Below are 57,358 nucleotides of genomic sequence, written 5' to 3' on the forward strand. Positions count from 1 at the left end.
GCAGCACCGAGACGGGCACGAAGTTCTCGCTCGCGATCATCTCGAGGTAGTCGCGCTGGCGACCGAGCTCGAGCTCGAGCACCTCGGCGATCTCGGGATCGACCTCGGACAGCGGGGCATTGAAGACGGATTCGGCCAAGACTGGCTCCTTCATGACAGGTACGGACCAAACGAGGGTGCTGCCTCGCGCGACTCGCGCCACGAGGCATCCGTACCGGCCCAGGCGTGCGGTCGATGCGTGCCAGTCGCTCCCCGATGGTGACCATCTCAACGCCAGTCGCGACGGAGCAAGCATAGCAATGGATGCCGCCTCGCCGCGGGTGTTGCGAACGGCGTCGTCGTGGCAGGATGGGGCGCGGGAGTAAAGATCCCTCACAAATGGTCGGCCGCACCGACCGCTCGACGACGAGGACCCGCGCATGAGCATCGCCGCCCGCACCGCACGCCTCGCCGCCGCCGCCCTGGCCATCGCGCTCGGCTCGGCCGCCCTGGCCGGCTGCGCGCCGCAGCAGAACGGAGCCGACGTGCCCCGCATCATCCCCGCCCCGGCCGCCTTCGAGCGGCTCGACGCCGAGCCGTTCCGTCTCGATGAGACGAGCCGGGTGCTCGTCGTCGGCGAGGCGGGCAGCGCTCCCGAACTGCTCGCCGCGCAGCTCCGCCTCGCCACCGGCGCCGCGGTCCCCGTCGTGGCGGGCGGCGGGGACGAAGCCCGCCCGGCCGACATCCTGATCGCCGTCGAGGCCGGGGCGGCCGAGGCATCCGTCCCCGCCGGCCCGACCGCCGAGGCGTACCGGCTCGCCACCGGCGCCGACGGCGCCCGGATCGAGGCGGCGAGCCCGACCGGCGCGTTCTGGGCGACCCGGAGCCTGCTGCAGTTGCTGCCGCCCGCGATCCTGTCCTCGGGTGAGAGGCCCGAACCCGAGGGCGGCTGGGCCGCGCCCGCGGTGCGCGTCGACGACGTCCCGCGCTTCGCGTACCGGGGCGCGATGCTCGACGTCGCGCGGCACTTCCTGCCCGTCGCGGACGTCGAGCGCTACGTCGACCAGCTCGCGATGCTGAAGCTCAACGTGCTGCACCTGCACCTCACCGACGACCAGGGCTGGCGCCTGCAGATCGACGCCTGGCCGGAACTCACCGGCATCGGGGCGTCGACCTCGACGGGCGGCGACGGCGGCGGCTTCTACACCAAGGACGATTTCCGCCGCCTCGTCGCCTACGCGGCCGAGCGGCACGTGACGATCGTGCCCGAGATCGACCTGCCCGGGCACACCAACGCCGCGCTCAGCGCCTACCCCGAGCTGAACTGCGACGGCGTGGCCCCGCCGCCGTACGAGGGGCTGGAGGTCGGCTTCTCCTCGCTCTGCGCGGCCCCCGAGCGCGCCGAGGCCACCGACCGCTTCCTCGCCGACGTCACCCGCGAACTCGCCGAGCTGACCCCGGGCCCGTGGATCCATCTCGGCGGCGACGAATCGCTCGCCACGAGCGAGGCCGACTACCTCGAACTGGTGCGCCGGATGACGACGGCAGGCGCCGCCACCGGCAAGACGATCATCGGCTGGCACGAGCTCGGCGCCTCGCGGGAGCTGCCGGCCGGCACCATCGGGCAGTACTGGGACTACGTGACCCCGCGCGAGGAGACCGGCTCGGCGGCCGACGTGCGCTCCTTCCTCGAGCAGGGCGGCCGCATCGTGTTCTCCCCCGCCGACGCCGCCTACCTCGACATGGTCTACCCCGACGCGCCGAGCTTCGAGGGCCGCCAACTCGGCCAGGACTGGGCCGACGGCGACACCTCGCTCGCCGAGGCGTACGGCTGGGACCCGGCGGCGATCGTGCCCGACGTCCGCGACGAGGACGTCCTCGGTGTCGAGGCGCCGATCTGGACCGAGACGATGCGCACCCTCGAGGAGGTCGAGTTCATGGCCTTCCCGCGCATCCTCGCGATCGCCGAGATCGCGTGGTCGCCGGCCGCGCCCGGCGGGCGGGACGAGGCCGGCTTCTTCGCGGCGGTGGCGGGCTACGGCGAGCGCCTGGAGGCGATGGGCGTGCCGTATCACCGCATGCCCGAGGTGCCCTGGCGGGACTGAGCGCGGTGCCGCGGCTGCGGGCCGGCACAGCGCCCCTCTGCGCCGCCGCGGAGGAGATCGTCGCGTGCGGAGGTTCCTTCCCGGCATCCGCTCCTCCCGCGCCGTCGTTCTCCTCCGGTGAGCGGCGGCGGCTCCCGTTTCCACAGCCGGCGGACGGCGCTCCTTCTCCACAACACGGGCACGGGCGGGCGGTTCGACGCATGCCACTCGGCAGACTCGCGGGATGGAACTCGCCGACTGGCTGCGCCGCGCTGGTGGGCTCGCCCACCGCACCCAGCTCGACGACGCCGGCTACCGCCGCACCGCGCTCGAGAGGGCGATCGACTCGGGCCGGGTCGTGAGGATCCGGGCGCGATGGCTCGCCACGCCGGAGGCGAGCGGATCACGCCGAGCCGATGCGATCAGGGCCGGCGGCCGGCTCACCTGCGCCAGCGCGGCACAGGAACTCGGCCTGTGGACGTTCCCCGAGCCGCGCCTGCACCTCTCCGTCCCGGCGCACTCGGGGAGGAGCGACCCCACCGCCGTCCGTCATTGGTCGCGCGGGCCGGTCCCGGTGCATCCGCACGCGCTCGTCGAACCGCCGGAGAACCTGCTCGCCCACGCGGCCGACTGCCTGCCCTTCGAACAGTCCCTGGTCATCTGGGAGTCCGCCGTCCGAACAGGCGTGGTGAGCCTGGCCGTGATCGCCGGGCTCCCCGTCCGATCGCGTCGCGCGATGGCGCTGCTGGACGTCTGCTCGGAGCTCTCCGACTCCGGGCTCGAGAGCGTCTTCGTCGCGCGGCTGCGACGCGGCGGCATCCCGGTCCGCCAGCAGGTGCCGCTGCTCGGACACCGGGTCGACGCGCTCGTCGGCGATCGACTCGTCTGCCAGCTCGACGGCTTCGCCCACCACCGCAGCGCGGCCGACCGGCGCCGCGACCTGGACCACGATCGTCGCTTGGCGCTCGCGGGCTACACCGTGCTCCGGTTCGATTACGCCCGCATCATGTTCGCCTGGCAGATCGTCGAGCAGCAGATTCGACTCGCGCTCGCTCAGTCGGCCGGCCGTCGATGACGCACCGGAGGAGGATGACGCGAAGGGAGGATGAATCTCGCCGATTCATCCTCCCTCCGTGCGGATCTCCTCCGCGCGGGCGTGGCCGGAGCCGGGCCGGGCCGGCGCCGGGCCGGGCCGGGCCGGGCCTACTTCACGCTGCCGGCGGTGAGGCCGCCGACGAGGCGCTTCTCGATGAGCATGAACAGGATGACGACCGGCACGATCGCGACGATCGAGACGCCGAACACGTACTGCCAGCTCGTCTCGTACTGGCCGACGAACTTCGTCAGCGCGACCGAGAGCGGCTGGTTGCCGGCCGTCGAGAGGATCACGAGCGACGCCGCGAACTCGTTCCAGCACGCCACGAAGGTGAACACGATGGCGGTCACGATGCCGGGCCACACGAGCGGCAGGTTGATCCGGAACAGCACCGTGAGCCGGCCCGCACCGTCGATCTGGGCCGCCTCGTCGACCTCCTTCGGGATGCCCGCGAAGAAGGAGTGCATGATCCACACGGCGAACGACAGGTTGAACGCCGCGTTGATGAAGATCATCGCCGCCCAGGTGTCGATCAGCCCGAGCGTCGCGAACTGACGGAACAGACCGGAGGTGAGCACCGCGGGCTGCAGCATCTGCGTGACGATGACGAGGAAGAGGAACACCATCCGCCCCGGGAAGCGGAACCTCGCCGTGTAGTACGCGGCGGGCAGTGCCACGAGCAGCACGAGCAGCGTCGCGAACACGGCGATCACGATGGTCGAGATCAGGTTCTGCGGCAGCGGCGTCTCGGGCGTCGACCACATGTTGACGTAGTTCTCCCAGTGCCACTCCGTGGGGAAGTAGGTGGGATCGACCGAACGGATCTGCGCCTTCGTCTTCACGGAGCCGAAGAACATGATCGTGTACGGGAGGATGAAGATCGCAAGCACGACGAGGCCGGCGAGCATGCGCAGCAGCACACGGCCGAGCGGCACCTGGTCCTCGGTGTAGCGGCGCTTGCGCGCGGGCCCCCGGTCGCGGCCGCCGGGCGAGCGCTCGGCGTCGACGGAGAGCATGGCCCGGGTTTCGGTGACGGTCATCGCTCAGACCTCCCTGGTGGGCTTGACGACCTTCACGTACACCGCGACGATCACGATGACGATGAGGAAGGCGACGACCGACAGCGCCGAGGCGACGTCGACCTTGTGCTGGTTCTGGATGTACTTGAAGATCATCGTCATGATCGTGTCCGCGTCGTAGCCGGGGATCGAGCCGGTCATGACCTTCAGGATCGGCAGCGAGTTGAACACGTTGATGATGTTGATGAGCACGGCGACCGAGAGCGCGCCCCGCAGCTGCGGCAGCACGACCGTGAAGTAGGTGCGGGCGGGGCTCGCGCCGTCCATCTTCGCGGCCTCGATCGTGTCGCCCGGCACCGTGGCGAGGCCGGCGAGGATCGTGTAGGTCGTGAACGGCAGTGACACGAAGATCGCGATGACGATCGACCAGATGAAGGCCGTCGTCGGGTTGCGCGTCCAGCCGTAGCCCTCCGGGGTGTCGATGAGGCCCACGTCCACGAGGAACTTGTTGATCACCCCGAAGTAGGGCTCGAGCCCGTAGTAGACGACCATCGTCGTCATGACGACCGAGGCCGCCCACGGGATGATCACGACGAGGCGCACGATCCGCCGGCCGGGGAACGCCTTGTTCAGGATCTGCGCGATGCCGAGCGAGATCAGCACGGTGAACACGACGACCACGACGACCCACACGATCGTGCGCAGGAAGATCGGCCAGAAGTAGGGGAACGAGAACACCTCGACGTAGTTGTCGAAGCCGACGGATCCCTTGTCCACGCCGGACTGCGAGATATCGCGGGTGGAGTTGTAGAACATCACCCCGGCGGGGAACAGCACGACGCCGAGGATGAGGACGAGCGCGGGGGCGATCCAGGGCAGCGCCTTGGCGAGGTCGCGCCCGCCGGGCTTGCCGCGGGCGGCGCCGGCCGGGGCGCTGCCCGTGCGGCCGGCACCCCCGGGGCGGGGGCGGCCGGAGGCCGCCCCCGCGGGGTTCGATGACGTATCGGTCGTGGAGCTCATGGTGCGGTGGTCACCGAACCCTTCCGTGGTGAGTCGGGGCTCAGCCCGCGTCGGCCTGCGCCTGGATCTCGGTCAGGACGTCCTGCGCCGGCTTCGTCTGGATCTGACCGAAGAGCGACTTGAACGCACCGTCGGTGGCGGACCACTTCGGGTTCGTCGACGGGTAGAACTGCGCGTCCGGCAGCACGTCGAGGAAGGGCTTCAGCGCCTCCTCGCCCGAGAGCGCCTCGGCGCCCGACTTCGTGACGGGCAGGAAGCCCTCCGTCTGCACCCACGGCACGTACACATCGGCCGAGTAGTAGTAGTCGAAGAACTTCGTGATGGCGTCCTTCTTGCTGTCGTCGTTCTTGAACGCCATCAGCTGGTCCATGACGCCGAGCGTGAACGCCGAGCCGTCCTTGGTCGGGATCGGCACGATCGAGTAGTCGAGCTCGGGGTTGTTCTCCGCGATCTGGCCGACGGTCGGCGGGAGGCCGACCTGCATGCCGATCTTGCCCTGGACGAAGATGTCCATGAGCGGCGAACGGTTCGTCGAGCCCGGGTCGGCCTGCGTGGCGCCCGCGTCGATCATCTTCTTGATCTGTTCGGCGCCCGGCAGGTTGGCCGGGTCGTCGACCGTGATCGCAGAAGCGTCGCCGAAGCTGCCGCCGCCGCCCCAGAGCCACACGGCCGCCTCGGCCTGCGCCTCTTCGGAGCCGAGCGGCATGCCGTAGCCGGCGACGCCGCCGCCGAGCTTGGAGACCTTCGTGGCCGCGTCGAGCAGCTCGTCCCAGTTCTTCGGCGGAGCGGCGACCCCGGCCTGCTCGAGCAGCGCGTTGTTCACGAAGAGCGCGCGCGCCGAAGCGATGAGCGGCAGTGCGTAGGCGGTGCCGTCGACCTCGGCGTTCGCGAGGAACGCGTCCTGGAAGTCGGAGTACGTGTCGGACGAGACGACGTCCTTGGCCGGGTAGAGCAGCTCGTCGGCCGCGAAGCCGGCGAAGGGGCCGCCGTTGTAGATGTCGGGCGCCTCTCCACCCTGGATCTTCGTGGCGATGACGGACTCGAGGTTGTCCCAGGACTGGACCTCGAGCTCGACCTTGATGTCGGGGTTCGCCTTCTCGAAGCCCGAGATGACGTCCTCCCAGAGACCCTGGGTGTTGTCGGAGTAGCTCGGCACGAGCAGGTTCAGCGTGGTCTTGCCGGAGGCGTCGCCCCCGCTCGATCCGCCGCCGAAGCCGCACGAGGCGAGCGTCAGCGTCGCCGCGGCGGCCAGCGCGATCGCGCCGAACCGGTGGGACTTCTTCATGTGTGCTTCCTCACTGTGTTGGTGGTGCACAGCCGCAGAACGCTTCACGCGACAGTGCGTGCATTCAGTCCGCCGGATGACGGGTGGTGAATGTCCCTCCGGAGAATCGATCAGGTTCGCCCAGACGGTGCTCGAAATGATGGCCGCGGCCGTCGGCGCCCGTCAAGAGGCGTCCCCGGATCGTTATCCGAATTTGTTCGGAAACTATACATACCGTCTCTATCGGCCACAACACCAGCATTGCTTGCATTGACATGATTGCACAACGCATGAAACGATCATTCGCGAGCATTGATGCGTCGTCAGCCGAGCCGAACGAGCACGCCCGACGACCGAGCACGGAGGAGCGACCCGGTGACCGACCCCACCACCCCCCAGCCCCTCGGCGGAGCGCACATGGCCGCCGAACTCGGCTCGCAGCCGGAGACCTGGGCGCGCGCCGCCGGGCTCCGCACCGAGCAGGCGCTGCTGCCTGCGGCCGGGGCGCGAATCGCGGTCGTCGGCTGCGGCACCTCGTGGTTCATGGCGCAGTCCTACGCCGCCCTCCGCGAGCGCGGCGGCCACGGCGAGACCGACGCGTTCGCCGCATCCGAGGCCTTCGTCGACCGCGGCTACGACGCGGTGGTCGCCCTCACCCGCTCCGGCACCACGACCGAGGTGCTCGAGCTCGTCGAGCGCCTCCGCGGCCGAGTGCGCACGATCGGCGTGATCGGCGACGCCGACTCCCCGCTCGTCTCGCTCGTCGACGACGCCGTGCTGCTGCCCTTCGCCGACGAGCAGTCGGTCGTGCAGACGCGCTTCGCCACCACGGCGCTCGCGCTCTTCCGGGCGAGCCTCGGCGAGGAGCTCGACGGCGCGATCGCGGATGCCTCGGCCGCGGTCTCCGCGGAGCTCGACCCCGCCCTCGTCGACGCGGAGCAGTTCAGCTTCCTCGGCCTCGGCTGGACCGTCGGCCTCGCCCACGAGGCCGCGCTGAAGATGCGCGAGGCCTCGCAGTCGTGGACCGAGTCGTACCCCTCGATGGAGTACCGGCACGGCCCGATCGCGATCGCCGCGCCCGGCCGGGTCACCTGGCAGTTCGGCGCGGCGCCCGAGGGACTCGCCGCCGACGTCGCCGCGACCGGCGCCCGCTTCGAGACGAGCGCGCTCGACCCGATGGCCGAGCTCGTGCGCGCCCAGCGCGTGGCCCTCGCCCGGGCTCGCGCCAAGGGACTCGACCCCGATCGCCCCCGGAATCTCTCGCGATCGGTCATCCTGAATCCGTGAACCGATCCTCCGACCTTCCCGCCGTCGGGCCGGCCCCAGTGGGTGCCGGCCCGGCGGTGCTCGCCTTCGACGTCGGCGGCACCGACATCAAGGCGGCGCTCTTCGACGGCGCCGGCCGCGTGCTCGGCCTCAGCCGGACGCCGACCCCGCTCGAGCCCGGGCGCACCGCCGCCTCCGTGACACGCCGGCTCGGCGAGCTGTCCCGGGAGCTGCGCGCCCGCTTCCCCGAGGTCGAGCCGGTCGCCGCGGGCGTCGTCGTCCCCGGCATCGTCGACGCGGAGCGCGGCGTCGGCGTCTTCGCGAGCAACCTCGGCTGGGCGGACGCCCCGATCCGGGACCTTGCGGCGCGCGAGATCGGTCTCCCCGTCGCCTTCGACCACGACGTGCGCGCCGCGAGCTGGGCCGAGCACCGGCTCGGCGCCGCCCGCGCCTTCGACGACGTCGTCGTGCTCGTCATCGGCACCGGCATCGCCGGATCGCTGATCCTCGACGGGCGGCCGCACACCGCCGGCGGCTACGCGGGCGAGATCGGGCACTCCCCCGTCGCCGACGGCCCGCGCTGCGCGTGCGGCGCGATGGGGTGCCTGGAGGCGATCGCGTCGGCCGGCGCCATCGCGCGGCACTACGTCGAGCGCTCCGGACGCGCCGTCGACGGGGCCCGCGAGGTGCTCGCCCGTGCGGCCGGCGGCGACGCCGAGGCATCCGCGGTCTGGTCGGAGGCGCTCGACGCGCTCGCCTTCTCGATCGCCCAGCTCACCGCGGTGCTCGCGCCGCGCGCCGTCGTGATCGGCGGCGGGCTCTCCCGGGCCGGCGAGGGCCTGTTCGGCCCGCTCCGCGAACGGCTCGACGCCCGGCTGAGCTTCCACCGCCGGCCCGAACTCGTGCCCGCGGAGCTCGGCGAGGACGCTGGGCTCCTCGGCGCCGCGCTCATCGCCCGCGAGCTCGAGGGCGAGCTCGCCACGGGCGGCGCGCAGGGCGCGGATGCCGAGGCCGCCGGATGATCCTCACCGTCACACCGAACCCCGCGCTCGACCTGACCTGGCGCGCGGAACGCGTCGTGCCCGGCGGCTCGCACCGCGTCGGCGCGGCGCTCGCCCGTGCGGGCGGCAAGGGTCTGAACGTCGCCCGGGTGGCCCACGCGCAGGGCGCGGAGGTCCTCGCGGTCACGACCGCTGGCGGCCCGGTCGGCGAGGAGTTCGCGAGCGAGCTGCGCGCGAGCGGCGTGCCGCACCGGCTCGTGCCCGTGGCGGCGGAGACCCGGCGCAGCGCCGCGATCGTCGACGAGACGCTCGGTGACACCATGATCTTCAACGAACGCGGCACGAGCCCGAGCCCCGCCGAGTGGGCCGCCCTCCTCGACGAGGTGCAGGCGGCGCTGCCCGGCGCGGGCGTGCTCGTCGTCTCGGGAAGCCTGCCCCAGGGCGCCGACCCCGAACTCGTGCCGCGACTCCTCGGCCTCGCCGCGGAGCGCGGGGTGCCCGCGCTCGTCGATGTCTCCGGTCCCGCGATGCTCGCCGCCGCCGCGGCCGGTGCGGCTCTGCTGAAGCCCAACCGGGCCGAACTCGCCGAGGCCACCGGGATCGACGACCCCGTCGACGGCGCGCGCGAACTGCTCCGGCGCGGCGCCCGCCGCGTGCTCTGCTCGCTCGGCGCCGACGGGCTGCTGCTCGTCCGCGCCGACGCCCCGCCGCTCCGCGCCCGCCTGCCCGAGCCGCTCGCCGGCAACCCGACCGGCGCGGGCGACGCCGCCGTCGCCGCCGCCGCCGTGCTGCTCCACGACGACCCGGAGGTCGACGACGAACGTCTGCTCGTCGCGGCGGCGTCCTGGTCGGCCGCCGCCGTGCTCGCTCCCGGCGCGGGCGAGATCTCGCCCCGGCATCCCGAGCTCGCCGCCCGCCTCATCGTCGACCACCCCGCCGGAGCCTGACAGCCCCGCCCACCGAAAGGCCACGCATGCCCCTCGTCCCCGCCGCCGAGCTCGTCGGCGCCGCCGCCGCGGCCGGCACCGGCCTCGGCGCCTTCAACGTCATCCACCTGGAGACGGCCGAGGCGCTCGTCGCCGCGTCCGAGCGGGCCGGGCTGCCGGTCATCCTGCAGCTCTCCCAGAACTGCGCCGACTACCACGGCGCGCTCGAGCCGATCGGGCTCGCGACGCTCGCGGTCGCCCGCCGCGCGGCGACGCCCGTCGCGGTGCACCTCGACCACGCGGAGCGCGAGGAGCTCGTCGACGAGGCGATCGCGCTCGGCTTTGGTTCGGTCATGTTCGACGGCGGCGCGCTGCCGTACGAGGAGAACGTCGCGGCCACCGCCCGAGTGGTCGCGAAGGCGCACGCCGCCGGGGTCTTCGTGGAAGGCGAGCTGGGCGAGGTCGGCGGAAAGGACGGCGCGCACGCGCCCGGCGTCCGCACCGACCCCGCCGAGGCGGTCGCCTTCGTCGCTGCGACCGGCGTCGACGCCCTCGCCGTGGCCGTCGGATCCTCGCACGCGATGACCGACCGCACCGCTGCCCTCGACCTCGAGCTCATCGCGCGCCTGCACGAGGCGCTGCCGGTGCCCCTCGTGCTGCACGGCTCCTCCGGCGTCGCCGACGAGGAGATCGTCAGGGCGATCGCCGCGGGCATGACGAAGATCAACGTCTCCACGCACCTGAACGGCCACTTCACCCGCGCCATCCGCGGGGTTCTCGCCGCCCAGCCCGATATCGTCGATTCCCGGAAGTACGTGCGCGAGGGCCGGGAGGCCGTCGCCGTCGAAGCGGCGCGGATGCTGCGGAGCTTCGCGCTGACCGAGGGGTGACCATGAATCGTGCCGAGCGGCTGAACGCGGTGCTCGACCTGCTCGCGGACGGCGGGCGGGTCGAGGTCGACGAGCTCGTCGAGCGCCTCGGCGTCTCGCCCGCCACCGCACGCCGCGACCTCGACACCCTCGCCGAGCAGCAGCTGCTCACCCGCACGCGAGGCGGCGCCGTCGCGCAGACGGTCGCCTACGACCTGCCGCTGCGCTACAAGAACCACCAGCACACCGACGAGAAGGAGCGGATCGCCCAGGCGGCGAGCCGACTCGTGCCCGCCGGCGCCGTGATCGGCCTGTCCGGCGGCACGACGACCACGGCCGTCGGCAACGCGCTCGCGACGCGGCCCGACATCATGGAGCCGTCGCCGACGCCGAACCTCACCGTCGTGACGAACGCGGTCAACATCGCCACCCAGCTCGCGACCCGGCCGCAGATCAAGCTCGTCGTCACGGGCGGCGTGCTGCACCCGCGCAGCTACGAACTCGTCGGCAGCTACGCCGAGCAGGTGCTGAACTCGGTGACCGTCGACATCGCGTTCATCGGGGTCAACGGCATCGACCCCGCCAAGGGCCCGACCACCCACGACGAGCGCGAGGCCGCGGTGAACCGGCTGATGGCGACCCGCGCGGGCCGCGCGATCATCGTCGCGGACTCCTCGAAGCTCGGCCGCACCGCGTTCGCCACGATGGGCGGGCCGCGGCTGTTCCCGCTCGTCATCACCGACTCGGGCATCACGAGCGAGCAGCGCGCCGCGCTCGCCGAGTACGGCTACGAGGTGCTGGTCGCCGAATGAGCGTCGTTTCCCGCGCAACTAGGCTGAACGCGTGAGCACCGCGCCCGTCGTCATCCACTCGGCCCGCCTCGTCACCGACGCGGAGACCACGCCCGACGCGTGGGTGCGCTTCGAGGACGGCGTCGTCGCGGCGCGCGGGCTCGGCGAGAGCTGGCGCGCCGAGCTCGCCGCCGGCACCGAGGTGGTCGACGCGGCGGGCGGATGGCTCGCGCCCGGCTTCATCGACCTGCACTGCCACGGCGCCGGAGGCGCCGCCGTCGACGACGGCCCGGCGGGCGTCGAGCGCACGCTCGAGGTGCACACCGCGCATGGCACGACCCGCTCGGTCCTCTCGCTCGTGACCGCCCCCGTCGACGCCCTCGCCCAGCGGTTGGGCTTGATCGCCGAGCTCGCGGCGCACGACCCGCGGATCCTCGGCGCGCACCTCGAGGGGCCGTTCCTCGACCACGAGTTCCGCGGCGCGCACGACCCCGAGCTGCTGCGGCGGGCGAGCCTCGCCGACGTGGACGCACTGCTGGATGCCGCAGACGGCACACTCCGACAGATCACCATCGCGCCCGAGCACGACGGCGCCGCCCAGGCGATCGCCCGCTTCGTCGAGCAGGGCGTCGCGGTCGCCGTCGGGCACACCGGTGCCGGCTTCGAGGAGGCGCTCGCCGCCTTCGACGCCGGGGCCTCCATCCTGACGCATGCCTTCAACGGCATGCGCGGCATCCATCACCGCGCCCCCGGCCCCGTCGTCGCCGCGATGCACGCCGATCATGTGACCCTCGAGATCATCAACGACGGCGTGCACGTGCATCCCGACGTCGTGAAGCTCGCATTCTCCGGCGCACCGGGCCGGCTCGCGCTCATCACCGACGCCATGGCGGCGACGGGCGCGGCCGACGGCGAGTACATCCTCGGTTCGCTCGAGGTCGTCGTGCTCGACGGCGTCGCCCGGCTGAAGCACGGCGGCTCCATCGCCGGGTCGACCCTCACGCAGGACGTGGCGCTGCGACGCGCCGTGCTCGACTGCGGCATCCCGCTGAACGAGGCGATCGGCGCGCTGACGTCCACGCCCGCCGCCGCGATCGGCCGGGCCCACGAGCTCGGCCGTCTCGACCGCGGTTTCGCGGCCGACGCCGTGCTGCTCGACGACGAGCTCGCCGTGCGGGCAGTGTGGGGCGCGGGCCGCACGCTGGTGCCGTTCGCCGGCTGACCGCCGCGGAACCACGTGGTTCGCTGAGCTCGACGAAGCGCCAGGTGGTTCGCTGAGCCCGTCGAAGCACCCCGCTTGGTTCGCTGAGCCCGTCGAAGCGCGCCGAGGCATCCCGCCTGCCGGCTCGATCTCGACCGGTCGCGGACGTTCCCCGCTCGTGCGGACATGTTCAGGGTGACGGTCCGAGACGACGTGAGGATGGACACGATGGATGACTCGCAGCTCGACACGCTGCTCCGCGACAGCGCACCGTCGACCGCTGCGCGATCCGCCCGGCTGCGCGATGCGCTCGGCGCGGTGAGTGCCGAGGCCCGCGTGACGCGCCGCCGGCGACGCGGCTGGGCGCTGACCGCCGGGCTGAGCGGACTCATCGTCGTCGCAAGCGCCGGCGCGGCGGCGGCTTCACCGCAGGTGCGGCAGTGGTTCGGCTGGACGCCCGACCGCACGATCAGCTACCTGAGCACGGAGGGCGAGGCGTGCACGGCCGCGTTCCGACTCACGTATCAGCAGAAGCACCACGGGCTCGTACACTCCGAGGCTGAGGTGTACGAAACGGCGATGGCCGCCGCCGACCGGCTCGACCTCACCCCGGCCCACATCGCCGAACTGGTCGCCGCCCAGCGTGCCGAGCTCGAGTCGGCCGACCCGGCGTCGCCGTGGCTCGCGCTCGAAGCGGGCGACTTCGAGGACTGGACGGTCTCCGAGACGCTGAACGACGCCCTCGGCCTGGCGTTCTCCGAGCGCGGCATCGTGCGGGTCGACATCGCCAGCTCGGTCACGTGCGAGCGGGCACGCCGGTGAGCCGCCGCGCAGCTCGCGACGGCCACGTCGCGGCGGCGATCGCCGCAAACCTCGACGATCTGCTCGCCTATGCCGAACGCCGCGCCCTCGACCGTGGCGACGCCGCCGATGCGCTCGGCGACGCCCTGGAGATCGTGTGGCGACGCAGCGCCAAGCTGCCCACGGAGCCGCTCGCGGCTCGGATGTACCTGTTCGGCGTGCTGCGCAAGGTGATGCTGAACACGAACCGTTCCCGACGGCGGGGCAGCGCTGCGGTGCAGCGGTTGCACGTCGAGCTGCAGGCTGCGCCGCCCACCGAGGTCGAGGTGCGGCTCGACGTCGCCGCGGCGATCGCGGCACTGCCGGACGAGCAGGCCGAACTCGTGCGGCTGGTGCACTGGGACGGGTTCTCGATCGCGGATGCGGCGGCGCTGCTCGGGGTGAACCCCTCGACCGCACGCGGTCGCTACGCCTCGGCCCGTGCGTCCCTGCAGACGACGCTCGCCGAGCACGGGCGGCTCGTTCGCTGAGCTCGATGGTGCGCTGAGCTCGTCGAAGCGCCGCGTTCCCTTCGACGCGCTCAGGGAACCAGGGTGGTGCGCTGAGCTCGTCGAAGCGCGCCGCTTGGTGCGCTGAGCTCGTCGAAGCGCCCCGTTCCCTTCGACGAGCTCAGGGAACCAGGTGGTGCGCTGAGCCCGTCGAAGCGCACCGTTCCCTTCGACGCGCTCAGGGAACCAGGGAACCAGCACCCCGGTGGACCGGGTTCGGAGGCGTGTTCCCCATCGCCTCCGAAGCCCGGCCGGGTACCGAACCGGGCTTCCCCCGCCCGGTTCAGAGCGTCCGCGCGGAACGGATCTCGCCGGGGTTCGGGTTTCCCGGCTCCGCGATCCGTGCGGATGCCTTCGCTGAACAGATGCGGTCTCGACGCGATCATGACGCGATTTCCAGAGAAATCTGCTGAAATGCTGTGACCCGATCATTTTCCGCGTCATGACGCGGCTGCTCCACCGTCTCTCGATCGGGCCTGCATGCGATGCGCCCGGGAGGAGGATGACGATGCGGAACGCCGTGAGCGAGGTCTCGGACCTCGACCTCGTCGAGCAGACGAGGCAGGGCGACTCGGCCGCGTACGCCGAGCTGTGGCAGCGGCACGCCGCCTCCGCTCGCACCGTGGCGCGCTCCTACAGCAGCCTCGACCCGGACGACCTCGTCTCCGAGTCCTTCACGAAGATCTACGACGCGATCCTCGCCGGCGGCGGGCCGCGCGGCGCATTCCGCCCGTACCTTTTCACGACCATCCGCAACACGGCGGCCGGCTGGGGCCGGGCCCGGCAGGAGACGAACCTCGAGACCCTCGAGTCCTTCGAGGATCCGCAGTCGAACGAGCAGTCGACGCTCGACGCCCTGGACCGCAGCACGACGGCGCAGGCGTTCCGCTCGCTGCCGACGCGGTGGCAGGAGGTGCTCTGGTACTCCGAGGTCGAGCAGATGACGCCCGCGCAGATCGCCCCGCTCGTCGGCATGAGCGCGAACTCGACGGCCGCTCTCGCCTACCGCGCGCGTGAGGGCCTTCGGCAGGCGTGGATCCGCGCGCACCTGAAGTCGGCCAGCGAGCCCGAGTGCCGCTGGACCATCGACCACCTCGGCGGTTACGCCCGCGGCAAGCTCGGCAAGCGCGACACCTCCCGACTCGAACGGCACCTCGACGGCTGCGCGAAGTGCACGATCGTCGCCGCGGAGGCGAAGGAGGTCGGTTCCCGGCTCGCCCTGGTGCTGCTGCCGCTCGCGGCCGGCATCGGCGGCGCCACCGCGTACTCCGCGTGGCTGCAGCAGCACACGCCGGTCGTCGACGTCGCCATGGGCGTCGGCGGCGCTGGGCTCGCCGCCGGAGCCGCGAGCGGAGCCGCAGGCGCTGGCGGTGCCGGTGGAGCCGGCGCTGGCGCCGGTGGAGCAGGCGCCGGGGGCGCCGCAGCCGGCGGGACGGCCGGCGGGATCGGCGGCGCCGGCCTCGCGGTCGGTGCCGGCGTCGGCGCGCTCGTGCTCGTCTCCGCGGTCGTCGCGGCGGCCGTCGTGCTGCCCGGACTCACCGCCGGCACCCCGAAGGAGCAGCTCGTCGCCGAGGCGCCGGCCGTCGAGGCGCCCGCGGCGGGGAGCGAGGACGTGCCCGTCGCCGCACCGCCCGTCGTCACCCCGCCCCTGGCTCCGCCGGTCACCCCGCCGACCGTGCAGGCACCGCCCTCGAACGACGAGGCGCCCCCGGCACCGGCAGAACCGGCCACCCCCGCGCCGAAGCCGAACCCGGCGACCCCGAAGCCCACTCCCACGCCGACGCCCACGCCGACCCCCAAGCCGCCGGACACGGTCGCGCTGCCGCCGTCGGTCGACCGGGACGTCGACACGGCGGGCGGCCTCGTCTTCCCCCGTCTGCGCGGCACCGCCGAACCGGGTGCGACCGTCACGGCGACCCCGCTGCCCCAGGATGTGGCGACGGTGTTCGCCGCGAGCGGCGACGGCGCCGAGGCATCCGCCGGCGACGGCTCCGTCAGCACCGTGGCCGGTCCCGACGGGCGCTGGACGATCGAGCTCTCCACGCTGCCGGCCGGCGACAGCCGGGTGGCGGTCGTGCAGCGCGACGCCGCGGGCAACGTCTCCGAGCCCGCCGAGGTGCCGATCACGCTCCAGGCGCCCGCGCTCTACTACGGCGGGGTGTTCGACACCGCCTGGTACGGCCTGTTCAACGGTGTCCCGGAGGCGACCATCGAGCTCCTCGCCGACGGGCGCGTGGTCGACCGGGTGCAGCTCGGCGCGGGCGGCTGGTCGGAGCGGGGCTACGTCGGCGAGGTCCTCGACCCCTCGAGCATCGGCGTGCGCTACGCCGTCGGCGAGCGAACCGGCCCCTTCGTGCCCGGCCTGCGCTCCTGGGGCGAGGAGGGCGGTCTCCTGGCGGGCGTCGCGCTGCCCGACGCCGTCGCCGACCAGCTCGTCGACGGGGCGGTCGGCCCCGTCGAACCCGGTACTCTGGCGGGATGACCTCCGCCGCCGACCTCGCCCCCGCGCATCTGCACCACTGGGTGCTGACCCTCGTCTGCGTCGACGGACCGGGCATCGTGCACGCGGTGAGCGGAGCGATCGTCGCGGCGCGCGGCAACATCACCGAGAGCCAGCAGTTCGCGAGCCTCGACACGGGCCGCTTCTTCATGCGGCTGCAGGTCGAGTCGCCGGCCGACCGCGCGGAGTTCGAGCGCGCCATCCTGCCCGTCACCGAACGGTACGGCATGGAGTGGCACCTCGACGAGGTGGCCCGCCCGCTCCGCACGCTCGTGCTCGCCTCCACGGCCGGGCACTGCGTGAACGATCTGCTGTTCCGTCAGCGCGCCGGGCAGCTGCCGGTCGACATCCCCCTCGTGCTCTCGAACCACGGCACGCTGCGCGACCTCGTCGACTTCTACGGGGTGCCGTTCGAGTCCCTCGCCGTCACGAACGCCGAGGAGAAGGCGGCGTTCGAGCGGCGCGTGCTCGAAGCCGTCGAGCAGCACGACATCGAGCTCGTGGTGCTCGCCCGCTACATGCAGATCCTCTCGCCCGAACTGTGCGAGGCGCTCGCGGGCCGCTGCATCAACATCCACCACTCCTTCCTGCCCGGCTTCAAGGGCGCCAACCCCTACCGGCAGGCGCACGCACGTGGCGTGAAGCTCATCGGGGCGACGGCGCACTTCGTGACGAGCGACCTCGACGAGGGGCCCATCATCGAGCAGAACGTGGTGCGCGTCGACCATTCGCGCTCGGTCGCCGAGCTCGTCGCGATCGGTCAGGACGAGGAGAGCCGCACGCTCAGCCAGGCGGTCAAGTGGTTCGCCGAGCGCCGCGTGCTCGCCGACGGGGCGCGCACGATCATCTTCCGCTGAGCTCACGGTCACGGTTTCGGCCGGGCGGGGCCGCAGCGGCCGCGGATGCCTCGCGGCGCGACTAGGCTTGATCGTCGTGAACGCCCCCAGCACCGCCCAGCCGAAGATCGGCTTCAACGACCTGCTCCGCTTCGTCCTCGAGCTCTTCGCGATCGTCACGCTCGGCATCTTCGGCTTCACCGCGTTCCCGCTGCCCTGGCCGGGCGTGCTCGTCGGCATCGGTGCACCGCTCTTCGCGATCCTGCTCTGGGCGCTGTTCCGGTCCCCCAAGGCGGTGTTCGCGGTCGACCCGTTCGTGAAGGCGCTCGTCGAGATCGCCGTGTTCTCGTCCGCCGCCATCGCCTGGTGGCTGATGGGTCAGCCGATCGTCGCGTTCGTGTTCGCCGTCGTCGCCGCCGTCAGCGGCGTGATCAACGGGCGCCGGGAGTTCAGCGCCTGAGCCGTCGGGCGGGCCGACGACCGAGGCCCGCGGCTAGATGCCCTGCCAGGCCGGCTTGTTCGCCCAGGCGTGCCGGTAGTACGCCGTCTGCTGCAGCTTCGACGCCGCCGCCTCGTCGACCACGACGGTGGCGTGCGGGTGCAGCTGGATCGCCGAACCGGGCTGGCTCGCCGAGACCGGCCCCTCGACCGCCGCGGCGACCGCATCGGCCTTCGCCTCGCCGAAGGCGAGCAGGACGAGGTGCTTCGCGCGGAGGATCGTGCCGATGCCCTGGGTGATGCAGTGCATGGGCACGTCGTCGGGCGAGTCGAAGAAGCGGGCGTTGTCGGCCCGGGTCGGCTCGGTGAGCGTCTTCACCCGGGTCAGGGAGGCGAGGGACGATCCCGGCTCGTTGAAGCCGATGTGCCCGGTGCGGCCGATGCCGAGGATCTGCAGGTCCACCCCGCCGGAGGCTGTGATCGCCGCCTCGTAGTCCGCGCCGGCGTGCTGCACCTCGGCCGGGTCGCCGTTTGGCACGCGCACGAGCTCGGGGGTGAGCCCGAGCGGCTCGACGACCTCTCGCGTGATCACCGCCCGGTAGCTCTCGGGGTGGCCGGCGGGCAGTCCGACGTACTCGTCGAGCGCGAAGCCGCGCACCCCGCGCACGTCGAGGCCGTCGGCCTCGATGCGCTCAGCGAGGGCCCGGTAGGTGGTGAGCGGGGTCGAGCCGGTCGCGAGCCCGAGCACGGCGTCGGGCGTGCGACGGATGAGCTGCACGATGGCATCGGCGACCAGGGCGCCCGCGGCGTCCTGGTCGGAGACGATCACGACTTCGGCCATAGCTGTTCTCCTACGAGCGCGGCGCCGACAGCGGCCGCGGGGAATCCGAGGGGGATGACCCGCACCCGTCGGGCGAGGTCCAGAGAAGCGAGGAACGCCGATTCGGCGGACCACTCCCCCAGGATACGGTGCACGCCCGTCTCGAGTCGGCCACCGAGCGCGGCGAGCCCGCCGCCGATGACGAGCTGCTCCACGTCCGCGGTCAGCACGAGCGTCCGCACGGTCGCCGCGACGCCCGAGAGGAAGCGCTCGCGCACCTCCAGCGCGCGCTCGTCGCCGGCGTCGGCGGCGTCGAAGAGCTCGAGCGCGGGCAGCGGATGCCGGCTCGGCCACATCCTCGCGATGGCGGATCCCGAGGCGAGGGTCTCGAGGCATCCGCGCTGTCCGCAGGCGCACAGCACGCCGCCCGGATCGACCGGGACGTGCCCGACTTCGCCGGCGACGCCGCTCGCGCCGCGCAGCAGCACGCCGTCCTGCAGGATCCCGGCGGCGAGTCCCGTGCCGAGGTTGACGTAGGCCATGGAGCGCGGCGCCTCGCCGCTCGCCGCGAGCAGGTGCTGCGCGCCGAGGGCGGCGGCCTTCACGTCGTTCTCGACGCGGACCTCGACGCCGAGCCGGTCGCTCAGGCGGGGGCCCAGATCGAGCCCCTCCACGCCGAGGTTGACGGCGTGCGCGACCCGGCCGGTGCTCGTGTCCACCGCGCCGGGGATGCCGATGCCGATCGAGCTGAAGCCGCCGGCGGGGGCACCGGCGAGCTCCCGCATCCGCTCCGCCGTCGCGAAGGCCGTCTCGAGCACGCCCTCCGCGCCGATCGCGGTGGGGATCCGCAGCATCTCGCTGAGCGCGTCCGCCTCGTCCAGGGCGATGGCGGCGGTCTTCGTGCCGCCGATGTCGATGCCGAGCCTCACGCGAAGCTCGCGGGCGTCGCCCGGCCCGCCTCCTCGACGAGCCCGATCACGGCGTCGCCGACGAGGCGCGAGGCCCCGAAGGTGGCGACGTCTGCGTAGCGCCGGTCGTCCGACGGCCAGCCCATGTCGAGTGCGACGACGTCGGGCCGCAGGGCCCGCAGCGCATCGATCGCCCGGCGGGCGAAGCCGTGCCGGTGCAGATCCTTGCCGATGACGAGCACAGGCCCGGGGAGCGCCGCCCAGTCCGGCTCCGCTTCGCCGTCGGCGAGCCGCTCGCGTCGGGCGAGGCTGACCCAGCCCGGCTTCGCCGCCTCGGCCTCCGCGGCGAACACGCCCCACGGCGCCTCGCCGATGGCGATGTTCGCCTCGGTCTCGACGCGCACCACGGTGCCGACGCCGCCGGCGAGCACAGCCGCAGCGGCCGCCGAGACCTCGAACGCCGGCACGAGCTCGGCCGGTTCGGGCATCCGCCCGTCCGCCGCCTCGACGGCGAGCGGCAGCTCGGCGAGCGCCCGGACGCGGGACGCGGCCTCGGCGACCCGATCAGCGCTGAGCCGGCCTTCGGCGACCGCGGCCTCGACCGCGAGGAGGATCGACTCGAGCTCGGCGTCGTCGTTGTCCGAGCCGATGCACAGCAGGTCGCAGCCGGCGACGAGGGCGCGCACGGCCGCCTCTGGGATGCCGTGCACGCCGCTCGCCCCCTGCATGTCGAGGGCGTCGGTGACGATGACGCCCTCGAAGCCCAGCTCCCCGCGGAGCAGGCGATGCAGGATGTGCGGGGAGAGGGTGGCCGGGTTCTCCGCGTCGAGCTGCGGGAGGAGGATGTGGCTCGTCATGATCGTCGCGGTGCCGGCGGCCACGGCCGCCCGGAACGGCACGAGCTCGCGCGAGCGCAGCGTCTCGAGGTCGACATCGACGACGGGCAGCGCGAGGTGCGAGTCCGTCGCGGTGTCGCCGTGCCCCGGGAAGTGCTTCGCACTGGCGGCGACGCCCGTGGACTGGATGCCGCGCACCCACGCCGCGGTGTGCCTGGCGACGAGCTCGGGGTCGCTGCCGAAGCTGCGCACGCCGATCACCGGGTTGTCCGGATCGGAGTTCGCATCGGCGTCCGGGGCGAAGGCGAGCGTGCAGCCGGTCGCGGCGAGCGCCTCGCCGACCGCCCGGGCGACCCCCTCGGTGAGGGCGACGTCGTCGAGCCGGCCGAGCAGCGCGTTGCCCGGGTAGGGCGCCCCGCGGTCGTAGAAGAGGCGGGTGACGTCGCCGCCCTCCTCGTCGATCGCGATGACGGCGGCGGGGTTCGCCGCGCGGAGCGAGGCGTTCAGCGCGGCCAGCTGCTCCGGGCCGTCGACGTTCATGCCGAAGAGGCACACGCCGCCGAGCCCGTCGCGGAGCCGGCGCAGCAGCCACTCGGGCGCCACGGGACCGTCGAAGCCCGGAAGCAGGGTCGTCAGGATGTCCCGGCGCAGCGTCTCGGCCGCGTCGGGTCGGATCTGCTCGCTCATCCCTTGACGGCTCCGCTCACGAGTCCGCTCGTCATCCGCCCCTGCACGATGAGGAAGAAGACGATGACGGGGATCGCCATCAGCGTCGACCCGGCCATGATGCCGGCCCAGTTCGTGGTGCCGTTCGCGACGAGGAAGGTGCGCAGCCACACGGGCAGCGTCATCATCTCGGGGCGGGCGTTCAGCACGAGCGCCATGATGAACTCGTTCCACGCCTGGATGAAGCCGAAGACGCCGGTGGCGACGAGGCCGGGCGCGAGCAGCGGGAAGGTGACCCGCCAGAAGGCGCCGGCTCGCGAACAGCCGTCGATCATCGCGGCCTCCTCGAGCTCGACGGGCACGCCGTTCACGAAGCCGCGCAGCGTCCAGATGGTGAACGGCAGCACGGTCGCGATGTACACGATCGTGAGGCCCGCGATCGTGTTCAGCAGCTGCCAGCCGTCGATGACGCGGAACACGGAGACGATCATCGCCTCGCCGGGGATCATCTGGATGACGAGGATCGTCAGGATGAACGCCCGGCGGCTCTTGAACCGGAACCGGGTGACGGCGACCGAGGCGAGGAAGGCGAAGACGAGGGCGATGATCACCGTCAGCAGCGTGACGATGAGCGAGTTCGCCGCCGCGGGGAGGAACGGCGTGCGGCCCGGATCGAAGATGACCGTCTCGTAGTTGCGGAGCGTGAAGTTGTCCGGGAAGAAGTGCACGTCGGAGCCGCGCACGTCGTTGTTCGGCTGGAAGGAGGTGTTCACCATCCAGTACACGGGGAACACGAACAGCGCGAACAGCACGACGGAGAGCGCCGAGAGCAGCCACGTCGTGACCCGGCGGCGGCCGCCGCCGCGCCGGGCGCGGTCGAGCGAGCCGGGCGCGGTGACCGCGCGGGTGGTCGGGGTGACGGCGGCGCTCACAGCTCCTCCTCCTTGAGTACCTGACGGATGTAGTAGATGGAGATCGCCATCAGCAGGACCGCGGTGATGACGGCGATCGCGCCGCCGTGGCCGAAGTCGCCGCCGGCGATCGAGGTCTGGTAGATGTACACGCCGAGCGTGTTGGTCTGGGCGCGGATGCCGCCGATGTCCTGCAGCGCGAAGATCTGCGTGAACACCTTGAGGTCCCAGATCACCTGCAGCATCGTCACGATCATGAAGATCGGCTTCAGGTAGGGGAAGATGATCAGCCGGAACCGGGCGAAGCCGCCGGCGCCGTCGAGCTGGGCCGCTTCGAGCACTTCGCCGGGCACCTGGGTGAGCCCCGCGTACAGGGTGAACGCCGCGAAGGGCACGGCACCCCAGACGACGATGATGCCCGCGACCATGAAGAAGCTCAGCGGGTCGATGAGCCACTGGTGCTGGTTGAACTCGGCGAGGCCGAACCAGTTCACGAGGGCGTAGTTGATGACGCCGTAGGCCGTGTCGAACATCCAGCCCCACACGATGGTGGCGGTGAGGGCCGGCATCGCCCAGGCGAGGAGCATGCCCACGGTGAGGAGCATGCGGAAGCCCTTGGGCAGGCGCACGAGCATGAGCGCGATGAGGGTGCTCAGCACCATCGTCACCAGCACGCATGCGCCGGCGAACAGGAGGGTGCGGCCGAGGACGCCGTAGAAGACCGGGTCGGTGAAGACGTCGACGTAGTTGTCGAACCACACCCAGTTCGGCGGGGCGCCGAACACCTGGGCCCGGCCGAACTCCTGGAAGGAGGTGATGATCAGCTGGACGAGCGGCCAGCCGACGATCGCCGCCAGCACGATGATGGCCGGCGTGATGAGCGCGTAGGGGGTGAAGCCGGCGGCGCGACGGCCGCGACGCTGCGGCTTGCCCCCGCCCGGTGCGATGAGCCGTTCGCCCTCGACGGCGCTCGGGGCGGCCGGCTCGAGGTCCTGATCGACCGTGGTCATGCTGGTACTCCTGAAAGATCGAGGGAAGTCCGGGGGCGGGTTCGGGTCTCGCCCCCGGGGATCGGGGCCGGCGACGTGTGTGGTCGTCGCCGACCCCGGTCGGGTGCGGTGCCGCGGGGGAATGGAGCCCGCGGCACCGCGCAGTCGGCGGGTACCGACTCGCTTCGTCGGTGGGGAGCCGACTAGCTGTTGAGGATGTCCTCGATCTGCTTGTCCGCCTCCTCGGCGAGGGTCTTCACGTCGCCGCCCTGGGCGATGTTCACGAAGAGGTCCTCGAGGATGCGGGCGGCCTCGACGTCGGCCCAGCGCGGCGAGGCCGGCGTGAGCTTCGCGTTGCCGGCCGCGGCGGCGATCGCCTGCGCGACCTCGTCGGTGCCGAGCTTGTCGGCCAGGGAGAGCTTGGCCGGAACCAGGCCGCCCTCGGCGTAGATCGTCTGGAACTCGTCCGAGAGGATGATCTTCAGCGCGTCGACCGCGAGCTCGGGGTGAGCCGACTTGGCCGAGACGCCGATGTTCGAGCCGCCGGCGAAGACCTGCGCCGCGCCGCCGTCCTTGCCCGGGAGGGCGTAGACGCCGAGGTTGGCCTCCTGGTCGGGGCAGCCGGGCGCCTCGGCGTCGACCGGAGCGAGGATCGAGAACTTGACCCAGCTCGGGGCCGAGAGCTGCAGCGTGGTGCCGTCGCAGAAGCCGACCTCGGGGCTGGTCTCGTTCGCGTCCTTCGGCGCGACCGAGGCGGTGGCCATGGCCTGCTGGACCTCTTCGAGGCCCTTGATCGACTCGGGCGAGCTCAGCTGGGCGTCCCACTTGTCGCCGTCCGGCACGGCGACCTCGCCGCCGTTCTCCCAGATGAAGGGGAGCGCGTTGCGCCAGTCCTGACCGGGCCACCAGATGCCCGACTTGCCGGGGTTCGCCTTCGCGAGGGCCGCGCCGGTGGCGACGTACTCGTCGAGCGTGGTCGGCACGGTCTGGCCGGCCGCCTCCATGGCGTCCTTCTTGTAGAAGACGAGGCGCGAGCCCGAGTACAGCGGGGCGGCGTAGAACTTGCCGTCGTAGGTGCCCGCCTCGACGAAGCCGGGCAGCAGGTCGTCGCCGCCGAGCTCCTCGTACTGGTCGGTGAGGTCGAGGAACGCGCCCGCCGAGGTGAACGCGGAGGCCTGCGTGTTGCCGACCTCGACCACGTCGGGGCTGTCCGAGCCGGAGAGGCTCGTGGTGAGCCGGTCGACGAGGCCGTCCCAGGCCTGCTCCTCGATGACGAGCTTCGAACCGGGGTGCTCCTCTTCGAAGGTCTTCACCAGGTAGTCGCGAGCCGTGTCGGGCGTGTCGGTGCCGACGAGCCACACGCGGATGGTGGCGTTCTCGTCGGAACCGCCGCCGGTGTCGCCCGAGGCACAGCCGGCGAGGGTGAGCGCAGCAGCGGCGCCGAGGGCCACGATGCCGAGTTTCCGCATTGCGTTGTTTCCTTTCTGGGGGTGAAGGAGCAGCAGGACGCTGTTCTCTCAGGGCGAGGGCTCGTCTACGAGACCCCGAGTTCTCCGGACAGGACCATGACGGCCGTGCCGTGCAGGACGATGTCCTGCCCGTGCGCGGTCATCCGGAGCCTCAGATCGCGGGTCTGTTCCGCCATCGTCCGCTTCCGGAGCGTTTCGAGGGCCGCCTCGATGAGCGGACCGTCGAGCAGGTGAGCCGGACCGCTGAGCACGATCTCCGGCAAATCGAGGGCGCCGACGACGGGCGCGAGGACGATGCCGAGCCGGCGGCCGGCCTCGGCGAGGACGTCGGCCCGGGCCGACTCGTCCGCCTCGGCGCCGAGGGCGTCGAGCTGCTCGGTGAGGCGGGGCACGGACAGCCAGGCCTCGAGGCAGCCGTCGCGCCCGCAGACGCAGCGCGGGCCGCCGTCGGTGCCGACGACCACGTGCCCGATCTCACCGGAGGCGAAGCCCGATCCGGTGACGAGGCGTCCGCCGACGATGAGCCCGGCACCGACACCGTGGCCGATCTTCACGAGCATGAGGTCGTCGGCCTCGGCCGCACCGTGCTCGGCGAGCACGGCGGCGTTGGCGTCGTTGGTGGCGTGCACCGGCAGGCCGAGGCGGGCGGAGAGCCGCGCCTGGAGGGGCAGGTCGGCCCAGCCGAGGTTCGGGGCCGAGCGCACCGTGCCGCGGGGGTCGACGACACCGGGGGTGCCGATGCCGACGCCGAGCACGGGTGCGGTCGCGAGCCCGACGAGACGGGCGGCGAGTTCGGCGACGAGTTCGAAGGCCCGCTCCCCCGTCGCGCCGCCGAGCGGCGACTCTGCGCGCTCGAGGATCGTGCCGGAGAGGTCGAGCACGGCGCCGCGGACGACGCGGTGGCCGGAGACGTCGATGCCGACGATGCGGAACGCGCCCCGGGCGACGTCGAGGAGCGTCGCGGGCTTGCCGGGGCGGGCGTCCTCCCGCTGCCCGAGCTCGACCACGAGGCCCTCGCCCATCAGCTCGGCCACGAGATCGGAGACCGTGACCCGGGTGAGCCCGGTGCCGCGGGCGAGATCGGCCCGGCTCTGCGCGCCGGTCGTGTAGAGGGTCTGCAGCACGAGCGCGCGGTTGTGGCTGCGCGCGTGCTCGGGGAGCACCTTGCCCGAGGGGCGAAGGGCGCGGCTCCGGCTCGAGAGACCGGCGAGCGCGCCGGGGCCGGCGGCGGTGGCGGGGCCCGCGAGCTCCGCCTGCGCCGTTCCGCGAGGTGCTTCCGTAGCAGTCACGAAAGTTAGTAAAGCTTACGAACAAACTTCGCGCAAGAGGAATTCCGGATGCGGGGTGCTCGTTACCGAGTTGTGATGCGCCTCAGCGGCGCTCGGGCTCGGGTGTCGCCGCCGCCGTGCGCGGCCCGCTCGGCACCGCCTCTCGCCGATCCAGCTGGCCGCCGATCGCCCGCAGCGCGGCGAGGATCGCGACGAGATCCACGACCTCCTGCAGCACCGCGCCGAGCGTCGCCGGGATGACCCCGAACGCCGCGACGAGCATCAGCCCGACGCTCACCAGGATGCCGAGCCAGATGCTCTGCAGCGCGATCCGCACCGTATCCTGCCCGATCCGCACGGCCCGCGCCACCCGGGAGATCTCGTCGACGAGCACCACCACGTTCGCCGATTCGCTCGCCGCCGTGGTGCCCTTCGCCCCCATCGCCACGCCGACGTCGGCCGCGGCGAGCACCGGGGCGTCGTTCACGCCGTCGCCGACCATCATCACCGGGCGACGCTCGACCGCCTGCACATCGCGCACCTTGTCGCCGGGCAGGCACTCGGCATGCACGCGGGTGATGCCGAGCTCCTCGGCGATGTGCCGGGCGGTCGCCTCCGCGTCGCCCGTCAGCATCATGGTCTCCTCGACGCCGAGGCGGCGCAGCTCGGTGAGGGTCGCCGCGGCATCCTCCCGCACGTGGTCGGCGGCGAGCACCGCGCCGGCGTAGCGGCCGCCGACCGCGACGTAGACGGCGAGCTGACCGGCGGCGATCTCGGTGCGCCGGGCGTCCGGCGCGTGCTCGGCGACGAAGCGGAACTTGCCGACCACGACCTCGCGCCCCTCGATCGTCGCGACGACGCCGTTCGTGGCCGTCTCGCCCGCGCGATCCGCCTCGGCGAGCACGAGACCGCGCGCGGCCGCCGCCCGGAGCATCGCGGCGGCCAGCACATGCGAGGAGTACTGCTCGGCGCTCGCGACGAGCCGCAGCAGCTCGCGCTCGTCGAAGCCGGGCTCCGGGCGGATCTCCGCGAGCTCCGGTTCGCCGCTCGTCAGCGTGCCCGTCTTGTCGAAGACCGCGGTGCGCACCCTCGCCAGCAGCTCGAGCACCCCGCCGGACTTCACGATGAGCCCGTTCTTCGCGGCGCGGCTCATGCCGCCGAGGAACGCGACCGGCGCCGCGATGAGCAGCGGGCAGGGCGTCGCGAGCACGAGCACCTCGGCGAAGCGCACCGGGTCGCCCGAGGCCCACCAGGCGATGCCGCCGAGCGCGAGCGAGAAGACCGTGAACGGCACCGCGTAGCGGTCGGCGAGGCGCACGACCGGCGCCTTCGACTCGGAGGCCTCGGCGACGAGCGCGACGATCTGCTGATACTGGCTGTCGGCCGCGGTCGCGGTCGCCCGCACCTCGACGGCGGCGCTGCCGTTCACCGAGCCGCTCAGCACTGCGTCGCCCGAGCGCTTCTCGGCCGGCACGCTCTCGCCGGTGATCTGCGACTCGTCCATCGTCGTCTCCGGCGAGAGCAGCACCGCGTCGACCGGTACGAGCTCCGAGGGCCGGATGAGCAGCACCTCGCCCGGCCGCACCGCGTCGGCCGGCACGTCGACGATCTCGCCGTCACGGCGCACGTGCGCCTGCTGCGGAGCCCGGGTGAGCAGGGCGTCCAGCTCGCGCTTCGCCCGGCGATTCGCGTAGTCCTCCAGCGCCTCGCCGCCGGTCAGCATCAGCACGACCACCACGGCGGCGATGTACTCGCCGACCAGCACCGTCGCGACGATCGCCGTGATCGCGAGGACGTCGAGGCCCCAGTGGCCGCGGAGCAGATCGCGCACCATGCCCACGCCCTGCCAGGCCGCGATCGCGAGCGCGTAGACGCTGAACAGCCACGGCACTGCGGCTCCACCGCCCGCCGCCCACAGCACGAGCCCCGTGAGCCCCACGATCACCGTCAGAGTGACCGCCCAGTACCGCCTGGCGATGCGCAGGATCCGTGCCACGAGCCCGCTCCTCCCGCCGGCTCCCCCGCGCCGGTCACGGGCCCAGCCTACGACGCGGGCGGCGTTCGCGCCCGGCATCCGCCCGGCGCGGGGCATCCCCCGCGGCGTCGCACGGCCGGCACGACGAAGGGCGGATGCCGAAGCATCCGCCCTTCGCCGTCGGCCGCATCGCGGCCCGCGTCATCAGGCCGCGAGGCGCGCCTTCAGGTTCGCGTCGATCGCGTCGAGGAAGCCCTCGGTCGTCAGGTACTCCTGCTCCGGGCCGACGAGGAGCGCGAGGTCCTTCGTCATGGCGCCCGACTCGACCGTCTTCACGACGACGTCCTCGAGGGTGTTCGAGAAGTCGATGAGCTCCTGGTTGCCGTCGAGCTTGCCGCGGTGCGCGAGGCCGCGCGTCCAGGCGTAGATCGAGGCGATCGGGTTCGTCGAGGTCGGCTTGCCCTGCTGGTGCTGACGGTAGTGGCGCGTGACCGTGCCGTGCGCCGCCTCGGCCTCGACGATCTTGCCGTCGGGCGTGGTGAGCACGCTCGTCATGAGGCCGAGCGAGCCGAAGCCCTGCGCGACCGTGTCGGACTGCACGTCGCCGTCGTAGTTCTTGCACGCCCAGACGTACCCGCCCTCCCACTTCAGCGAGGAGGCGACCATGTCGTCGATGAGGCGGTGCTCGTAGGTGAGGCCGGCCGCGTCGAACGCGTCCTTGAACTCGGTGTCGAAGACCTCCTGGAACAGGTCCTTGAAGCGGCCGTCGTAGGCCTTCAGGATCGTGTTCTTCGTCGAGAGGTAGACCGGGTAGTTGCGCGAGAGGCCGTAGTTCAGCGAGGCGCGCGCGAAGTCCCGGATCGAGTCGTCGAGGTTGTACATGCCCATCGCGACGCCGGCGCCCGGGGCCTGGAAGACCTCGAACGACTGCGGCTCGGAGCCGTCCTTCGGGGTGAAGGTCATCGTGAGGGTACCCTCGCCCTCGAACTTGAAGTCCGTCGCGCGGTACTGGTCGCCGAAGGCGTGGCGGCCGACGATGATCGGCTTGTTCCAGCCCGGCACGAGGCGCGGGATGTTCGAGATGATGATCGGCTCGCGGAAGATCACGCCGCCGAGGATGTTGCGGATCGTGCCGTTCGGCGAGCGCCACATCTTCTTCAGGCCGAACTCCTCGACGCGGGCCTCGTCGGGGGTGATGGTGGCGCACTTCACGCCGACGCCGTGCTTCTTGATGGCGTTCGCGGCGTCGATCGTGATCTGGTCGTCGGTCTCGTCGCGCTTCTGGATCGAGAGGTCGTAGTACTCGAGGTTCACGTCGAGGTAGGGGTGGATGAGCTGGTCTTTGATGGCCTGCCAGATGATGCGCGTCATCTCGTCGCCGTCGAGTTCGACGACGGTGCCTTCAACCTTGATCTTCGACAAAGGGATGTCTCCTTGAATGCGGGCGGGGAAGCGGGCCCGTCGTGCGGGCTCGAGAACCGGCGGGGCGCGAGTTCGCGCCGCCGGACAGTTTACCGTGTCGCGCGAATATCTCGACATCGAGACATCCACCCCCGTCGTTCCGCGGTACCACCGGGGGTGCGGCGGATGCGACCGGAGGCGGATACCGGCGCGGGCCGCGAGCGGTTAGCCTGTTCGCATGGGTGCGCTGAGACTTGAAGAACTGTCCGCCTCGAACATCGTCGCGGCGAACACGCTGTCGCTGAAGCCCGGGCAGGAGCAGTTCATCGCCCCCGTCACCTACTCCGCCGAGGCCTCCGTCGTGAACCCCGAGACCGCCTGGCAGCGGGTCGCGCTGCTCGACGACCGGGTCGTCGGGTTCATCCACGGCAACTTCGACCCCGAGAACCCGCACGAGGAGTTCCGGGCCTGCATCTGGCGCATCAACGTCGACGCCGAGGTGCAGGGCCAGGGCGTCGGCCGCTTCCTCGCGACCGCCCTCGCCGAAGAGGCCAAGCAGCGCGGCTTCGACCGCATCACCGTGCTCTGGGAGCCCGGCGACGAAGGCCCCGAGGCGTTCTTCCACCGGGTCGGCTTCACCGACATCGGCGAGACCGCCTACGGCGACGTCATCGGGGCGCTCGAGCTCTGACGGTGGGCGCTGACTCGGCGAGTCCCGGTTCCGGCGAGCCGTTCGGCAGCTTCGCGGACGCCGTGCTCGCCGTCGTCGCCGATATCCCCGCCGGCCGCGTGGCCACCTACGGCGACGTGGCCGCGATCCTCGGCACCCGCGGGGCTCGCGCCGTCGGGCGGGTCATGGCGCTCTCGGGCGGCACCGTGCCGTGGTGGCGGGTCATCCGCGCCGGCGGGCATCCGCCGAGCGGGCACGCCGCGGAGGCCCGCGCGCACTACGAGCGTGAGGGCACGCCGCTCATCGCCGTCGACTCGGAGGACGGCTACCGCGTCGACCTCGCCGCCTGCCGCTGGCGGGTCTGAGCAGTCGTCCTCCACACCCCGGCCCCCAGCCTCCTCCCTCCACCGTCCGCATCGCCCCGGCCCGCGACCGCTCCACCTCGACGCAGCATGGACCCATGTCCGCCGCGTCCCCGCCCTTCGCCGAACTCGGCGACGCCGTGCGCGCGGCGGCCCGGGCCTGGCACCCGGCCGATCGCTCCGACCGCGAGCTCCTCGAGGCCCTTCGCGCGCTGAGCGAGCTCCGTCACGAGGTCGAGCGGCTCCAAGCCCTCGCCGCTGCCGAGGCGGCACGCCGCTCGCGAACCGTGTTCGGCGCGCAGGGGCTCGCCCGCCGCGACGGCCACGCGACGACGACGGCCCTCGTGCAGCACGTCACCGGGGCGACCCGGCGCGAGGCGGAGTCGCTGATCGAAGTCGGGCGCATCGCCGCCGAGGCGGCCCCGAACGGCAGCGGTGCGGGCGCTCCGGGCACCCCGCCCCTCGAGGCGCCCTGGCATGCGGCATCGGCCAGGCCATCGCACGCGGCGAGCTCACCGTCACCGTCGCCGACGCCCTGCGCTCGGGCATCGGCCCGATCGACGAGCTCGACGACCGCTCCCCCGCCGACGGCGAGCCGGGCGCCGAACCGCTCTCCGTCCGCATCGCCCGCGCGCTCCCCGAACTCATCGCCGTCTGCCGCAGTCGCACTCCGGAGCAGGCGAGACGGGCGGCGCGCTCCCTGCGCGAGCGACTCGACCCCGCCGGCGTCGAACGTCGCGCAGAGGCACAGCGGCGGGCGCAGTTCTGGCGCATGTGGCAGACCGAGTCGGGCATGTTCCGCGGGGAGTTCGAGCTCGAGCCGGTCGCCGGGGCTGAGGTCAAGGCGCTCTTCGACCGGCTCAGCCATCCCCGCCGTCTCGATCGGAGCGTCCGGCGGTCCTTCGGTCATCCCGTCCACGGCGAGCGCGCGTACGCCGAAGCGCGGATGCACCGTGAGCGCAACGCCGCCGAGGGGCTCGCGCAATTGCTGCGCGCCGGCGCATCGGTGAATCCGCGTCGCGTCCTCGGCGAGCGCCGACCCGCAGTGCATCTGATCGTGAACGCGGCATCGCTCGAGCGCGGCCGAGGCAGCGGCGCCCTCGAGGGGCACAGCGATCGCGTGCCGCTCGCGACGATCGCCGCCGGGCTCTGCGAGGGCTACCTCCCGGTTCGCTTCGACGGCGGGGCGGTGCTCGATCTCGGGCGCGACGAGCGCCTGTTCAGCGACGCGCAGAAGGCGGCGATGGCGGTGCGGGACGGCGGCTGCCGCGACCCCGAGTGCGATCGTCCGCCGTCATGGACCGAGGCCCACCACATCGCGCACTGGGGTCGTGACGACGGCCGCACCGATCTGGCCGACGGCATCCTGTTGTGCCGCCGAGACCACTTGCGGTACCACAACGAGGGGTGGGAAGTGCGCCGCGAGGGAAGCGACTACTGGCTGATCCCTCCACCCCGGGTCGATCCCCGGCAGCGCCCCCGCGCGATGCCGTCGAAGACCCCGGCCGATGTGCTCGATCCGTTCGCCCCTGACTAACGCGCTCGTGTCAGAACGCGCTCGTGTCAGCTCGGCTGCGGCTACAGCTACGGCTGTGGCCCGGCCGCGCCGCCGACGAGCGGCAGCCGCACGACGACCGTCGTCCCATGCCCCGGCTCGCTGACGAGGTCGAGGACCCCGCCGACCGCCTCGACGCGGTCGACGACCCCGACGATGCCGGTTCCGGCGTCGAGCCGGGCGCCTCCCGCACCGTTGTCTCGGACGCTGAGGCGGAGTTCGCTGCCGTCCGACACCGCGTCGATCCACGCGCGCGTGGCCCCGGCGTGCTTGTCGATGTTCGCGAGCGCCTCCGCCACGACGAAGTAGGCGGTCGCCTCGACGAGCTCCGGCAGGCGGCCGGGGACCTCGACCCGCACTTCGCTCGGCACCGAGCACCGACCGGCGAGCTCGGGCAGCGCCAGCGGCAGTCCGCCCTGGGCGAGGAGACTCGGATGGATGCCCTGGGCCAGTTCGCGAAGCTCTTTCAGCGCGGCGTTCAGGAGCAGGATCTCCGCGTCCACTTCGTCGGCGATCGCCGGGACGCCCCGATCCCGGGCCTGATCCGACGTCCGCCGCAGCCGCATGGCGAGCGACACGAGCTGCTGCTGAGCCCCATCGTGCAGGTCGCGTTCGATGCGCCGCCTGGCTTCGTCGCCGGCCTCGACGATGCGCTGCCGGGACTCGCGGACCTGCGCGAGCGTGCGCTCGATCTCGGAGCGGAGGCGACCGTTGTCCACCGAGAGCCGGAGCGCGCTCGACACGCCGTCGAGGAGCCGCATGTTGTCCGTCAGCACCCGGTCGTGGCGGATGAGCGCGATCGGCACGCCGAGCGGCGAGGCGACGGGGAGCACGCTCTGGCTCCCCCGGGGATCGGCGTCGCCGTCGGGGATCGGCGTGCCGGAGGCGTCGGCGTACACCCCGCGCTCTTCGTCCCACCAGTACACCCGCACCGAGGCGTCCCGGAGCGTCCGCGCGAGCGACTCGGCCCAGAGCCCCCGGTCGGCGCCTTCCCGGGTGATCCGCATGAGGTCGGCGACCCGTGCTCGCATGTTCCTGGCGTGCGCCACGCCCGCGACGAAGCTCACGGGAATCGAGGCGATCGCGATCAGCGAGATTGTCGCGAGCATCTGGTCGCCGCGCGCCTCCGCCGCGTAGCTGACCGCCTGCGCGGTGAGCGTCGTCGCCCAGGCGAGGAGCGCGAGCGGCATCAGGAAGGCGACGGTGCGGGCCGGCACGCTGCCTCGCATCCAGCGGAAGAGCAGCCGCACCGCGATGGCGAGCGCGAGGCCCACGCCGATGATCCGGTATCCGACGTCGATCGCGGCGAAGAGCTCCGGAACCGCGGCCACGCGGTACGGGTTCGACGCGCCGCAGGCGCACACCCCGTCGCCCGGTTCGGCCAGCAGCAGCACGGCGACGAAGTTCACCAGGGACGCGACCGCGGCGATGCCCACCACCCAGCGGTCGAAGCGCTCGCGCAGGATGCCGCGGGGGTAGATGAGCACGATGATCCCGGTCACGACCGCCCAGCTCAGGTCGAGTCCGCGGACGATCGGCCAGATCCACCCGAGGTCGCCGATGACGGCGTAGATCGACTGCGGGATCCAGAGCACGACGAACGCGACCATCAAGCGGGCGGGCCAGCGGCTCTCGCTGATCGCCCACGCCACGCCGGCGCAGGCGGCGAATACGAGCGGAACGAGCGCGTGCAGCGTCGCGTACGAGGTCTCCGGACGCGCCTCGGCCGGCGTCGCCCAATACCCGGAGATCGCCATCGCCAAGCTCAGGCCGACGGCGAGCGCGAGCGTGATCGCCCGACGGACGATCCGGCCGTTCCGGCCCGGTGCCATCATCACGTGATCACTCCTGCCGCCACGGCAGCGTCACTCCTGCCGCCATCCCGCCGCCGGCTCAGCATCGACGCGCCGCCGGCTCGGCGTCGGCCCGCCGTCACCGCTCGCCGAGGAGTGCGAGCACCGCGAGCACGCGGCGGTGGTGGTCGGGCGACTCCTCGAGCCCGAGCTTCTGCAGGATGCTCCGCACGTGCGTCTCGACCGTCTTCAACCCGAGGAAGAGCGACTGCGCGATCCCGCCGTTCGAGTACCCCTGCGCCATCAGCTCGAGCACCGAGCGTTCGCGCTCAGTCAACCTCGTGATCGGGTCGTCGACCCGGCTGCGGCCGACCAGCTGTTCGACGACCTCGGGGTCCACGACGGAACCGCCCGAGGCGACGGTCTCCACGGCGCGGACCAGCGTCTGCGGCTGGGCGACCCGCTCCTTCAACAGGTAGCCGGTGCCGCTGCCGGCGCCCATGACGCGGAGGGCGTACTCCGGCGTCGCGTACATCGACAGCAGCAGCACGCCGATCGTCGAACCGCTCGCCCGGATCCGTTCGAGTGCCACGACTCCCTCGTCGCTGTGGCCCGGCGGCATCCGGATGTCCAGGACCGCGGCATCCACCGGCAGCTCTTCGAGCACGGCGAGCAGTTCATCGGCCGTCCCGACGGATGCGACGACCTCGATGCCGGCGTCCTCCAGCACCTTCTGGATTCCCTCGCGGAGCAGCATCGCATCGTCCGCGATGACGACTCGCAGGGGCGTGGTCGAATCGCCCATGGCTCCTCCGTTCGACGGCGCTCGGGCGCGCGGCCGTGGGCGCACACACCGCCCCGCTCACTGTATCGCGCTGGAAACTGCAGGGCAGGTCCCAATCCGGGGGTGCCGTTCGCGGAGGCTCCGGACGGAAACGATGGGCAGCGCTGCCCATCGACACCCGTGGAGGGCCGTACGTACGATCGCCTCGCACGACCCATCCGCACCGATTGGAGATCACCGTGGAACTTCGAACCAAGCGACACAAGCTCACCCTCGCCGTCGCGGCGCTCGCGATGGCCGCGGCCGGCACGGTCGGCGCGGTGGGCACGAGCGCCGCTCCCGCCGAGGCGGCCGGCCGGTGCGTCGACTACAACTACTCCCAGGGCGGCTACTCGAGCTGCATCGGCTACATCCAACAGCTCGTCAACTACCACACGGGCGCCGGGCTCGCCGTCGACAACAACTTCGGGCCGAAGACGCGTTCCGCCGTCATCCGGGTGCAGTCGATCTTCCGCCTCACGGCCGACGGCATCGTCGGACCGCGTACGTGGAACATCATCTGCTACCCGCAGAAGGGCCCGGGCCCCATCCCCGGCTTCCCCTACGCGGCAGCACGTGCGGCGGGCTGCAGCATCTAGCCCTCCGCGCACGGCGCGCGGGCGCGCACGCACAACACGCAATACGCAATACGCAACACGCAACACGCAACACGCCTACGCGCCCACACACCACGAAGGCGGGTGACCCATCGGGTCACCCGCCTTCCGCTGCTCACGACCGGCTCACACGAGCGAGTCGCGCCACGCCGCGTGCAGCGCGGCGAAGCGGCCGTCGCCGCCGATCAGCTCGGCCGGCGAGCCGTCCTCGACGATCCGCCCGTGCTCCATGACGAGCACCCGGTCGGCGATCGCCACGGTCGACAGCCGGTGCGCGATGATGATCGCCGTCCGGTCGGCGAGGAGCTTCGTGAGTCCCTCCTGCACGAGCCGCTCGCTCGGGATGTCGAGCGAGCTCGTCGCCTCGTCGAGGATCAGCACCGCCGGGTTCGCGAGGAACGCCCGCGCGAAGGAGATGAGCTGCCGCTGCCCGGCGCTCACCCGGCCGCCGCGCTTGTTCACGTCGGTGTCGTAGCCGTTCGGCAGTCCCTCGATGAACTCGTGCGCCCCCACGGCCTTCGCCGCCGCGACCACCTCGTCGAACGAGGCGTCCGGCTTGCCGAGCGCGATGTTGTCCGCGACGGAGCCCGAGAACAGGTACGCCTCCTGCGTGACCATGACGATCGCGCGCCGCAGGTCCTTGGGGTGCAGCGTGCGCAGGTCGAGGTCGTCGAGCGTGACCGCGCCGTCGCTCGGGTCGTAGAACCGGGCGATCAGCTTCGCGAGCGTCGACTTGCCGGCGCCTGTGGAGCCCACGAGCGCGATCGTCTGCCCGGCCGGGATGTCGAGATCGAATCGCGGCAGCACGACCCGGTCCTTCGTGTACGCGAACTCGACGCCGTCGAAGCGCACACGGCCGCTCGCGTTCCACAGGTCGACCGGACGCTCGGGATCGGGGACGCTCGGCTCCTCCTCGAGCACGCCCGAGATCTTCTCGAGCGCGCTCGCGGCGGACTGGTACCCGTTGTAGAACATCGCGAGGTCTTCCATCGGGTCGAAGAACCGCTTCGTGTACAGCACGGCCGCGAGCAGCACGCCGACCTGCAGCGAGCCGTCGACGACGCGGAAGCCGCCGAGCACGATCGTCGCGGCCACCGCGGTGTTGCCGATGAGCGCGAGCCCCGGGTTGAACACCGCGAACAGGCCGAGCACCTTCGCGTTGACATCGCGGTAGTCCTCGACGAGCGCACCGAATTCCCGCTCGTTGCGCCGCTCCTTGCGGAAGGCCTGCACCGCACGGATGCCGGTCATCGTCTCCACGAACTGCACGATGAGTCGGGCGGAGGCGACGCGCGAACGGCGGAACAGCTGCTGCGAACGCACCTGGAACCACCGGGTCAGGATGCCGAGCGGCACGAGCGCGATCAGCAGCACCACGCCCGAAGGCCAGTCGAGGATGATGAGCATCACCGCGGTGAACACCATGTACATGAGCCCGCGCACGAGTAGGGTGAGCCCCTCGTCCATGAGCTCGCGGATGGCGTCGAGGTCGCTCGTCTGGCGCGAGATGATCCGGCCCGAGGTGTACGACTCGTGGAACTCGAGCGAGAGCTTCTGCGTGTGCAGGAACACCCGGGTGCGCAGGTCGATGAGCACGGCCTGGCTGATCCGCGCCGAGAGCCGGATGTACACCGCGATGAGGAACGCCCCGACGAGGCCGGTGACGACGTACGCGACGCCCGACAGCGCCGCCGGCCACCAGTTCTGCCCGATGAGGGCGGGGATGCCGGTGTCGATGCCGTAGGCGATGATCGCCGGGCCCGCCACCTGCGCGGCGGACGAGAGCATCACCGCGATGACGGTGAGCCACAGTGTGGGGCGGAGCGGATGCAGCAGCGAGCCGAGCAGCCGCATCGACCGCCGGCGGATCTGCCGCGATTCGGCGCGCGTGTAGTGCTCGCGCTCTTCTCCCTGAACGCCGGTGACGCTCATCGGGCGACCTCCTCTCGATCGGTCTCGGGTTCTTCGCGGATGGAGTCGGCCGGGTCGCTGCCGGCCCGTTCCTCCTCTTCGAGGCTGGAGATGACGAAGCGGTAGTGCTCCGACTCCCGCAGCAGCTCGGAGTGCGTGCCGACGGCCGTGATGCGCCCGCCCTCGAGCAGCGCCACCCGATCGGCCATCATGACCGTCGAGGGGCGGTGCGCGACGATGATCGCGGTGGTGTCGGCGAGCACGCTCCGCAGCTCCTCCTCGACCTTCGCCTCGGTGGTGACGTCGAGCGCGGAGAGCGGGTCGTCGAGCACGAGCACGGCCGGCTTCGCGGCGACCGCACGCGCGAGCGCGAGCCGCTGGCGCTGGCCGCCGGACAGGCTCATGCCCTCTTCGCCGACCTTCGTCTCGAGCCCCTCGGGCAACTCGTACGCGAAGCCGGCCTGCGCGATGCGCAGGGCCTCGTCGAGCACGCGCTGCGCCTCCGCCTGCACGGCCGGGTCGTCGCCGGCGAGCTCGGGGCGCCCGAGCAGCACGTTCTCGCGAACCGAGGCGCTGAACAGCGTGGCGTCCTCGAACGCCATGGCGATGTGCCGGCGCAGCTCCTCGCGGCTGAACGCGCGCACGTCGACCCCGTCGAGCGTGACGGCGCCGCCGGTCACGTCGTACAGGCGGGTCGTGAGTGCGGTCATCGTGGTCTTGCCGCTGCCGGTGAGACCGACGAGCGCCATGGTCTCGCCCGGCCGGACGACGAGCTCCACCCCGTCGAGCAGGTCGGGGAACCGCGACGGCGCATCCTGGTAGCGGAAATGCACCCCCTCGAACGCGAGCTCGCCGCGCGGGCGCTCGAGCGTGCGCGGCGCCTCCGGGTCGAGGATCGTGTTCTCGCTGTCCATGATGTCGAAGAAGCGGTCGGTCGCGGTGCGCGCGTCGAGCGCGAAGGCGAGCATGAAGCCGATCGACTCGATGGGCCACGCGAGTACCGTCGCGGTCGCGAAGAACGCGACGAGCTCGCCGACCGACAGCTGCCCGTTCGCTGCCAGCCAGATGCCGACGACGAGGCAGACGCCGAGCGCGATGGCCGGCACGACCATGATCCACACCCAGATGTTCGCGTCGAGGCGCGCCTTCTCGATCTCGGTGCGGCGCAGCGACTCGGCTTGCGCCCGGAACGTCGACAACGCGTGCTTGCCACGGCCGAACGCCTTGAGCACGCGGATGCCGTGCACCGATTCCTCGACCGCGGTCGCGAGGTCGCCCTGCTGGTCCTGGCTGAGGCGCGACTTCTCGGAGTATTCCCCCTCGAAGCGGTAGCCCGCCCACCAGAGCGGCAGCGAGCAGACGAGGAAGATGAGTCCGAGCAGCCAGTTCATCGACATCAGGATGCCGACGCCGACGACGATGATGACGAGGTTCGCCCCGGTCAGCACGAGGCCGAAGCTCAGCCAGCGGCGGATGAGGCTCAGGTCGCTGACGGCGCGCGAGAGCAGCTGCCCGCTCGGCCAGCGGTCGTGGAAGCTCACCGGCAGATCCTGCAGCTTCGCGTACAGAGCGTCGCGCATGCGCGCTTCGACCTTGGTGCCCGGTCCGACGACGAGCCAACGGCGGAGCGCGTAGAGCACCGACTCGATCGCTCCGAGCACGAAGACGAGGATCGCGAGCGGCCAGACGGCGCTCGCGTCGCGCTGCGCGAGCGGACCGTCGACGATCTGCTGCATCACCTGCGGGATCGCGAGCGCGAAGAGCTGGGCGATGAGTGCCGCGCCCATGCTCATCGCGAAGGCGGGCAGCGCCGGCCCCGCGTACTCGCGGAGGCGCCAGAGCGCGCGCACCGCACCGAGGCGGGGCGCCTCGGCGACGTGATCGGGCGGATGGGTGGGTGGGGTGGTCAAGGATGGCCCTTTCGGAACGGCGTGCGGCGGCGAGGGCCGCGCACGCGGAGTCGTGCGATGAGGTGCGGATGGCGGACCGGAGCGTCGTCGACGACGGCGGACGGTGCCGAAGCAGAGTGCGAGCCTGAACCCGAGGGAGCCGGATCCGGTGCTTGGGTGTGGAGCCCGGAGCGCCGGCGAGCGAGGCTCCTCCGGGAGCTCGCGACCCGGGGGCGCCCGGGAATGGTGGCCGCGGGAGCGGCGCTTCGGCCGGACCGAGTCCGGCTCGACGGGTCGGAGCTAGTGCTCCGGCGTGGCAGCGGGACGGCGCGGGGCGCGGATGCCAGCGCCAGCGACCGCGACCGAACGGGCGGAAGTGTGGGCTGTTGACATCGGGTCCTCCTGCGTCATCGTCTCGTGATCCATAGCCTGCCGAACTCGTGGTGCGACAGCCTTACAGACTATTCAGAGTTCCGAGTGGTATGCAAGTCCCCGGTGCGGGGTAAGCTGTCCGAATTCGACGCCGGCGCACCGCTGCACCGATCGCCGCGGCGACCCGAACCCTGCATCGAGGAGGCTCCGCGCGTGGCATCCGCCCGGCTGGCACTGGCTCGTGCCCGTGCGCGCTCGGGCGTGCTCGCAGGCGTGGCCGCCGTCGTCCTCATCCTCGCCGGTGTCGGCACCGCGATCCTCGATCAGACGGCCGGGGCCGCCGTCACCGGCCTGCGCGAGCGCGTGGCCGCCGCCTCCGGAGCCGACGGAGCCGTGCGCTGGGAGATCCGCCGCTCGAGCGACCCCGAGGCCCAGGCCGAGGCCGGTGCGACCGTGCTCGACCGTACCCTCCCTGCCAAGACGATCGGCTGGGACCGCTCGGCCGAGAGCTCCCCCGTGCCGCTGGCCGACGGCACCGCGCCCGACGGCACCGACGCCGACGACGGCACCGCGCCCGACGACACCGAGACCGACGACACCGACGCAGCGCCCGAGACCGGCCTCGTGCTCCTCGCCGACCCGGCGATCGCGGAACGGGCGCAGCTCGTCGACGGGGTCTGGCCGGATGCTGGGGGCGCCGACGAGGCATCCACCGTCCCGACCGCCGTGCACCAGGGCGCGGCGGACGCGCTCGGGCTCGCGCTCGGCGACACGGTCGAGCTCGCCGACCGTCGCCTGCAGATCGTCGGCACTTGGCTGCCCGACGACGCCAGGGCGCCCGCCTGGTTCGGCGAGCCGCTCATCGCCACCGGCTCGGCCGACGGAGCCGCCGGCCCCTTCCTCGTCGACGAGGCCGCCCTCGACGGGCTGCCGGTCGCCGTCCGGGTGCGCTGGACGGCGACGCCGGTCATCGACGCGCTCACCCCGGACTCCGCGCGCGAGCTCACCGGCGACCTCGCGCGCACGACCCCGGCGCTCGCCGCGCAGCCGGGCATCGGCGAGGACAGCCTGACCCGGCTCGGCGGCCTGCCCGCCACGATCGCCGCGGCGACGACCGGCCTCGACGCGGTGCGCGCGATCACCCCGTTGCCGCTGCTGCTGCTCGCGGCGGCCGGCATCGCGGCCCTCGGCCGGCTCGGCACGCTGCTCGCCGGCGCCCGCCGCGGTGAGACCGTGCTGCTGCGCGCCCGCGGGGCCGCGACCCGGCAGCTCGTCGGCTGGCAGGCCGGTGAGGCGGCGGCCGTCGGCGCCCCCGCGGCGATCCTCGGCGCCGCGGCCGGCGAGCTCGCGCTGCTCCTGCTCCGCCCGGGCGAGCCACGATCGCTGTGGATCTCCGCAGCGGTCGCCGCCGTCTCGGTGCTCGTCGCCGTCCTCCTGCTCGCGGCGAGCGCGTGGGGCGAGGCACGGCGGCCGGTCACCCGCTCGGCCGGCGACGACAGCGGCCGGGGCACCCGCGCCGCCGCCCTGGGCGGCACGATCCTCATCGCGGTCGCGGCGGCCGTGTCGCTCTGGCAGTTCCGGCTCTACGGCTCCCCGCTCGTGCGCACCGCCGACGGCGGCACGGCGGTCGATCCGCTCGCGGTGCTGGCCCCCGTGCTCGTGCTGCTCGCGCTGGCGCTCGGCGCCCTCGCGTGCACGCCGTTCGTCTCCCGGCTGCTCGAGCGCCTCGCCTCGGCGCGGCCCGGGCTCGTGCCCTCCCTCCCGCTCCGCCAGCTGGCCCGGCGGGCGCCCATGTTCGCCGCGGCCTCCTTCACCGCGATGCTCGGCGTCGCCGGCATCGTGCTCACCGCGAGCGTCGCGGGCAGTTGGCAGCGCTTCGACGCCGACGCCGCCGCACTCGCCACGGGCGGCGAGGTCCGGGTCCTCGGCGCCGCGGACCCGGCCGCGGCGGCCGAGGCCGCCGCAGCGCTGCCCGAGGTGGTCGTCGAGCCGGTGGTGCGGCGCGAGATCCGCGTCGGCCCGGAGACGGCGACGCTCATCGCCACGGGGCTCGACGTCCTGCCTCAGGTGGCGCCTGGGCTCCCCGACGACGTGCAGGGCGCGATCCGGGCGATCGACGCGGCGGATGCCTCGCTCCTCCCGGTCGCGATCGACGAACGCCTCGCCGCCAGCACGAGCGCGGGCCCCGGCGACCGCATCTCCCTCCGCCTCGGCAGCGCCGACGGCACGATCGACGCGCGCGTGGCCGCCGTCGTGCAGGCCGTCCCCGGGGCGGGCGAACTCGGCGTGCTCGCCGACCGCGCCGAGCTCGACGCCGCCGTGACGGAGGCCGGCGCTCGCACGCCGAGCGCCGACGAGCTGTGGATCGGCGCCGATGATCCGAATGCGGTCGTCGCCTCCTTCGACCGGGACCGCCCCGGCGGCGCAGTGGCGCTCGCCCGCGACGCGGCGTCGACGGCGAGCCTCGTCTCCCCCGCGATCACCGCGCTCTGGCTCGGCGCGATCGGCGCCCTCGCCGCCGCGCTCGCCGCCCTCATCGCCCTCGCCGCCGCACTCGGCGCCTCCCGGCGGGGCGAGGTGCTCGTGCTCCGGGCCCTCGGCGCGCCGGCGGCGATGCAGGGCCGGGCGCGCTTCGCCGAGCTCGCGGCGGCGGTCGGCACCGCGATGGTGATGGGGGCGGCGATCGGCGCGCTCGCCGCCTGGGCGAGCGCGGCCGAGCTCGCACGCGCCGCCGTGCCCGGCGCGCCGGCCGCGCTCACCCCGGCCATCGTGCTCGACTGGTGGCCGCTCGGCGCGGCGCTCGGCGCGTTCGCGCTGGCGACCGCCGTCGTCGCCCTGCTCGCCGCCCGCGCGGTCACGGTCGCCGCGGGCCGCCCCGGACGAGAGGAGGTGCGATGAGCCGACACTCCCGGCTGTCCGCCGCGGGCCTCGTCGGCCGGCAGTTCCAGGCCTCCCCCACCGCCTCGGTGCTGCTGGCGGTGCTCGTCGCCGTCGCCGCCTTCGCGGCGGTCGCGCTGCCCCGGGCGATCACCGCGCTGCACACCGAGTCGCTGCAGCAGTCGATGGCGGCCGTCGCGCCGAGGGAGCTCGACCTGACCGCGTCGACGAGGGACCGTCCGCCCGTCGGACCCGGCGAATCCACCCTGCCCGAGGACGTCGCCGCCGTCTGGGGCTCGCAGGCCGAGCAGGCCGAGCAGATCCGGGCGCGGCTGCCCGAGGAGCTCCGCGACGTGCTCGGGCCGCCGAGCGCCGTCGTCGTCGGCGACCCGGTGGTCGCGAGCACCGCGGAGCAGGGCATCGGCAGCACCATCTTCCGCGTCCAGCCCGGCTTCGACCCGCGACTGCGCGAGCACGCCGAGCTGAGCGAGGGCGACTGGCCCGCGCCCTTCGACGGCGCGGTGCCCGGCGAGGAGCCGATGGAGGTCGTGCTCTCGGTCCCCGTCGCCGAACGCCTGGAGTGGGCGGTCGGCGAGACCCGCACCCTCGATTTCCCGACCGGCCGAGTGCCCGCGGTCGTCACCGGCACGTACACCGCCGTCGATCCCGCCGATCCGTTCTGGAGCCATGTGCCGACGGCGCTCCGCGCGAATCGCGAGCAGGTGGGCCTCAGCCCGCCCATCATCACGGGCGTCGCCATGTTCGACCCGAGCTCCTGGGAGACGGTGCAGTCCGTCTCGCTCCCGATCGAGCTCCAGGTCTGGTTCCCGCTCGAGTACGGGGAGGTCCGCGCGAACCAGGTGACGACCCTGATCGACGAGCTCGGCGAGGTCGAGTCCCGCATGGAGCCGCTCGATCAGAGCGCCGTGACCCTGTCCTTCCGCACGGCCGACAGCATCACCTTCCGCAGCGGACTGCGCGAGGTGCTGATCCAAGCGCGCAGCGAGGCGGTCGCGGTCGACGCCGTGCTCGCCACCGTCGCGTCCGGCCCGATCGGTGTCACGATCGCCGTGCTCGTGCTCGGCGCGCTCGTGGTGTTCGAGCGCCGCCGCACGGGCCTCGAGCTCGCCGCCGCGCGCGGCGGGTCCACCGGCCAGCTGCGCGCCGTGCTCGGCACCGAGGGCGCGCTCATCGGCCTGCCCGCACTGCTCGTGGGCGGCATCGCCGGCACCCTCGCCGTGCGCGCCGAGGCCGGCGCGGGCGGCTGGTGGCTCGCCGCGGCCTTCGCGCTCGCCCCCGGCATCCTGCTCGCCGCCTCGGCCGGGCAGCTGAGCCCCCTGCGCCGCGCGAGGGTCGATCTCGGCGGCGCCCCGGCCCGCGGCCGCTGGATCGCCGAGCTCGCGGTGACCCTCCTCGCCGCCACCGCGGTCGTGCTGCTGTTCCGCCGCGGGCTCGCGGGCACCAACGCGACGGGCCCGGCGAGCGTCGACCCGCTCCTCGCGGCCGTGCCGCTGCTGCTCGCCCTCGTCGTCTGCATCGTCGTGCTGCGCGTCTACCCGCTGCCGCTTCGCCGCCTGGTGACGGTGCTCGAACGCCGGCGCTCGCTCGTCGCCTTCCTCGGGGCGGCCCGCGCGCTGCGCGACCCGTCCGCCGGGCTGGTCCCCGTGCTCGCGGTCGTCGTCGGCGTCGCGGTCGCCGTGTTCTCCGCGGTGCTGCTCGGCACCGTGCGAGGCGGCATCGAGGCATCCGCCGACGTGCAGGTCGGTGCCGACGTGCAGCTGCACGCGGGGCCGCTCACGACCGCGCAGCTCGACGAGCTCCGCGCGATCGACGGGGTCGAGGCCATCGCCCCCGTGTACTCGACGGGCTCCGCCCCGCTCGAGCTCGACGGTCAGCGCCGACCGACCACGGTCGTCGTGGTGGACGTCGCCGAGATGGCCGCCGTGCAGGAGGGGCGGAGCGGCGTGCTGCCGCTGCCGGCGGCGCTCGGCGCGGGAGGCGCCGACGACCGCCCGGTGCCGGTGCTCGCCTCGGGCGCGCTCGCCGAGCGGCTCGCGAGCAGCGACCGGGTCCGGCTCGACGGGCAGGAGATCGACGTCGTCGAGGGCGTCACCGCCGAGACGGCGTTCACGCCGCGCCGCGACTGGCTGCTCGTCGACCGCTCGAAGGCGCGGCCGTTCACCGACACGCTCGTGCCGCGCACCGTGCTCATCCGGGTCGCGCCCGACGCCTCCGTCGAGACGGTCGCGGACGCCGCCGTCGCCGTCGCCGGTGACGGCGCGACCGCGGAGACCCCGGATTCGCTGGCCGAGTCCCTGTCGGCCAGTCCGGCGGCGCGGGGCCTCATGGTCGCGCTCGCGATCGCCATCGTGCTCACGAGCCTCGCCACGGCGCTCGCCATCGTGCTCACGCTCGTGGTCGGCCGCCCCGCTCGGGAGCGGCTGCTGCCGCTGCTGTCGACGCTCGGCCTGCGCCGTCGCGAGGAGCGGACCCTCGTCGCCTGGGAGATCGGCCCGGTCGTCGTCGCGGCGGTCGTCGCCGGCGCGGCGCTCGGGCTGCTGCTCCCGGTGGTCGTGCTGCCGGCCATCAACATCGCCGCGTTCACGGGCGCGATCGTCCAACCGCCCATCTCGGTCGACCCGCTGCTCGTCGGCGGGGTGCTCGCCGGCGCGATCGCGGTCTCCGCGATCGGCGCCTGGGTCGCCGCGAGCATCGGGGGCCGGGTGGATGCCGCCAGAGCGCTCCGCAAGGAGGAGGAATCATGACCGACGTCGCCGAACCGCACATCCTCTGCGTCGACCTCGTGCGCATCTTCAGCGCCGACGGGGTCGAGGTGCAGGCGCTGCAGGGACTGAATCTCCGGGTCGAGGCGGGCGAGATGGTCGCCGTGGTCGGCGCGTCGGGCTCCGGCAAGTCGACCCTGCTGACGATCCTCTCCGGGCTCGACACCGCCACCGCGGGCGTCGCGCGCGTCGCCGGGCACGATCTGCTGACCATGGGTGCCCGCGAGCGTGTCGGGTATCAGCGGCGCACCGTGGGCTTCATCTGGCAGCAGACCTCGCGGAACCTCCTGCCGTACCTGACCGCCGCCGAGAACCTGGCGCTCGCGATCAACGTCGCGGGCACCGCGAAGGGCAGCGCACGGGCGCACCGGATCGCCGAGCTCCTCGAGCTCCTCGAGGTGGCCGAGTTCGCCGACCGCCGCCCGGGCGAGCTGTCCGGCGGCCAGCAGCAGCGAGTGGCGATCGCCGTCGCCCTCGCGAACGCTCCGCGGGTGCTGCTCGCCGACGAGCCGACGGGCGAACTCGACGAGGCGACGAGCGCCTCGGTGCTCGAGGCGATGCGCCGGGTCAACGAGGAGCTCGGCGTGACGACGCTCATCGTCACGCACGACCCGACCGTCTCGGAGCACGTCCGGCGCACCGTGCAGATCCGCGACGGCCGCACGTCCACCGAGGTGCTGCGCTCCACACGGCTCGACGAGCACGGCGCCGAGCAGGCGGTGGCCGAGGAGTTCGCCGTGCTCGACCGAGTCGGCCGGTTGCAGCTCCCGCACGACTTCGTGGCCTCGCTCGAACTGCGGGAGCGGGTGCGGCTCGCGCTCGAACCCGACCACGTGGGCGTCTGGCCCGGCCACGAGGGCGCCCCGCCGCCCCGGCCGCGCGAGCCGGCGCCGCACGAGCCGGTGCCGCACGAGCATGAGCCGCACGCCGACGACGCTCCGCGCCGCCGCGGTCGGCACGCGGCGCCCGAGCCCGGCGCCGGCGTCGGCAGCGGCGCCGACTCCGACCAGCCCGAACCGAACGGAGGAGCCGCATGACCGCCGCGCTGCGCGCCGAATCGATCACCCGCACCTTCTCTGGGCGGGCGGGCGAGGTGCACGCCGTGCGCGACGTCTCGCTCGAGGTGCGCCCCGGCGAGCTCCTCGTCGTGACCGGCCCCTCGGGCGCCGGCAAGACGACGCTGCTGAACCTGCTCGGCGGCCTGGACCGACCCGATGCCGGCCGCGTGCACCTCGGCGAGCTGGAGCTCTCGGCGCTCGACGAGACGGCCCTCGCGGAGGTGCGCCGCGACCGCCTCGGCTACATCTTCCAGTCGTTCGGGCTCATCCCGGTGCTGTCGGCGGCCGAGAACGTCTCGGTGCCGCTCCGGCTGCAGCGGGTCGAGCCCGCCGAGCGCGAGCAGCGCGTCGCCGAGGCCCTCCGCCTCGTCGGGCTCGCCGAGCACGCGGCCCAGCGGCCGTACGAGCTCTCCGGCGGTCAGCAACAGCGCGTAGGCATCGCCCGCGCCCTCGTCGCCCGCCCGCAGCTGCTGCTCGCCGACGAGCCGACCGGGCAGCTCGACAGCGGCACGGCCGCGCAGGTGATGAACCTCATCGGCGAGCTCGTCCACGAGCACGGCGTCGCGGCGGTCGTGACGACGCACGACCCCTCGCTCGTGAAGCGGGCGGATCAGCTGCTGGAGCTGCACGACGGGGTCGGGACGCCCCGCCCGGCGCCGGGGCTCAGCGCACCCGGACCGACAGACAGGTGACGCAGCCCTCGAGCTTCTCGAACTCGCTGATGTCGACCGTGAGCACGCGGTAGCCGAGCCCCGACAGCAGCTCCGCCGTCCGCGGAGCCGCCGCCGACATCAGCAGCGTGTCGTCGGAGAGCAGCACGACCGCGACGCCCTCGCGCTCCGGCACCGGCAGGAATCGCGGGAACAGGCTCGGCGCGTCGACGAGCTCGGGGTGCCCGATCACCGTGCCGTCCGGCAGCGCCGTGACCGCGCTCTTCAGGTGCAGCGCCCGCGTCACGGGCACGGCGACGACGGTGTAGTCCCGCCCGTCGAGCAGGGCGCGCAGCTGCCGGATGCCCTCGGCGTTCGTGCGGCTGGAGGCGCCCACGTACACGGTGCGGCCGACCTTCAGCACGTCCCCGCCCTCGAGCGTGCCGGGCGCCTCGATGCGGGCCAGCTCGAGCCCGGGCAGGTCGCGGACGCTGCGCTCGACGCCCTCGGTCTCGCCGCGCCTGGAGGCCGCGCCCGGACTCGTGATGACGGCCAGATCCTCGAAGAGTACGACGGTGTCCTCGACGAATACCGAGTCGGCGAGCTCGGGCGCCGCGTCGACCTCGACGGTCTCCCAGCCCTCGGCGACGAGGGTGGCGCAGTAGTTGTCCCACTGCTCGTCGGCCTTGGCCTGGTCGACGGGCAGACGCTCGAGGTGGGTGAGCTCGCCCTCGGCGAGGTTCGAGGCGGGGATGCGGACGAGGGCGATGCGCCGGGGCGTCCGCTCCGGCTGGTACGACTGGATGGCCCGGGCGACGAACGGGGCGAGCCACAATTCGCCGAACGTCACGAGCAGCACGAACACGAGGTTGAGGCTGACGAGCGAGCCGACGACGAAGAGGAACAGCTCGCCCGAGATGCCGCGCCCCGTGGCGAGCACGGTCACCGTGGTCGCGAGGATGGCCGCGAGCACGGCCGCCGCGAAGCCCGAGATGAGCGCGAGGAACCAGGTGCGCAGGGCGCCGGCGGCGTTCGAGATCGCGAGCAGCGCGGCCGCGAAGAAGCCGGCGAGGGCGAAGTGCCCGGTGAGCTGCACGAACACCTCGGGCGTGTGCCCGTTGCCGATGAAGAAGGCGAGCAGGGCGCCGAGGAACCCCAGGGCGCCGACCGCCGCGGCCGAGCCGAGCACGGCGAGCACCGCTCGACCTCCCCCGGTGCGGCGGGCGGGCGCGGGTCGCGTGGCTGGCTCGGTGGGATCGCCGCCGGTTTCGTCGGCGGGATCGACTGGCGCGGGGGACGTCATGGTCACCGAGCCTAGCGGCCGGGCCGCGGGCGGCGCGTCTCCGCTGCCGCCCGCGCTCCCGGCCGTCTGCTCGTGCCGGCCGTCACCCGATCAGCCCGCGGCGTGGAGCCGGGCCAGGGCGAGCCGCTCGGCGGACTCGAGGGTGGTCGAGCCCGAGGCATCCGCTTCGCGCAGGATCGCGCCGATCGTGTCGCCGATGCCCGCGATGCGCTCGTCGAGCTCGGCGGCCGTGACGCCCGGCGTGGAGGCCAGGTCGAGGTAGACGACCCCGCCGGCGTTCACGACGAAGTCGGGCGCCCACACGATGCCGCGCTCGCGCAGCCGGTCGGCGACGCCGCGCGCGGCGAGCTGGTTGTTCGCCGCACCGACGACGGCGCGCACCCGCAGTTCGGAGACGACCTGGCCGGTGAGCACGCCGCCGAGCCCGCAGGGCACGAAGACGTCGGCCTCGACGAGGTGGGCCTCGGCGGGCGAGACCCAGGCGGCCCCGAGCTCCTCGGCGAGCGCCCGCTTGCCCTCGAACACGTCGGTGACGGTGAGCCGGGCGTCGCGGGCCGCGAGCATGCGGGCGAGTCGCCCGCCGACCTGGCCGAGCCCGGCCACGACGAAGTGGCGGCCGGCGGGGTCGGCGGAGCCGAAGACGTGCTCGAGCGTCGCGAGCATGCCGGCGAAGACGCCCGCGGCGGTGGCATCGGCGGGCTCGCCGACCCCGCCGGCCTCGGCGGGCAGCCCGCAGACGTGCTCGGTGCGCTCGTGCACGACGGCCATGAGCTCGGCGCTCGTGCCGACGTCCTCGGCGGTCATGTACGCGCCGCCGAGCGACTCGACCGCGTCGCCGAGGTCGAGCATGGCGTCGCGTCGGCCGGCCTCGTCGAGCTCGACCCCGGACGGGATCGCCACGACCGACTTGCCGCCGCCGCGCGCGAGTCCCGCGGCGGCGTTCTTCATCGTCATCGCCTGGGAGAGCCGCAGCGCGTCGCCGAGCGCATCGGTCCAGTGCTCGTAGCGCCAGAGGCGGGCCCCGCCGAGCGCCTGGCCGAGCACCGTGGAGTGCACGGCGACGATGATGGTGAGCCCGGATCGCGGCCCGCGGGTGATGAGCACCCGTTCGTGATCGGGGGCCGCCTGGGGCAGCTGGACGTGGACCTCGGTCGCGGCTGCGGCCGGTGCAGGGGTGATCGACATCGATCGGTTCTCCTCGGACTCTGACGCCTCGTGGGCATGCTTGTGCGAGCGCCTCGTGAGCGCCCGTCGCTCCCAGCGTACCGCCCGGCGGAGCGCGCCGGATCCGGGGCCGGACCCCGGCGAGGGATCAGTGGAAGAAGTGCCGTTCCCCGGTGAAGTACATCGTGACGCCGGCGGCCTTCGCGGCTGCGACGACCTCCTCGTCGCGCACCGATCCGCCGGGCTGCACGACGGCCTTCACGCCGGCGTCGAGCAGGATCTGCAGGCCGTCGGCGAAGGGGAAGAAGGCGTCGGATGCCGCGACCGAGCCGGCTGCGCGCTCCCCCGCCCGCTCGACGGCGAGCCGGCAGGAGTCGACCCGGTTGACCTGCCCCATGCCGACGCCGACCGAGGCGCCGCCCGAGGCGAGCAGGATGGCGTTCGACTTCACGGCGCGGCTCGCGGTCCAGGCGAAGGCGAGGTCGGCGAGGGTCGCCTCGTCGGCCGGCTCGCCGGAGACGAGCGTCCACTCGGTGACCGGCGCGAAGCTGCGGTCGGCCTCCTGCAGCAGCAGGCCGCCGGAGACCTGCTTCAGCTCGACCGCGGTGGGTGCGAAGCCCTCCGGGAGGGTGAGCAGGCGGAGGTTCTTCTTCTGGCTGAGCAGCTCGACCGCCTCCGCCTCGAAGGCCGGTGCGACGAGCACCTCGGTGAAGATGCCCGAGACGGTCTCGGCCATCTCGCGGGTGACGGTGCGGTTCGCGGCGATCACGCCGCCGAACGCCGACACGGGGTCGCACTCGTGGGCGCGGCGGTGCGCGTCGGCGATCGGGTCGGCGGCGTCGGCGGCGGCCACGGCGATGCCGCAGGGGTTCGCGTGCTTGATGATCGCGACGGCCGGCTCGTCGAAGTCGAAGGCGGCGCGAACGGCCGCGTCGGCGTCGACGTAGTTGTTGTAGCTCATCTCCTTGCCGTGCAGCTGCACGGCCTGGGCGATGCCGGGGCGGCCGCCGTCGGTCGCGAAGATCGCGGCGCGCTGGTGGCTGTTCTCGCCGTAGCGGAGGTCGGCCTGCTTCTGCCAGGTGCCGCCCACCCAGGCGGGGAACGGCGACACCGAGGCGTCCTGGTCCGGTGCGACCGCACTGCCGATCCAGCTCGCCACCGCGACGTCGTAGCTGGCGGTGTGCCGAAACGCCTCGCGGGCGAGCTGCTGGCGCTGCGCGAGCGTGGTGCCGCCGGCCGCGACCGCGGCGATGACGTCCTCGTAGCGGTCGGGCGAGACGACGACGGCGACGTTCGCGTGGTTCTTCGCGGAGGCGCGCACCATCGCGGGGCCGCCGATGTCGATCTGCTCGACGACGGCGGCGGGCTCCGCCCCGGACGCGACGGTCTCGACGAAGGGGTAGAGGTTCACGACGACGAGCTCGTACGGCGCGATGCCGAGGCCCTCGAGCTCCCGCTCGTGATGCTCGAGCCGCAGGTCGGCGAGCAGGCCCGAGTGCACGGCGGGGTGCAGGGTGCGCACGCGCCCGTCGAGGTGCTCGGGGTAGCCGGTCACCTCGGCGATCTGCGTCACCGGCAGCCCGGCGTCCGCGATCGCCTTCGCGGTGCCGCCGGTCGAGACGATCTCGACGCCCGCCTCGACGAGCGCCGAGGCGAGCTCGGCGAGCCGCCGCTTGTCGCTCACGGCGATGAGGGCGCGGCGCACGGGCACGACGTCCCGCTCGCGGTACAGGCTGGGGTCGATGGCGGGGCCGCTCATGATCGCGCGAGGTCCTTCAGATCGAGGTGGGCGTTGGCGATGTCGAGCACGGCCTCGATGAGCAGGCGGCGTTCGACGGGTTTGATGCGCTCGTGCAGGCTGGCCTCGGTGTCGCCGGGCAGCACGGGCACGCGCTCCTGGGCGACGATCGGGCCGCCGTCGACGGAGTCGTCGACGACGATGAGGCTCGCGCCGGTCTGGGTCACGCCGGCGGCGATCGCGTCGCGCACGGCATGCGCGCCGGGGAACTCCGGCAGGTACGCGGGGTGCGTGTTGATGAGCTGCGGCGAGAACGCGCGGACGACGGCGGGCGGCACGAGCCGCATGAGCCCGGAGAGCACGACGAGATCGGCGTCCCAGCGGCGCACCTCCTCGATGAGCGCGTCGCCCCAGGCGTCGCGGCTCTCGTAGGCCGTGTACGGCACGGTGAAGGTCGGGATGCCGAACTCCTCGCCGAGGGCGAGCCCGTCGGCCTCGCGGTCGGCGCCGATGGCGACGACCCGGGCGGGGAACTCGGCATCGCGGGAGGCTTCGAGCAGCGCGCGGAGGTTCGAGCCGCCGCCGGAGATGAGCACGACGAGCTTCAGCACGCTCAGAGTGTATCGGGTTCGGCCGGGGCCGATTCGGCCGGTGACGTGCGGCGGCCGACGCGGGCCCGGGCGGTGAAGCCGCCGACGATGGCACCGACGGCCACGGTCAGCGCGGCGACGCCGGCGACGGCCCAGCCGTTCGGGCCGGTTTCCGCGAGCCGGCCCGGGCCGATCGCGCCGCCCGACCACCAGGCGCCGAGGCCGAGGATGAGCGCGGCGAGCAGGCCGGCGCCCAGCGCGACGGCGAGCGGATGCCACCACGGCACCTGGCCCGGCTCGGCGGCGACGGGGCTCCACTCGTCGACGCCGTCGTGCTCGGCGTCGTGCTCGGCGACGCGGCCCGCTGCGGCATCCGCGCCGTGGACGGCGACGCGAGAGACGAGGTACGCGCCGACGAAGGCCGCGAGCACGGGCACGAGGAGCCAGAGGGCGGCCATCGGGGCACCGTCGCTCGGCAGCGCCCCGGCGATCGGCAGCCCCGGGACGGGCCCGAGCAGGGTGCCGGCGGGGGTGACCTGGGTGCCGGCGCCGATCGCGAAGCCGGGGCCGAGCAGCCACGACGCACCCCAGAGCACGAGGTTCGGCAGCAGCGACAGCTCCGCGACGAAGATGGCGACGCCGCCGTCGAAGCCCGCGCCGAGCACCTGATGCAGCCCCGTGATCGTGGCGTAGCTCGACACGATCGCCCACGCGACGACGAGCCCGGAGACGGTGAGCACCGCGAACGCCGAGCCGACGCCGACGCGCCACGCGCGCCCCGCGAGTTCGAGCCACTCGTCGGGCACGGCGGCGGGCAGCCGGTCGAGGAGCCGGTCGCGCAACTGCTCCGAGCTCAGCAGGCCGATGAGCACGCCGGCGGCGGTGATCGCCGCCGGCAGCAGCGCCCCCTGCCAGACCGAGGCGTGCGCGGCCGGGTGGCGGGCGGCGAGCGTCGCGACGAGCCCGACGCCGCCGGAGACGACGACGGCCGCCACGAGGCCCACGACGGGCGCTCCGGCGGCGACCGCCCGACGACCGATGCGGCGCGCGACGAGCAGGGTGAGCAGGGCGAATCCGAGCAGGGCGATCGTGATCGGGAAGGCCGCCTCCGCGCCGGGGACGCCGGTCCGGGCGGCCGTGACCTCGTCGAGCTGCACGGTGAGGTCGACCCCGTGTCCGAGGAGCCAGACGTCGGCGGCGGCGCGGAACACCACGTCGAGTCCGAGGCCCAGCTGGAAGTGCATGCCCCAGAGCAGCATGAGCGGCACGAGGGCGATGCCGTAGCCGACGAGCGCCGAGACGAGCGCCTCGAGTGCGGCGAGCAGGGCGACCGTGGTGCGTCTCATGACCCGGTCGAGCCTAGCGGACCGCGCCCGCCTCGCCGCTCGCCACGACGGGGGTGCGTCACTCCCGTCCGCGGGCCGTCGCGACCGCCTCGTCGGCGGCCGCAGCGTGCGCCTCGGCATCCCCGTCCGCCGGCGGCGCGGCCGGGCGCTCCTCGGCCGGGCGGCGCAGGAGCTCGACCAGCAGGATCGCGAGCAGCGCCACGAGCACCGTCGTCACCACGAGCCCCGTCGTGAGCGGCCGGCCGAACAGCACCACGAGCACCGCGATGAGCGCGATGCCGAGGTAGACCGCCGAGCGGAACCGGTCGAGGGCGACGCCGAACGCGCCCGTCGTGACGCCGTGCTTCGCCGCCTGCCTCCGGATCCCGGCGAACATCGCGTTGGAGAAGCCGCGGAGCGCCCGCGCCGGCCGGAATGGGCCGGCCCACCAGGCGATGATCGCCGTCAGTAGGCCCAGCACGAGCCCGGCGACGATCGTGGAGCGGATGAGCTCGATGATCTGCTCGTACAGTGCGCCCGCCGCCCCCGCGGGCATGATCGAGGGGCTCACCGTGCCGACGAAGAAGAGCCGGCCGATGCCGACCCCGGCGGCGAGGGTCGCCATGACGAGCGCGAAGCCGGCAGCGGTCCAGACGAACGCCCGCGGCCGGTTGCGGGCGAGCAGCACGCCGCCCACGAGCATCGCGAGCACCACCCAGGGCAGCCAGGTGCCGACCGCCACGGCGAGCGCGTAGACGGTCTGCACGAGCACGAGCGAGTCCGCCTGGGCGATCGCGATGCTCTGGTTCACGACCGGGATCGCGCTGGCGAAGCCGACGCCCCGGTCGATGAGCTGCTGCTTGACCGTCTCGATGATCGGGCCGAGCTGCACCGAGAGCTGCCCGCCGGGGCCGATCTCGAGGGCCGCGTTCGGGTCGCCCTGGATCGCGGCGATCGCCTGTCGGTGGCTCACCCGCAGGGCCGTCGCCCAGGTGTCGGCGAAGGCGTCGGAGGCGATGACCTGGCTCACCGTCTGCGCGACGAGGGCTTGGAGTCCCTGGGCCGCGGGCCCCTCGAGGAGGCCGAGCGCGTCGGCCGCGCGCGGCGGCAGATCGAGCGAGCGGATGCCGTCGAACACCTGGGAGGTGAGCTCCGGGATGTCGACCTGCTCCTCGATGATCCCGGTGACCGTGTCGGCGACGAAGGCCTGCACCTCCGGGTCGTCGGCGAGCGGGGCGAAGGTCGCCACGAAGCGGTCCGTGTCGACGAGTTCGAGCCGCGCCCAGGAGCTGAGCAGTGCGACCGGCGTGAGCAGCAGGGCGAGCACCACGAGGATGCCGGACAGCACCGAGCGCCAGCGCCCGGACTTCCGTCGCCGCCCGGCGCCCGCCGAGGCATCCGCCCCGTCGCCGCCCGTGCCGTGCTCGGTGTCGCGCGAGCGCAGCTCGCGATTCTCCGCCTCGAGCTGCGCGATGCGCGCTTCGAGGTCCGCCTGCGTCTTCGCCATGATCCCCCCCTGGGCACGACCCTAGCGGCTGGGATGGCGCGGGCGACAGAGCGGGATGCTGGCACGACGAAGGCCCCGCCGGACGGGCCGGCGGGGCCTTCGTGCGGAGCGGACGGGCTCCGGGCGATCAGAGCGCCGCGTACACCTCGCGGAGGAGGCGGGCGGTCTCGCTCGGGGTCTTGCCGACCTTGACGCCCGCGGCCTCGAGGGCCTCCTTCTTCGCCTGGGCGGTGCCGGCCGAGCCGGAGACGATGGCGCCGGCGTGGCCCATGGTCTTGCCCTCGGGCGCGGTGAAGCCCGCGACGTAGCCGACGACCGGCTTCGTCACGTTCGCCTTGATGAAGTCGGCCGCGCGCTCCTCGGCGTCGCCGCCGATCTCGCCGATCATGACGATCGCCTTCGTCTCGGGGTCGGCCTCGAACGCGGCGAGCGCGTCGATGTGCGTGGTGCCGATGACGGGGTCGCCGCCGATGCCGATCGCGGTCGAGAAGCCGAGGTCGCGCAGCTCGTACATCATCTGGTACGTGAGGGTGCCCGACTTCGAGACGAGGCCGATCGGGCCCTTGCCGGTGATGTTGGCCGGGGTGATGCCGACGAGCGACTCACCGGGGCTGATGATGCCGGGGCAGTTCGGCCCGATGATGCGGGTCGAGCCGCCCTTCTCCTTGGCGTAGGCCCAGAACTCGGCCGAGTCCTGCACGGGCACGCCCTCGGTGATGATGACGAGGAGCGGGATCTCGGCGTCGATGGCCTCGATCACGGCGTCCTTCGTGAAGGCCGGCGGGACGAAGGCGATCGAGACGTCGGCGCCGGTCGCGGCGATGGCCTCGGCGACCGTGCCGAACACCGGCAGCTCGACGTCGGCGCCCGAGGCGTCCTGGTGCAGCACGGTGGTGCCGGCCTTGCGGGCGTTCACGCCGCCGACCACCTGGGTGCCGGCCGCGAGCATGCGCGCGGTGTGCTTCGAGCCCTCGCCGCCGGTGATGCCCTGGACGATGACCTTGGAGTCCTTGTTGAGGAAGATCGTCATGGTTCTGCTGTCCTTACGCGTTCGCCAGCTCGGCGGCCTTGTCGGCGCCCTGGTCCATGTTCTCGGCGAGGGTCACGAGCGGGTGCGCCGCCTCCTCGAGGATGCGGCGGCCCTCGACGACGTTGTTGCCGTCGAGCCGCACGACGAGCGGCTTGTTCGCCGCAGAGCCGAGCTCGGCGAGCGCGCCGACGATGCCCTTCGCGACCTGGTCGCAGGCGGTGATGCCGCCGAAGACGTTCACGAAGACGCTCTTCACCTGCGGGTCGCCGAGGATGATCGAGAGGCCGTTGGCCATGACCTCGGCCGAGGCGCCGCCGCCGATGTCGAGGAAGTTCGCGGGCTTGACCGAGCCGTGGTTCTCGCCGGCGTAGGCGACGACGTCGAGCGTCGACATGACGAGGCCCGCGCCGTTGCCGATGATGCCGACCTCGCCGTCGAGCTTGACGTAGTTGAGGTCGAGCGCCTTGGCCTTCGCCTCGAGCGGGTCGGCGGCGTCCTTGTCCTCGAGCAGCGCGTGCCCGGCGTGACGGAACTCGGCGTTCTCGTCGAGGCTGACCTTGCCGTCGAGGGCGATGATCTTGCCGTCCTCGTCGAGGATGAGCGGGTTGACCTCGACGAGCGTCGCGTCTTCCTTGTCGTACACCTCGTAGAGCTTCACGAAGACCTCGGCGACGCGGTCGACGAGCTCGGCCGGGAAGTTCGCGGCGACGGCGATCTCCTTCGCCTTCTCGAGCGAGATGCCGGCGATGGGGTCGACCTCGATGCGCGCGAGCGCCTCGGGCTTCTCGACGGCGAGCTGCTCGATCTCCATGCCGCCCTCGACGCTCGTGAGCGACAGGTAGGAGCGGTTGGCCCGGTCGAGCAGCACCGAGAAGTAGAACTCCTGCGCGATGCGGGCGCCGCCGGCGACCATGACGCGCTTCACGACGTGGCCCTTGATGTCGAGCCCGAGGATGGCCTTGGCCGCCTCGTACGCCTCGTCGGGGGTCTTCGCGACCTTGACGCCGCCGGCCTTGCCGCGGCCGCCCGTCTTCACCTGGGCCTTGACCACGACGACGCCGCCGAGCTGCTCGGCTGCCGCACGCACCTCCTCGGGGGTGTCGGCCACGATGCCGGGGAGCACCGGCACCCCGTACTGCTCGAAGAGGTCTCTGGCCTGGTACTCGTAAAGATCCACGCTCTGCTTCCAATCGGTCCGCGCGGGTTCGCGCAGGGATGGTGGGTGAGGGACCCGGCCCCGAAACTCTCTCGATGTCGAGCTATCGGCACGGGCCGCCTGCCATGCTACTCCCCTTGTTCGACGCCGCCGAACCGGGGTCGCCCGGCGCCCCTCGGGCCGGCGCCGGACGCGTTGCCCGAGCGCGGGCGGGCTCAGCCGCGAGGCATCCCCTCCGGCGCGATCCGGGGGAACTCGTCGAGCGAGAAGACGAACTCGACCGGCACCTCGAAGAAGCGCGCGATGCGCAGCGCGAGGTGCAGGCTCGGGTTGAACTCGCCCCGTTCCAGGTAGCCGACCGTCTGATAGTGCACCCCGATGGCCTCGGCGAACTCCCGTCTGGTGACGCGTCGCTCGGCGCGCAGCATCGCGACCCGGTTGTGCACCAGATCGCTGCGCCCGCCGTCGGCTGCCGCGCCGCTCATGCCCGCTGCAGTGCGGCCTGGCGCCGCAGCTCGATGCCCGAGGCGGTCTCCCGGCGCGCGACACGGCGCAGCAGCCGCGGCGCGAGCAGCAGGCCGACGACGGCCCAGGCGCCGACGACGAGGAAGGCGAGGCCGAACTGCCAGTCGCCGAACACCTCGAACGCGCCGAGCTCGCCGGGCAGGAACGCCCCGCGCAGCGCGTGACCGATCCAGTAGAGCGGCAGCGCGAGCCCGATCGGCTGCACCCAGACCGGCAGCGAGGCGAGCGGCTGCACGAGGCCCGAGACGAAGGCGAGCACGCCGACGACGAGGAACCCCCAGCCGCTCACCGAGCGCGGGTTGCGGAAGACCGTGCCGATGACGAAGCCGAAGGGCGTGAGCGCGAGCGTGCCGAGCACGAGCATGGCCAGCACGATCGCGAGATCCCCGGCATCGAGCCCGAAGCGCCCGCCGAGCATGATCGCGGCGATCACGAGGGTGGGCACGAAGGTGCAGACGAGCTCGGCGAGCGTCTTGGTGACGACGCCGCTCGCGTAGACCGGCAGCCCCCGCGGCAGGGTGCGGGCCCGGAGCAGGGTGCCGTCCTCGCGCTCCGTGACGACGACCGTGCCGAGCCCGTACCCGGCGATGAACACGAGCTGGATCGTGAGGATGCTGGGCAGGATGAACCACGTGAGCGGCACCCCGGGAGCCGCCTTCGCGTCGCGGTACAGCCAGAGCGCCACGCCGACGGCGACGAGTCCGATGAGGATGAAGACCACGTCGGACGGGGTGCGCAGCGAGATGCCGAATTCGGTCAGGCCCCGGCGGAGGCCGGC

Annotated in this window: 48 protein-coding genes (2 of these 48 only partly in view); 21 read left to right on the forward strand and 27 right to left on the reverse strand. The window is 73.0% G+C overall.

The features are described from left to right. A protein-coding gene (gene glyA / locus ACFWE1_RS04170) for a serine hydroxymethyltransferase (protein WP_376932262.1) crosses the window boundary here: on the reverse strand, positions 1-139 show its 5' end (the start). It extends 1,136 nt beyond the left edge of the window; only the first 139 of its 1,275 coding nucleotides appear in the window; it begins with the start codon at positions 137-139; the stop codon falls past the left edge of the window. A 280-nt stretch (positions 140-419) separates the two neighbouring features. On the opposite strand from glyA, the gene ACFWE1_RS04175 reads away from it, so the two are divergent. Further along, positions 420-2,084 carry a family 20 glycosylhydrolase gene (locus ACFWE1_RS04175; RefSeq protein ID WP_376932263.1) on the forward strand — a complete coding sequence of 555 codons (1,665 nt, stop codon included), beginning with the start codon at positions 420-422 and terminating at the stop codon, positions 2,082-2,084. A gap of 223 nt (positions 2,085-2,307) precedes the next feature. Further along, positions 2,308-3,138 carry a DUF559 domain-containing protein gene (locus ACFWE1_RS04180; RefSeq protein ID WP_376932264.1) on the forward strand — a complete coding sequence of 277 codons (831 nt, stop codon included), beginning with the start codon at positions 2,308-2,310 and terminating at the stop codon, positions 3,136-3,138. Positions 3,139-3,266: 128 nt separating this feature from the next. Here the strand turns inward: ACFWE1_RS04180 and ACFWE1_RS04185 are convergent, their stop codons facing one another. The 3 genes from ACFWE1_RS04185 to ACFWE1_RS04195 are packed head-to-tail and all read right to left on the reverse strand — an operon-like array spanning position 3,267 to position 6,483. Beyond that, positions 3,267-4,199 (reverse strand): carbohydrate ABC transporter permease, encoded by a 933-nt coding sequence (locus ACFWE1_RS04185; protein WP_376932265.1) that lies wholly within the window; start codon positions 4,197-4,199, stop codon positions 3,267-3,269. Positions 4,200-4,202: 3 nt separating this feature from the next. Then, entirely contained in the window at positions 4,203-5,198 is a 996-nt protein-coding gene (locus tag ACFWE1_RS04190; protein ID WP_376932266.1) for a carbohydrate ABC transporter permease, read from the reverse strand. Between the two features lie 40 nt (positions 5,199-5,238). Further along, complete coding sequence (locus ACFWE1_RS04195; protein WP_376932267.1) at positions 5,239-6,483, reverse strand: extracellular solute-binding protein; 1,245 nt, start codon at positions 6,481-6,483, stop codon at positions 5,239-5,241. Positions 6,484-6,879: 396 nt separating this feature from the next. On the opposite strand from ACFWE1_RS04195, the gene ACFWE1_RS04200 reads away from it, so the two are divergent. The 11 genes from ACFWE1_RS04200 to ACFWE1_RS04250 all read left to right on the forward strand — a co-directional run bounded on the left by ACFWE1_RS04200 (position 6,880) and on the right by ACFWE1_RS04250 (position 17,661). Next, positions 6,880-7,749: an SIS domain-containing protein gene (locus ACFWE1_RS04200; RefSeq protein ID WP_376933059.1), complete on the forward strand. Its 870-nt coding sequence runs from the start codon at positions 6,880-6,882 to the stop codon at positions 7,747-7,749. Next, entirely contained in the window at positions 7,746-8,750 is a 1,005-nt protein-coding gene (locus ACFWE1_RS04205) for an ROK family protein (protein WP_376932268.1), read from the forward strand. The genes ACFWE1_RS04200 and ACFWE1_RS04205 overlap by 4 nt, the downstream gene beginning before the upstream one ends. Next, positions 8,747-9,676 (forward strand): 1-phosphofructokinase family hexose kinase, encoded by a 930-nt coding sequence (locus ACFWE1_RS04210; RefSeq protein ID WP_376932269.1) that lies wholly within the window; start codon positions 8,747-8,749, stop codon positions 9,674-9,676. Before ACFWE1_RS04205 ends, ACFWE1_RS04210 begins: the two co-directional genes overlap by 4 nt. 26 nt (positions 9,677-9,702) lie before the next feature. Then, positions 9,703-10,545, forward strand: a complete 843-nt coding sequence (locus ACFWE1_RS04215; protein ID WP_376932270.1) for a ketose-bisphosphate aldolase — start codon at positions 9,703-9,705, stop codon at positions 10,543-10,545. 2 nt (positions 10,546-10,547) lie between these two features. Beyond that, positions 10,548-11,336: a DeoR/GlpR family DNA-binding transcription regulator gene (locus ACFWE1_RS04220; RefSeq protein WP_376932271.1), complete on the forward strand. Its 789-nt coding sequence runs from the start codon at positions 10,548-10,550 to the stop codon at positions 11,334-11,336. A gap of 31 nt (positions 11,337-11,367) precedes the next feature. Further along, entirely contained in the window at positions 11,368-12,537 is a 1,170-nt protein-coding gene (gene nagA, locus ACFWE1_RS04225) for an N-acetylglucosamine-6-phosphate deacetylase (protein WP_376932272.1), read from the forward strand. 207 nt (positions 12,538-12,744) lie between these two features. Further along, the gene (locus ACFWE1_RS04230; RefSeq protein WP_376932273.1) at positions 12,745-13,338 is read left to right on the forward strand and encodes a hypothetical protein; all 594 of its coding nucleotides are present in this window, start codon (positions 12,745-12,747) and stop codon (positions 13,336-13,338) included. Further along, positions 13,335-13,847 (forward strand): RNA polymerase sigma factor, encoded by a 513-nt coding sequence (locus ACFWE1_RS04235; protein WP_376932274.1) that lies wholly within the window; start codon positions 13,335-13,337, stop codon positions 13,845-13,847. Before ACFWE1_RS04230 ends, ACFWE1_RS04235 begins: the two co-directional genes overlap by 4 nt. Positions 13,848-14,373: 526 nt before the next feature. After that, positions 14,374-16,347, forward strand: coding sequence for a sigma-70 family RNA polymerase sigma factor (locus ACFWE1_RS04240; protein ID WP_376932275.1), 1,974 nt, complete (start codon positions 14,374-14,376; stop codon positions 16,345-16,347). Next, positions 16,344-17,222 carry a formyltetrahydrofolate deformylase gene (purU, locus tag ACFWE1_RS04245; protein ID WP_376932276.1) on the forward strand — a complete coding sequence of 293 codons (879 nt, stop codon included), beginning with the start codon at positions 16,344-16,346 and terminating at the stop codon, positions 17,220-17,222. The genes ACFWE1_RS04240 and purU overlap by 4 nt, the downstream gene beginning before the upstream one ends. A 76-nt stretch (positions 17,223-17,298) precedes the next feature. Then, positions 17,299-17,661 (forward strand): YrdB family protein, encoded by a 363-nt coding sequence (locus ACFWE1_RS04250; RefSeq protein ID WP_376932277.1) that lies wholly within the window; start codon positions 17,299-17,301, stop codon positions 17,659-17,661. 33 nt (positions 17,662-17,694) lie between these two features. Here the strand turns inward: ACFWE1_RS04250 and nagB are convergent, their stop codons facing one another. The 9 genes from nagB to ACFWE1_RS04295 form a co-directional block, all read right to left on the reverse strand. Further along, positions 17,695-18,480, reverse strand: coding sequence for a glucosamine-6-phosphate deaminase (gene nagB, locus ACFWE1_RS04255; protein ID WP_376932278.1), 786 nt, complete (start codon positions 18,478-18,480; stop codon positions 17,695-17,697). Continuing rightward, positions 18,465-19,388, reverse strand: coding sequence for an ROK family protein (locus ACFWE1_RS04260; protein ID WP_376932279.1), 924 nt, complete (start codon positions 19,386-19,388; stop codon positions 18,465-18,467). The genes nagB and ACFWE1_RS04260 overlap by 16 nt, the downstream gene beginning before the upstream one ends. Next, positions 19,385-20,890: a glycoside hydrolase family 3 protein gene (locus ACFWE1_RS04265; protein WP_376932280.1), complete on the reverse strand. Its 1,506-nt coding sequence runs from the start codon at positions 20,888-20,890 to the stop codon at positions 19,385-19,387. The genes ACFWE1_RS04260 and ACFWE1_RS04265 overlap by 4 nt, the downstream gene beginning before the upstream one ends. Beyond that, positions 20,887-21,801 (reverse strand): carbohydrate ABC transporter permease, encoded by a 915-nt coding sequence (locus ACFWE1_RS04270; protein WP_376932281.1) that lies wholly within the window; start codon positions 21,799-21,801, stop codon positions 20,887-20,889. Before ACFWE1_RS04270 ends, ACFWE1_RS04265 begins: the two co-directional genes overlap by 4 nt. Then, positions 21,798-22,790, reverse strand: a complete 993-nt coding sequence (locus ACFWE1_RS04275) for a carbohydrate ABC transporter permease (protein ID WP_376932282.1) — start codon at positions 22,788-22,790, stop codon at positions 21,798-21,800. The genes ACFWE1_RS04270 and ACFWE1_RS04275 overlap by 4 nt, the downstream gene beginning before the upstream one ends. A gap of 182 nt (positions 22,791-22,972) precedes the next feature. Next, entirely contained in the window at positions 22,973-24,238 is a 1,266-nt protein-coding gene (locus ACFWE1_RS04280) for an extracellular solute-binding protein (protein ID WP_376932283.1), read from the reverse strand. Between the two features lie 65 nt (positions 24,239-24,303). Continuing rightward, a complete protein-coding gene (locus ACFWE1_RS04285) occupies positions 24,304-25,527 on the reverse strand; it encodes an ROK family transcriptional regulator (protein ID WP_376932284.1) in 1,224 nt (407 codons plus the stop codon). Positions 25,528-25,609: 82 nt separating this feature from the next. After that, entirely contained in the window at positions 25,610-27,502 is a 1,893-nt protein-coding gene (locus ACFWE1_RS04290) for a heavy metal translocating P-type ATPase (protein ID WP_376932285.1), read from the reverse strand. Between the two features lie 183 nt (positions 27,503-27,685). Continuing rightward, on the reverse strand, positions 27,686-28,903 hold the full coding sequence (locus tag ACFWE1_RS04295; protein WP_189083791.1) for an NADP-dependent isocitrate dehydrogenase: 1,218 nt from the start codon (positions 28,901-28,903) through the stop codon (positions 27,686-27,688). A gap of 217 nt (positions 28,904-29,120) precedes the next feature. Between ACFWE1_RS04295 and ACFWE1_RS04300 the strand changes: the two genes are divergently transcribed. Genes ACFWE1_RS04300 through ACFWE1_RS04310 form a run of 3 tightly spaced genes read left to right on the forward strand, consistent with a single transcriptional unit; the run spans position 29,121 to position 31,451 of the window. Continuing rightward, positions 29,121-29,573 carry a GNAT family N-acetyltransferase gene (locus tag ACFWE1_RS04300; RefSeq protein ID WP_376932286.1) on the forward strand — a complete coding sequence of 151 codons (453 nt, stop codon included), beginning with the start codon at positions 29,121-29,123 and terminating at the stop codon, positions 29,571-29,573. 2 nt (positions 29,574-29,575) lie between these two features. Beyond that, complete coding sequence (locus tag ACFWE1_RS04305; protein WP_376932287.1) at positions 29,576-29,917, forward strand: MGMT family protein; 342 nt, start codon at positions 29,576-29,578, stop codon at positions 29,915-29,917. Further along, positions 29,838-31,451 carry a DUF222 domain-containing protein gene (locus ACFWE1_RS04310; protein ID WP_376932288.1) on the forward strand — a complete coding sequence of 538 codons (1,614 nt, stop codon included), beginning with the start codon at positions 29,838-29,840 and terminating at the stop codon, positions 31,449-31,451. Before ACFWE1_RS04305 ends, ACFWE1_RS04310 begins: the two co-directional genes overlap by 80 nt. A 47-nt stretch (positions 31,452-31,498) precedes the next feature. Here the strand turns inward: ACFWE1_RS04310 and ACFWE1_RS04315 are convergent, their stop codons facing one another. Both ACFWE1_RS04315 and ACFWE1_RS04320 read right to left on the reverse strand, forming a co-directional pair. Next, the gene (locus tag ACFWE1_RS04315) at positions 31,499-33,304 is read right to left on the reverse strand and encodes a sensor histidine kinase (RefSeq protein ID WP_376933060.1); all 1,806 of its coding nucleotides are present in this window, start codon (positions 33,302-33,304) and stop codon (positions 31,499-31,501) included. A 97-nt stretch (positions 33,305-33,401) separates the two neighbouring features. Beyond that, the gene (locus tag ACFWE1_RS04320; protein WP_376932289.1) at positions 33,402-34,067 is read right to left on the reverse strand and encodes a response regulator; all 666 of its coding nucleotides are present in this window, start codon (positions 34,065-34,067) and stop codon (positions 33,402-33,404) included. Between the two features lie 218 nt (positions 34,068-34,285). On the opposite strand from ACFWE1_RS04320, the gene ACFWE1_RS04325 reads away from it, so the two are divergent. Further along, positions 34,286-34,684, forward strand: a complete 399-nt coding sequence (locus tag ACFWE1_RS04325; protein ID WP_376932290.1) for a peptidoglycan-binding protein — start codon at positions 34,286-34,288, stop codon at positions 34,682-34,684. A gap of 144 nt (positions 34,685-34,828) precedes the next feature. On the opposite strand, the gene ACFWE1_RS04330 is transcribed toward ACFWE1_RS04325, so the two are convergent. Together ACFWE1_RS04330 and ACFWE1_RS04335 are read right to left on the reverse strand one after the other, a co-directional pair. Beyond that, positions 34,829-36,634, reverse strand: a complete 1,806-nt coding sequence (locus tag ACFWE1_RS04330; protein ID WP_376932291.1) for an ABC transporter ATP-binding protein — start codon at positions 36,632-36,634, stop codon at positions 34,829-34,831. Continuing rightward, positions 36,631-38,406, reverse strand: a complete 1,776-nt coding sequence (locus tag ACFWE1_RS04335; protein ID WP_376933061.1) for an ABC transporter ATP-binding protein — start codon at positions 38,404-38,406, stop codon at positions 36,631-36,633. The genes ACFWE1_RS04330 and ACFWE1_RS04335 overlap by 4 nt, the downstream gene beginning before the upstream one ends. 681 nt (positions 38,407-39,087) lie before the next feature. On the opposite strand from ACFWE1_RS04335, the gene ACFWE1_RS04340 reads away from it, so the two are divergent. The 4 genes from ACFWE1_RS04340 to ACFWE1_RS04355 are packed head-to-tail and all read left to right on the forward strand — an operon-like array spanning position 39,088 to position 46,284. Beyond that, positions 39,088-41,772, forward strand: coding sequence for a hypothetical protein (locus tag ACFWE1_RS04340; RefSeq protein ID WP_376932292.1), 2,685 nt, complete (start codon positions 39,088-39,090; stop codon positions 41,770-41,772). Next, the gene (locus ACFWE1_RS04345; protein WP_376932293.1) at positions 41,769-44,516 is read left to right on the forward strand and encodes an FtsX-like permease family protein; all 2,748 of its coding nucleotides are present in this window, start codon (positions 41,769-41,771) and stop codon (positions 44,514-44,516) included. The genes ACFWE1_RS04340 and ACFWE1_RS04345 overlap by 4 nt, the downstream gene beginning before the upstream one ends. After that, positions 44,513-45,571, forward strand: coding sequence for an ABC transporter ATP-binding protein (locus ACFWE1_RS04350; protein WP_376932294.1), 1,059 nt, complete (start codon positions 44,513-44,515; stop codon positions 45,569-45,571). The genes ACFWE1_RS04345 and ACFWE1_RS04350 overlap by 4 nt, the downstream gene beginning before the upstream one ends. Continuing rightward, entirely contained in the window at positions 45,568-46,284 is a 717-nt protein-coding gene (locus ACFWE1_RS04355) for an ABC transporter ATP-binding protein (protein ID WP_376932295.1), read from the forward strand. Before ACFWE1_RS04350 ends, ACFWE1_RS04355 begins: the two co-directional genes overlap by 4 nt. Here ACFWE1_RS04355 and ddaH read toward each other — a convergent pair. The 10 genes from ddaH to ACFWE1_RS04405 all read right to left on the reverse strand — a co-directional run. Continuing rightward, positions 46,256-47,545, reverse strand: coding sequence for a dimethylargininase (gene ddaH / locus ACFWE1_RS04360; RefSeq protein WP_376932296.1), 1,290 nt, complete (start codon positions 47,543-47,545; stop codon positions 46,256-46,258). The two genes, ACFWE1_RS04355 and ddaH, sit on opposite strands and share 29 nt — an antisense overlap. A gap of 90 nt (positions 47,546-47,635) precedes the next feature. After that, positions 47,636-48,730, reverse strand: coding sequence for a Glu/Leu/Phe/Val dehydrogenase dimerization domain-containing protein (locus ACFWE1_RS04365; RefSeq protein WP_376932297.1), 1,095 nt, complete (start codon positions 48,728-48,730; stop codon positions 47,636-47,638). Positions 48,731-48,857: 127 nt separating this feature from the next. Further along, on the reverse strand, positions 48,858-50,468 hold the full coding sequence (gene purH / locus ACFWE1_RS04370; RefSeq protein WP_376932298.1) for a bifunctional phosphoribosylaminoimidazolecarboxamide formyltransferase/IMP cyclohydrolase: 1,611 nt from the start codon (positions 50,466-50,468) through the stop codon (positions 48,858-48,860). Next, positions 50,465-51,058 (reverse strand): phosphoribosylglycinamide formyltransferase, encoded by a 594-nt coding sequence (gene purN, locus ACFWE1_RS04375; RefSeq protein WP_376932299.1) that lies wholly within the window; start codon positions 51,056-51,058, stop codon positions 50,465-50,467. Before purN ends, purH begins: the two co-directional genes overlap by 4 nt. 2 nt (positions 51,059-51,060) lie before the next feature. Beyond that, the gene (locus ACFWE1_RS04380; protein WP_376932300.1) at positions 51,061-52,383 is read right to left on the reverse strand and encodes a DUF6350 family protein; all 1,323 of its coding nucleotides are present in this window, start codon (positions 52,381-52,383) and stop codon (positions 51,061-51,063) included. 58 nt (positions 52,384-52,441) lie between these two features. Next, positions 52,442-53,869, reverse strand: coding sequence for a hypothetical protein (locus ACFWE1_RS04385; protein WP_376932301.1), 1,428 nt, complete (start codon positions 53,867-53,869; stop codon positions 52,442-52,444). Positions 53,870-53,996: 127 nt separating this feature from the next. Continuing rightward, a complete protein-coding gene (gene sucD, locus ACFWE1_RS04390) occupies positions 53,997-54,899 on the reverse strand; it encodes a succinate--CoA ligase subunit alpha (RefSeq protein ID WP_189083774.1) in 903 nt (300 codons plus the stop codon). Between the two features lie 13 nt (positions 54,900-54,912). Then, positions 54,913-56,076: an ADP-forming succinate--CoA ligase subunit beta gene (sucC, locus tag ACFWE1_RS04395; protein WP_243567519.1), complete on the reverse strand. Its 1,164-nt coding sequence runs from the start codon at positions 56,074-56,076 to the stop codon at positions 54,913-54,915. A 194-nt stretch (positions 56,077-56,270) separates the two neighbouring features. Beyond that, complete coding sequence (locus tag ACFWE1_RS04400; RefSeq protein WP_376932302.1) at positions 56,271-56,540, reverse strand: helix-turn-helix transcriptional regulator; 270 nt, start codon at positions 56,538-56,540, stop codon at positions 56,271-56,273. Next, positions 56,537-57,358, reverse strand: the 3' portion of a protein-coding gene (locus ACFWE1_RS04405; protein WP_376932303.1) for an ABC transporter permease. 18 nt of this gene lie beyond the right edge of the window; only the last 822 of its 840 coding nucleotides appear in the window; its start codon lies beyond the right edge, outside the window; the stop codon is at positions 56,537-56,539. The genes ACFWE1_RS04400 and ACFWE1_RS04405 overlap by 4 nt, the downstream gene beginning before the upstream one ends.

Origin of the sequence: Agromyces sp. NPDC060279 (assembly GCF_042726785.1) — a bacterium.
GTDB lineage: Bacteria > Actinomycetota > Actinomycetes > Actinomycetales > Microbacteriaceae > Agromyces.

What these genes read in the sequence shown, in the direction of transcription:
- ACFWE1_RS04320 (WP_376932289.1), bottom strand. Translation starts at nt 34,067, where the DNA reads ATGGGCGATTCGACCACGCCCCTGCGAGTCGTCATCGCGGACGATGCG.
- purH (WP_376932298.1), bottom strand. Translation starts at nt 50,468, where the DNA reads ATGAGCGGCCCCGCCATCGACCCCAGCCTGTACCGCGAGCGGGACGTC.
- ACFWE1_RS04365 (WP_376932297.1), bottom strand. Translation starts at nt 48,730, where the DNA reads ATGTCGATCACCCCTGCACCGGCCGCAGCCGCGACCGAGGTCCACGTC.
- ACFWE1_RS04385 (WP_376932301.1), bottom strand. Translation starts at nt 53,869, where the DNA reads ATGGCGAAGACGCAGGCGGACCTCGAAGCGCGCATCGCGCAGCTCGAG.
- ACFWE1_RS04200 (WP_376933059.1), top strand. Translation starts at nt 6,880, where the DNA reads ATGGCCGCCGAACTCGGCTCGCAGCCGGAGACCTGGGCGCGCGCCGCC.
- ACFWE1_RS04350 (WP_376932294.1), top strand. Translation starts at nt 44,513, where the DNA reads ATGACCGACGTCGCCGAACCGCACATCCTCTGCGTCGACCTCGTGCGC.
- ACFWE1_RS04195 (WP_376932267.1), bottom strand. Translation starts at nt 6,483, where the DNA reads ATGAAGAAGTCCCACCGGTTCGGCGCGATCGCGCTGGCCGCCGCGGCG.
- ACFWE1_RS04230 (WP_376932273.1), top strand. Translation starts at nt 12,745, where the DNA reads ATGGATGACTCGCAGCTCGACACGCTGCTCCGCGACAGCGCACCGTCG.
- ACFWE1_RS04335 (WP_376933061.1), bottom strand. Translation starts at nt 38,406, where the DNA reads ATGAGCATGGGCGCGGCACTCATCGCCCAGCTCTTCGCGCTCGCGATC.
- ACFWE1_RS04400 (WP_376932302.1), bottom strand. Translation starts at nt 56,540, where the DNA reads ATGAGCGGCGCGGCAGCCGACGGCGGGCGCAGCGATCTGGTGCACAAC.
- ACFWE1_RS04355 (WP_376932295.1), top strand. Translation starts at nt 45,568, where the DNA reads ATGACCGCCGCGCTGCGCGCCGAATCGATCACCCGCACCTTCTCTGGG.
- ACFWE1_RS04345 (WP_376932293.1), top strand. Translation starts at nt 41,769, where the DNA reads ATGAGCCGACACTCCCGGCTGTCCGCCGCGGGCCTCGTCGGCCGGCAG.
- nagB (WP_376932278.1), bottom strand. Translation starts at nt 18,480, where the DNA reads ATGGCCGAAGTCGTGATCGTCTCCGACCAGGACGCCGCGGGCGCCCTG.
- ACFWE1_RS04175 (WP_376932263.1), top strand. Translation starts at nt 420, where the DNA reads ATGAGCATCGCCGCCCGCACCGCACGCCTCGCCGCCGCCGCCCTGGCC.
- ACFWE1_RS04210 (WP_376932269.1), top strand. Translation starts at nt 8,747, where the DNA reads ATGATCCTCACCGTCACACCGAACCCCGCGCTCGACCTGACCTGGCGC.
- ACFWE1_RS04240 (WP_376932275.1), top strand. Translation starts at nt 14,374, where the DNA reads ATGCGGAACGCCGTGAGCGAGGTCTCGGACCTCGACCTCGTCGAGCAG.
- ACFWE1_RS04300 (WP_376932286.1), top strand. Translation starts at nt 29,121, where the DNA reads ATGGGTGCGCTGAGACTTGAAGAACTGTCCGCCTCGAACATCGTCGCG.
- ACFWE1_RS04265 (WP_376932280.1), bottom strand. Translation starts at nt 20,890, where the DNA reads ATGAGCGAGCAGATCCGACCCGACGCGGCCGAGACGCTGCGCCGGGAC.
- ddaH (WP_376932296.1), bottom strand. Translation starts at nt 47,545, where the DNA reads ATGACGTCCCCCGCGCCAGTCGATCCCGCCGACGAAACCGGCGGCGAT.
- ACFWE1_RS04275 (WP_376932282.1), bottom strand. Translation starts at nt 22,790, where the DNA reads ATGACCACGGTCGATCAGGACCTCGAGCCGGCCGCCCCGAGCGCCGTC.
- ACFWE1_RS04380 (WP_376932300.1), bottom strand. Translation starts at nt 52,383, where the DNA reads ATGAGACGCACCACGGTCGCCCTGCTCGCCGCACTCGAGGCGCTCGTC.
- ACFWE1_RS04280 (WP_376932283.1), bottom strand. Translation starts at nt 24,238, where the DNA reads ATGCGGAAACTCGGCATCGTGGCCCTCGGCGCCGCTGCTGCGCTCACC.
- ACFWE1_RS04190 (WP_376932266.1), bottom strand. Translation starts at nt 5,198, where the DNA reads ATGAGCTCCACGACCGATACGTCATCGAACCCCGCGGGGGCGGCCTCC.
- ACFWE1_RS04215 (WP_376932270.1), top strand. Translation starts at nt 9,703, where the DNA reads ATGCCCCTCGTCCCCGCCGCCGAGCTCGTCGGCGCCGCCGCCGCGGCC.
- sucD (WP_189083774.1), bottom strand. Translation starts at nt 54,899, where the DNA reads ATGACGATCTTCCTCAACAAGGACTCCAAGGTCATCGTCCAGGGCATC.
- ACFWE1_RS04220 (WP_376932271.1), top strand. Translation starts at nt 10,548, where the DNA reads ATGAATCGTGCCGAGCGGCTGAACGCGGTGCTCGACCTGCTCGCGGAC.
- ACFWE1_RS04185 (WP_376932265.1), bottom strand. Translation starts at nt 4,199, where the DNA reads ATGACCGTCACCGAAACCCGGGCCATGCTCTCCGTCGACGCCGAGCGC.
- ACFWE1_RS04180 (WP_376932264.1), top strand. Translation starts at nt 2,308, where the DNA reads ATGGAACTCGCCGACTGGCTGCGCCGCGCTGGTGGGCTCGCCCACCGC.
- ACFWE1_RS04315 (WP_376933060.1), bottom strand. Translation starts at nt 33,304, where the DNA reads ATGATGGCACCGGGCCGGAACGGCCGGATCGTCCGTCGGGCGATCACG.
- ACFWE1_RS04330 (WP_376932291.1), bottom strand. Translation starts at nt 36,634, where the DNA reads ATGAGCGTCACCGGCGTTCAGGGAGAAGAGCGCGAGCACTACACGCGC.
- purU (WP_376932276.1), top strand. Translation starts at nt 16,344, where the DNA reads ATGACCTCCGCCGCCGACCTCGCCCCCGCGCATCTGCACCACTGGGTG.